This is a genomic window from Clostridium paraputrificum AGR2156 (assembly GCF_000424025.1).
Lineage (GTDB): Bacteria > Bacillota > Clostridia > Clostridiales > Clostridiaceae > Clostridium > Clostridium paraputrificum.
The window spans coordinates 57,672-115,342 of sequence record NZ_AUJC01000008.1; the positions used below are offsets into that span (position 1 = coordinate 57,672).

Here is a 57,671-nt window from a genome sequence, read left to right on the forward strand (position 1 = left end):
GGTTCTATGATAATGAAGTTTCAGCTTATGTATATAGAGAAAATCTAGTACTTACTGCTATTGGTTCCATAGTTGGTCTTGCCCTGGGAACTATACTTCATAGATTTATAATGATAACTGTTGAGTTTGATGCAATGATGTTTGGAAGAAATATAAATATTTTAAGTTATCTAATAGCTGTTGTAATTACTATGGGATTTGCTATTTTAGTAAATTTAGTAATGTATAAGAAGCTTAAGAAGATACCTATGGTTGAATCATTGAAATCTGTAGAGTAGAGTAGATTAGGATAAATAAGATAATAGAGATAATTAAAATTAGGTGGAAACACAGCAGTTTGGCTGTGTTTCTTTCTTTATGTAAAGTAAGAAGTATTAGGTACAAGATAATTTAGATAAAGTGGATAAATTAGGATAAGGAAGGTAAGGAGGTAAAAAGATAATGAGGTTGGAGGAGGAAACTTTGCTAGCGCTAAAGTTTCTACAATAATTAAATCGGTGTGGTGGAGTGGGAGTTTTATTTATTAGAATATGCTCTTACTTTGAGTTTGAAATGGTGTGAAAATAATTTTTGGGTAGTGTATAATTAAAGGAGATAGAATATTTATGTTAGAGGTTGATTTATGAAAAAAGAGGGTTTTAGTTATGGGAGGTAGCTACTTTATTGGAAGAAGAGTAGTAGAAGTTTTGGTAGAAAATAATTATGAAGTATATACTTTAAATCGTGGTACTAATAATGTTTTTGGTGAAGAAGTAATTAGTTTAAAATGTGATCGAAATAATCATATAGAAATGAAGAAGGCACTAAGTAAATATTATTTTGATGTTGTTATTGATGTATCTGGATTAAATAAAAGTCAAAGTGAAATTTTATATAATTCTCTTAATTTAAAATGGATTAAGAAGTTTATATTTTTAAGTTCTAGTGCAGTTTATGATGTGGAAAATAATAAAACTCCTTTTAGTGAAGATACTCCTTTGGGGAGAAATAAATACTGGGGAGATTATGGGACTAATAAAATAGAAGCTGAAGAGTTTTATGAAAAAGTTTTCTCAAAAACTAACTGTGATTTAATTATTTTAAGACCACCATATGTTTATGGAGAATACAATTATGCTCAAAGAGAAAGCTTTATTTTTGAGCATTTAGAAAATAATAGACCTATAATAATACCTAATAAGGGAGAGTCAAGGCTACAGTTCATATATTCAACTGATTTAGCAAATATAATAGTGAGATTAATTGAAAGTAATACTGAAGAAGTATGTATATTCAATGTTGGAAATAAAGAAGGAGTAACAATAAAAGAATGGATAAATTATTATGAAAGAGTAGTTGGGAAAAAAGGAAAGTTTATAGAATATGACTATAAATCAAAGAATATAGGTGAAAGAGATTTTTTTCCATTCTTCGATTATGATAATGTTTTAAATGTAAATAGAATTAATAAAATATATAGTATTGAAACAGACTTTGAAAAAGGGTTAAAAAATGCTTACGAGTGGTATTGCGATAATAAAAAAAGTATTGTATTTAAGGAAGAAGCAAGAAGAAACGAAATAGAAATTGTGAAAAAAGAAATATAAAAATGTAACAAAGATAAAGAATTTTTAAAGGTCCAAGCTAGTTATAAAAATTTTTAAATAATAAAACCTTATGGATACAAAGATTGAGTGGTAAAAATATGCTAAGATATTTAAAATAAAAATTATAGTGCCACCACAGAATACCAAAAGCAAGTTTTGGAACCTGTTGTATGGTTTGAAAAGTGACTTCTCCTTAAAGCATGGTGAAGCCACTTTTTTTATTTGACTAAGTAACTGTTTTCATTTATACTTTAATTAAGTTATTTGGATAGTTATTGTTTAAAGACAAGCTAGACCTATTTGCATATAAAGGAAATCTTTTAAGGTGTTTTCTTTATGTAAATAGGTCTTTTTTATTAAAGTCTATATTTGTTTATTTATATAAATATATATTTTTATATTTATATATTTACATATTTATTTAGGAAAGAAGGTTTTAAAATGGGATTTAGAAAAGATTTTTTATGGGGTGGAGCTACTGCTGCAAACCAATGTGAAGGTGGTTATAATGAAGGTGGAAGAGGTTTAGCTAATGTTGATGTGGTTCCAATAGGTAAGGATAGATTTCCTATTATAGCGGGTGAGATGAAGATGTTTAATTTTGATGATGAACATTTTTATCCAGCTAAGGAAGCTATAGATATGTATCATAATTATAAAGAAGATATAAAACTATTTGGAGAAATGGGATTTAAAACATATAGATGTTCAATTGGATGGAGTAGAATTTTTCCAAATGGGGATGATGTTGAACCAAATGAGGAAGGACTTAAGTTCTATGAGGATTTGTTTAAAGAGTGTCATAAATATGGGATTGAACCGTTGGTTACAATTACTCATTTTGATTGCCCTATGAATTTAGTTGAAAAATATGGAGCTTGGAGAAATAGAAAGCTTATAGGCTTTTATGAAAAACTATGTAGAACTATTTTTAATCGCTATAAAGGATTAGTAAAATATTGGCTAACATTTAATGAAATTAATATGATTCTTCATGCACCATTTATGGGAGCAGGTATATGTTTTGAAGAAGGAGAAAATAAGGAACAAGTTAAGTATCAAGCAGCACATCATGAATTAGTTGCAAGTGCATTAGCTACTAAAATTGCCCACGAGATAGATCCAAATAACATGGTTGGGTGTATGTTAGCTGCAGGTCAGTATTATCCATACTCATGTAAACCAGAGGATGTATTTGAGGCTTTAAATAAAGATAGAGAAAATTATTTCTTTATTGATGTACAATCAAGAGGTGCTTATCCTGCTTATGCTTTAAAGGAGCTTGAAAGAAAGGGGATTAATATAGAGATGGAAGATGGAGATAAGGAGCTGTTAAAGAATCATACAGTAGACTTTATTTCATTCTCTTATTATTCATCAAGATGTGCTTGTGCAAATCCTGATGACAATTCAAAGACTGCTGGAAATATTTTTGCATCAGTAAAAAATCCTCATTTAAAGGCTAGTGAATGGGGATGGCAAATAGATCCACTTGGATTAAGAATAACAATGAATAATTTATATGATAGATATCAAAAGCCTTTATTTATCGTTGAAAATGGATTAGGCGCAGTGGATATACCAGACGAAAATGGTTATGTAGAAGATGATTATAGAATTGATTATTTAAGACAACATATAAAAACAATGAAGGATGCTGTAGAGCTTGATGGAGTTGATTTACTTGGTTACACTACATGGGGATGTATTGACCTTGTAAGTGCAGGTACAGGAGAAATGAAAAAACGTTATGGCTTTATTTATGTAGATAAGGATAACGATGGAAATGGAACATTAAAAAGAAGTAAGAAGAAGAGCTTTGAATGGTATAAGAAGGTTATAGCTTCTAATGGCGAAGATATAGAATAGTCTGATTTTTCTTCATTTTTATTTAATATCCATAGAATTATTATGTGGTATAATGTGTATAATTTATTGGAGGTGTTAAGATGAAGAAAAAGACTGTAAGAATGGTTACTTTAGCAGTTTTATCATTCTTGTTAATAGGTTGTGCTAAAACAGAAGAGAGTAGTGCTAAAAAAAATAAAATTGAGCCTACTATTCCAAAGGTTACAACACAGCAAGATGTGGGGGCAGATATGGTTATGCTTGATTTTGCCTCTGATGATAAAATTATTTTTCATGGATACTTTGGACTTTTTGTATATGATTTAAATACAGAAAAGATTACTCAAAGCATTGATTTAAAACCAATTAATTGTAATTTTACTCAAGGTGACAATACATGTGTGGTTACAGTTAATAAAGATGGAAGCGAAGTAAATCTTCATCCTATCTCAAGTGAAAATATGTATGTATATAAGCTTGATGATAATACCTTAGAAGAGAAAGTTTATATAGAAATGTCAGATCCTTTTAAGATGTCAGAAGCTCCAAGAGATATTAATGAGAAAAGCTATTCATATGTTTCTGGAAGTGTAAAATTTTCTGATGAAGATATAGGATATCTAGCAGGATATGATATGACTTTAGGGTCATTAAGATATGTTAGAGGGGACAAAGAATACGTTATTTTTAAATAAATAAGAAAAGGTGCATCTAAGTAATAATACTTTGATGCACCTTCTCATTTTGGAAATTAGGTGTTTATTTTTTATAAATAAGTCAATCCTTAAAATGTATAACATTAAATTTGGAGTGACTTATGAATACATTTATTAAGAATTATAGTTATGAAAGTATAGTGAAAAAATTTAAGATATTATACCTTCTTAATGTAGCTGACATTATATTTACCCTAGTTTTATTGCAAACAAACCTCTTTGAAGAAAGAAATAAAGTTATGGTAACAATAGTAAATAATCCTATAAAAGCAATATTTGTTAAAGTGATTTTGGTATTTATTCTTATAAGGTTTATTTTATATAGGATGAAAGATGCAACCTTAAAGCAATTAAGGATATCAAACTATATATTAATCGGAATAACTATATTATATTTTTTGGTTTTGCTTACGCATATTCTAAATATATCATTAATAATAAGTATATTTTTAACATATAGTTAGGTCAGCGTCAAAACGAAAATTACACCAATGGCAACCACGATAGTTTTCAGTTTCACATAGGATTTGAACATCATCTTCATTTTCTAACATTATAATGTTTTCCTCATTTATGTTATCTATATAGCATAAAGATGATTCATTATCAAGGTCATGAATGAGTTTAGTATCTCTATCTCCTATGTATCTCATTCCATCATAAGGTGAGTTATAGCGTAGCATAAAAACATTCCTCCTATGACTTGTTTAATATAGAAATATGTTTGAAACATTTGAAAAATTACTGAAATAACTAGAAAATTTCTATACTTGAAGGAAAGTTAAGGTAGCATTATAATAGAGTTAATAGAAGAAAAAGGGGAGAGTAGTTTGCCTAAAAAGATATTAAACCTAGATGAAACAATTTTCCAAGCCGCATGGAAGTTATTTAGTAATGATGGATATGATAATGTGGATATGAAAGCTATAGCAAAGGAATGCAATATAGCAGTAGGCACTTTATATAATTATTATAATAATAAAAGGGAGTTATTTTTAAAAGTTTTAGAGGCTAGCTGGAATAGTACCTTTGAAAAGATAGAAAAAGTAATGAATGAAGATAAGAACAGTGCTAAAGCACTAGAAAGTATAATTAAAATATTATATGAGGATATAAAAGTTAGGCGAGGAATTGGTAGTAATCTTTTAAAAAGTGAGGCAATAAGTAAAACAGAAAATCAAAATATAGAAAATGGTATTATAGAAAAGATTTATAGTTATGTAATTAATGCAATTAATATAGAAAATCAATACATAAATATGCAGTATAGAGCTCAAAAGCTTACACACATTATTTTGTGTAATATAGTTTTACTTGCAAGGCTATATCCAGAAGATGATAAAGCTAATATAGATTTTTTAATTAAGATAGTTCATGATAATTTAAAATAGAAAAAGTTAGTTCTCTATTAATATAGAGGACTTTTTTTTTATATGCTTTAATATAATCTAATGTGGCAAATTTAAATTTTAGCTAGAGGAGTGATAAAGTGAATAGTTTTTGTGAAAGCTTAGACCTAGCTAAAGAAATGATTAAGTTTGAAGTAAATGATAAAACATTGACTTTAGCCTCTAAGGATTTATATGAATTGTTAAATGGAAAGTGTCTAATATATAAGTTTTCTTCTGGAGGAGAATATATAAACCATTATACAAAGCATATAATTAATAGACTTATATCTAATAAGAAGTTAAAGGGAATATACCTATATAATATGTACTCTATTTTACTATTTCTACAGGACGAATGTAATGGTAAATATCTATCAAGCACTGGACTAAGTATGGATGACATTCCTAAAGTACGAGGTTTTGTATTAAGGGCTTTAAAGAATAAAAGATGGAGAAATATTATTTTAGAGGAATTAAGTTCTTGTAGTGAGGGACGAGTAATTAAATTAGCTAAAGTTAATAATTTAGCTGATTTTAAAATTAGTGATGAATTATTTGTAATGTTAAAGGATAGCCAGTCATTAAGCTGGAGGTGTTATATATTCCTTATGTTTACTTTGGATAGTGAGGGGCTAGAGAAACTGTTAAAACTATTCATTGAAAAGGCCGATATAGTAAATATAAAGTATCCAATACTTGAACCAAAAGAGAAAAGAAGTGATGAATATATAATTATTAATAGGCTACTGTCCTATAGTAGTGAATATTCAAAAACATATGAAGATATTATTGATTTAGTTATTGATTGTAAGGACGAAGGAATAGTTTTAAAAGCATTAAATGTAGCTAATAAGTGGAACATACCATATTATAAGAAAATTAATAAAGCAAGAATAGATGAGTTAATTAATAACTCTAGGAATGAAAGATATAAGTGTATGTTAATTAAGATAAAGGAGTCACTTAATGAGGGGGATTTTTTATGCTAGATTTTAGGATATTTAAAGAAGAAGAGGAGCTAGAAGATGAAAAAAAGGAACCTCTTATTTGTACAGGCTGTAAAAAGATAATTACAGAAAATTATTTTTATGATAAGATAACACAACAAATTTATTGTTCAAAAGAATGTTATTTGGAACAAATTGAAAAAGAATATTTTGATTAATGGCTGTATTATCTAACCTTTTCGGTACATACTAACATTGTACTAATGAGGAAAGGAGTAGATAGTGTGCCTATACCTATAGTCACTTCAATTATTTCTGCAATCTCTATTATTATAGGTTCTTTAGTTGGAGCGTATTGTAGTTGGATTATTAATAAGAATATGCACAACAAGGAGATAGAAGATCAACAAAAGATATTAAAAGAAAATAGATTTTATGAGGAAAAGTATAGAGTTAAGGAAGTCTGTAACAATGCTAATGTAATAAGGTTAGATATAGCAACTTCACTTTTTCAAAGTATAAGAAGTATTCAAAATACAGAGGAAGAGAAAAAATATCTATATTTGTTACCTATAAATAAAAATTATTCTGCTTCTGTAGCAAGCTTAAGTGATAAGTACTCTTTAAAAGAATTAAGTTATCTTTATCAACTTTATGGAATTATTGAGAAAGTAAATAGAGATATTTATAGTTGGAATACATCAGATAATTATGCTTATGAAAGAGTTAAGAAGGGATTTAATTGTATATTATATAAGATTTATGGTGACAACGTAGATAAAATTCTGAAGGTAGATGCAGATAAAATATCCTATAATGAACTTTATAATAATGAATATATAAGAGAATCTTATAAAAATCTATTAAGTAAATTAGATGATTTATGTTTAGTTGAAAATCTTCTTAAAGAAAGAGAGAATTCTGAGATTAAGAAATAATTAAGAAATTCTAAGGATTTATTAATTGACCTTTATAATAGATGTATATAGAATTAAAGTGTACTACTTCATGTAGTACACTTTATTTTTTAGGAGGTTATAATCTTGAAAAAATCCATGATACTTGCCTTAAGTGGTTTCTTTATTGTAGCGACCATAATGCTATGTACAAATCCTAATAAGGCATATGAAAAGACGAAACACTTTAGTTCACCAAATGAAATTATTGAAATAATAAACCATAAACAGCTAGGAGCATTAAATAAGGATGGAGAGTTTGTTACAACTTCTGATTTTAAGGAATGTTTATCTAAAAGGAAGAGAGTAACATATTCAAATTTTAATTATTATAAAATTGATGGGGAAATACTCCCTGAGAAAAATACTAAAGATAGTAAAAAAGTTATTCTAGATGATTATAAAAATAGAATTAGTAGGTTAGAAGGTTATACTGTACCTGGTAAATTAGAAACTTTAATATTAACAGGTAAGGGACATCCTACTGATAATTTATATATGGAAAACAAAGAGGTTGGAAATATTAAATTAGAAGATATAGATGTTAATATTGTATTTATAGATGAGGGTGAAGGTTGGGTAATTGATTATTTTTGGATTTCAACTAATGGGGGAGAAGATGTTTTGTATAATCAATAATAATAGACCCATATATGAGCAAATTAGAGAAAAATTTATTGAGCTTATTATAAATAATGCTTTAAGAGAAGGTGATAAATTACCTTCTGTTAGAGAACTTGCATCAATGCTTACAGTAAATCCAAATACAATTAGTAAAGCCTATAATAAATTAGAAGATGAGGGTATGATAGAGACTTTAAAAGGTAAGGGAACTTTTGTAAGAGTTGGAGCTAAGGAATTGGTTTTAGCTTACAATTATGAAATGTTAATGAACAAAATTAAAGATGTATTAGAATCAGCAAAAAATTTAAATATTAAATTTAACGCATTAGTTGATTTAGAAAAACAAGTCTTGAACAAGTTGGAGGGGAAGTAAGTGATAGAAATTAAGGACTTAACCCTTAAATTAGAGGATAAGGATATATTAAAAAATATTAATTTATCTATAGATGAGGGAAAGATATATGGACTTATTGGACCAAATGGAGTTGGTAAAACATCTCTTATAAAATGCTTAACTGGAGTTTACAAAATAACTACAGGTGAAATACTATATGATGGAAGCAATGTATATGATAATGCTGAAGTAAAAAAGAATATAGCATATGTAGCTGACGAAAATAATTTCTTTACTTCTTTTTTAGTTAGGGATGTTATAAAGTATTATAAATTAGCCTATGATAATTTTAATGAAGAGAAGTTTCACAAAATAAATAAAGTTTTTAAAATACCTTTAAATAAAAGGCTACATCAATTATCTAAGGGTATGAAGATGAGGACATTTTTAATGCTTGGATTTGCACAAGAAGCAAAATACATAATTTTAGATGAACCTACCTCAGGATTAGACCCAATATTAAAAAATAAATTACTTAAATTGATAATTGAAGAGGTTTCAACTAGGGGGACAACTATTATAATTAGTTCTCATCATTTAAATGAACTAGAAAAAGTTTGTGATGAGGTTGTTATTTTAGATGGAGGGGAAGTTTCATATAAAAATACTCTAGAAGAGATGAAAAAGAAGATTAAAAAGATACAAGTTGCCTTTGATGGTCCAGTTTATGAAGAAGATTTAAATATTAAAGGTATATTTAAAATGTCCAAAGTAGGTAGAGTATTTACTATATTAGTTGATAATTATGGAGAAGAGTTTATAGAGGAAATTAATGGGTTTAAACCACTATTTATAGAAGAAATAGACTTGAACTTAGAGGATATATTTATATACAAGTTAGATGAGGGGGATATTAATGAAGAAATATTATAATAAGGCACTTTTTTATCAATCCTTCTACAATGTAAAATGGGGAATATTGGGTGGTGTTATTCTATTTTTTTTACTTGTGTATTATAACACTAGCATTAGTCTAGGCAATGTGAAGTATTCTATTAGCAATCTAGAGAGTAATTATATTTATTTAAATACTGAAGTTTTTGTACTTAGCCTGTTTTTGTTAATTTTATTAGTATATGTTATGATTACAGGATTTAATAAGAGAAATAATATTACTTTTATTACAGGTGGCCCTTACACCAAGGAAGAGGTTAAGAAAAATGAGTTTTTATTTTTATTTTTAACTTTATGTTTATTTGTATTTGTAGCAGCTTATGCAATTATATGTGTTTATATAAGTAATAAAGAATTATTACCTTATATTTTTAATCCTTGGGAATATTCTATATTTATTATAATTAAAATTTTTACTTTAGGATTAGCTTTTATTGTTTATTTGTCATTTATGGATATGTTTTTTTCAAATTTAATATTCACATTGATAGCATTAGTAGGTTTTCCTATGGCAATTTTCTTTGATGCGTTAGTAATTGGTCAGATATATTTTTATAGAGTAGATATCTATAATACAGCTGCATTAAGGACTTATGATGTATTAAATAGTATTATTAATTATATAGGAGATATAATTAGTTTTATAAGCTATGATTATACATTTTATAGAGGTAGTAGGAATGTTTTATTAATAATAATAGCTTATTTAATAGGATCGATTTTTGTATATTATTTATCTAAATTTATTAATAAGAAGATTATTATAAATAACATAAATAAGTTTTTTGTTTTTCCTTTAGCGGGAAAGATAACAATTTTTACTGGTGTGTTTTCTCTTTTCTTAGGAGTACTTTATTACATAGTAGTATTGGGGGACCTTAATTTGTTTTTATTAAGAAATGAAATATATATTAGTAATTTTATTTATGTATTAGGTATTACTTTCATATTAGGATTAATTATAGTTATTTCTATATATTTAACTAAAATAGTCTTAAAGAAAGTTAACAAATATATTTAATATCACTAGTATTCCTAATAATTCCTTTAGCTTAAATTACCTTATGTGAATGAAAATTTATTTAATTATGTAAAAGTTTTTTGATGTAGAACAAATTTCTATTCTTAAGAATACAATATATTAAACTAAAGAATAGGAGTTGATTTACTATGTCAAGAGGATGCTGTAGATGCAACAATTGCGGCGGTTGTTGCAATAATGGTTGTGGAGGAAGACGTGTTAACCCAGGCTGGAACTGCGGCGGCTGTGGTGGATTCGGCGGCGGCTTTGGCGGCGGAGCTTGGTGGCCAATTTGGATCTTATTATTATTTGGATTTGGTGGCTTCGGTGGCGGCTTTGGCTGTGGCGGCTTCTGGTAGGATTTAGAAGGTAAAGGGCATCTACTATGATGCCCTTTAAATTTATTATAAGAAAAAAAGCGAAATTGTTTACCAATTTCGCTTTTATATCATCAATTAAAGTGATTCATAAGTATCTTTTAATAGTTTTGCATCTCTTTCAAGTATTGGACTTTCGCAAATAACGCATCCTTTTACCTCATAATCAACAAAGGCCTTCATACATGCTTGGTAGTTAAAATCACTTTCTAAGAAAGGAAGGTGATGCTTTTCTCCTTTTTCACTATATGCAATACCAGCAAGGTGAATATGTAAATCATCTAAAGCTTCTCTACCTAAACCTTCTCCAACCTTTTCTAATATTCTAGCAAAATCATCATATTCTTTTAAAGCACCATTTCCTCTTGCATGAACATGAGCAAAGTCTATACATAACTTACAAGTGTCAATTTCTTTGCATATATGAATTAGTTCATCAATATCTCCAAATTGAGTACCTTTACCTGTTGTTTCCAACCTATAATCTACACCAAAGTATGGAAGCTTCATTAAGTTCCTTTTAACTTCTTCAAGAGCATCCTCTTTTGTAGCTTTTAAGTAGAAACCAGGGTGGAAGATTAAGCTTCTTCCCCCAACAGATTTTAAGGCTTCAGCTCCAAGTGTTATTCGTTCTAAGGACTTTTCTTTTTTTTCATCTTCAACTGCATTTAGATTTATAAAGTATGAACCATGTGCAGAAAGGTAAAAGTTATGTTTTTCCTTAGCTTCAATTATTGAATGCATATTTTTTGGAGTTACATTAACAGAGCGTACAAAAGGTAACTCCATAGCATCTAAGCCCATATTACTTAAATATTCAATTCCAGTTGCATATGTAAATTTATCTCCTTCATTGCCTAAAGGAAGACCAGATATTCCAAACAAAAGTTTCTCCATAATAATAATTCTCCTTAAGTCTTTTTATAAAAGTATATCAAATTTCAAATTTTTATACAATCCTTCATAGTATTTCATAAATGTTGTAATTTATTTCACATAAAGCTATAATCTATTTGAATATAAAAGTGGAGTGATTTAGATAATGGAAGAAAGATTACAGAAGTACATGGCAAGATGTGGTGTTGCATCTAGAAGAAAATGCGAAGAAATTATTTTAGGTGGAAAAGTAAAGGTTAATGGAGAGATAATTAATGAACTTGGTACTAAGGTTAATCCAGATATAGATAAAGTAGAAATTGAAGAAAAGATTATTTTGCCAGAAGAAAACAAGGTTTACATATTACTAAATAAGCCAGAAGGCTATATAACATCAGTTAAGGATGAGAAGGATAGGAAAACTGTTATTGATTTAGTTAATGTTAAGGAAAGAATTTATCCAGTAGGTAGATTAGATTATGATAGTTCAGGTTTAATTATTTTAACTAACGATGGTGATCTTTATAATAAAATAATGCATCCAAGAGTTAAAGTAGTTAAAAGATATATAGCAGTGTGTACGGGAGAGTTTACACCTAGAGAGCTTGATAAGTTTAGAAAAGGAATAGATATTGGAGGATATATTACTGCAGATGCTAATATTAAAGTTATTAAGGTTGAAGATGGGAAGAGTACAGTAGAAATTGGAATTCATGAAGGTAAGAACAGACAAATTAGAAGAATGTGTTCTGCTTTAGGTCATGATGTACTGTCTTTAAAAAGAGTTGCAGTAGGCGAAATTAAACTTGGATACCTTAGAAGGGGAGAATGGAGAAACTTAACTAAGGAAGAATTGGATTATATAAATAGTTTATAGAGAGGGAATTATGTTTAAATACGTTGGAGATATAAGTGAGATTTCTCATCATATAATAAATAACTTTTTGGAGAATAGGAATGTAGCCATTGATGGAACTTTAGGCAATGGTTATGATACTGATTTTTTATCAGAACATTTTAATAAGGTTTATTCTTTTGATGTGCAAAAGATAGCCTGTGATAATTATAGGGACAAAAACAAAGAGAATGTTAATGTTATAAATGACTCTCATCATAAATTTAAAGAATATATAGATGAGGGAGTAGATTGTATAATGTATAATTTAGGGTTTCTACCAGGAGGAGATAAGAGCGTAACAACTATGCATGAAACCTCCCTTCAAAGTATTAAGGAAGGTCTTCAGCTTCTTAATAATGGTGGCATTATGACAATATGTATTTATAGAGGGCATAATGAAGGTAAAAAGGAGGAATCCTGCATTTTGGATTATGTAGTAAGTCTTCCTAAAAATAAGTTTGGAGTTATGGAACATAGTTTTCTAAACAGAAGTGAAGTTGCACCAATGCTTATTGTTATAGAAAAGAAGTAATTGTAATATGTCAAAAATGAATGAAGTTTGTTAAAAGACTTTCAATTATTTATTGATTAATTATTAACATAATGATAAAATTAAATTGCAAATTATATAAGTTTTTATGAATAGGATGGTACATGATGGATAACGAGCTAAATGAACAAGGCAAAGACTTAATGAGATTGATTCAAGTAAAATTTCCTAGGTTAAGTAAAGGTCAGAAGTTAATTGCTGAATATATACTAAAAAATTATGATAAGGCTGCTTTTATGACAGCTGCAAAACTTGGAATTTCTGTAGGAGTTTCAGAATCTACTGTTGTAAGGTTTGCTAATGAATTAGGATTTTCAGGATATCCAAAGCTTCAAAAAGCATTACAAGAGCTAATAAAGAATAAATTAACTACTGTGCAGAGACTTGAACTTTCTAATGACTTTGCATCTCATGGGGCAGCTCTAAAAGGTGTGTTAAAGGCTGATATGGAGAATATAAGAGCTACTTTAGAAAAAATTAATCCTTACACCTTTGAAGATGTGTTAAATTCTATATTTGAAGCTAAGAATATTTACATTATAGGTCTAAGAAGTTCTACAGCACTTGCTGAATTTTTAGGGTTTTATTTAAATATAATACTTCAAAATGTAAGAATAGTTAGTTACGGAATTTCAGATATATTTGAGCAAATGATAAATATAGGTGAAGGGGATTTAGTTATTGGAATCGGGTTCCCTAGATATGCTACAAAGACAATAGATGTTCTAGATTTTTCTAAAGCTAGAGGAGCTAAGGTAGTTGCTATAACAGACAGCTTACTTTCACCATTGGCTGCAAAGGCTGATAGCACATTAATAGCTCAAAGTAATATGGCATCTTTTGTTGACTCATTAGTAGCGCCACTTTCTGTTATAAATGCACTTATAATAGCAGTGGGAATGAGAGAAAAGGAAAACATTGCAGATATATTTGCAAACTTGGAAAATATATGGCAAGAATATAATGTGTATTCATACAATAATAGGAATGTAGCAGATGATTAATATTTTAAAGTACTATGAGAATAGTAGTTATAGGTTAGGAGAAGTTGTTTTGCAACTTCTCCTAATTTATTATTATTTACTTAACTAAAGGAGATACTAAATGTAAATTCTTTTAGGAGGTTTAAATAATGATTGAAAAAACGTTTCCAAAAACTTTTCCTACTAATACAATTAAGGAACAACCTGGTGTTGAGAAAAATATGAATCCTAGACCTATTTTTCAACATGAGGAATATGACGTAAAAGGGGATAGACTCAAAAATAAAGTCGCTATAATAACAGGTGGAGATAGTGGAATTGGAAGAGCTATTTCTGTAGCATATGCTAAGGAAGGAGCCAAAGTTTGTATAATTTATTTTAATGAAGAAGGGGATGCAAATGAAACTAAATCAATTATAGAAGGTATAGGAGGTGAATGTCTCTTAATAAAAGGTGATATTGGGGATGAATCCTTCTGTAATAACGCTGTAAAAACAGTAATTGAGAAATACAATAAAATAGATATTTTTATTAGTAATGCAGGTGAACAACATCCAATTAATAATTTGGGAGAATTGACTTATGCTCAAATAGATAGAACTTTTAGAACTAATATTTATGGAGCACTATTTATGTGTAAGGCTTTAGAACAACATTTAAAGGAGGGTGCAAGTATTATCTTAACCACATCAATTACAGCTTATAATGGTCATGAAAGGCTAATTGATTATTCTGCAACTAAAGGAGCATTAACTTCCTTAACAAGATCTCTTGCTCTTATGTTTGCACCAAAGGGAATAAGGGTAAATGCTGTTGCACCAGGCCCTATCTGGACTCCTTTAATTCCATCAACTTTTACAGCTAAAGAGATTTCTAAGTTTGGTTCTAAGACAGCTTTAAAAAGGGCGGGGCAACCAGTTGAACTTGCAGAAGCATATGTGTTTTTAGCTAGCCAAGGAGCTTCCTTCATAACAGGAGAAACTATTCATGTTAATGGAGGGGAAATAGTTAATAGTTAATAAAGGTAAAAAGAATAATAGAAAGAAGGAGGAGAGATTGCTTTGCAATTTCTCTTTTTCTATATAATTATATAATGATGTAGAATAATAATTTAGTTTGTGTAATTATCCCATATGAAAAGCTATAGCATAATATGTATTAAAGAGAGTACGAGGTGATATTATGAATTCAATTGAAATTGGTATTTGTATCACTGTAGCTTTAATGACAACTTTTGTTGAAGTATATCCATATATACAGCCAATGCTAAAAAATCGTAGAGAAAATAGATAAAAAATTGGTGAGAAGCTTCTTAAAATTAAATTTATCTTAAAACTTTGGAGAAATGTATAAAGTATATGTAAAAGGTGGTAAAATTAAGGTATAAGTATAAAAGGAGGGATAATTATGATAGATCAATTAAAAGTGGCTATTAGTGAAAAGGATATCGACAAGGCACGTAGGGTGATGGTGAGTGAGTTACTTACAACTGATTATCCCCATGAAGTATTCAGGGATGCTATAGATTTAGCTGATGCATACGGGATTTTTGAAGCACATGATAGGGAAAAATTATTATCAGACCCTAAAGATTGGACAGAAAGTTATTTTCAAAAGCTTAAAGATGGTTTAAACAATAACTTTTCTAAAGAAAGATTTATGAAGTCATATTATGTTGCTAGAAAACTTGAAAAGGAAACAGGTACACCTAAAGAGGAATCATGCCCTGTTAGTGTATATGATGAATATAAAGATTTCTTTTTATTAGCTCAAATAGGAGCAGCAGTAATTGGTGCTGCAGCTGTAGGGATAGGTGTTTGGCTTTATAAGAGAAATAAGAAAAAATAGTTTGTAAATACTTAAAACCCCTGATTTATTCAGGGGTTTTTACATATTTAGCATAAAGCTCTTTAAATATTTTAAGATGAAGCTCTTCATCTAGAATTATTCTTTCTATTATTTTAACTATGTTAGGATCAGAAATTTCATTTAGTGCTTTATTGTAGTCTCTTATGGCAACAACTTCAGCTTGTATATCGTAATCTAAGTATTCTTTTAGAGTATTTCCATAATCAACAAATTTACCATTCCAATAATAACGTTTATCTTTTTTCTTTATCCAATAGCGAGGGTCTTCTCCTAATAGCAAAATGAGTTCTCCTAGCATTTCTAAGTGGTGCATTTCAACCATAGCAATTTCTCCAATTGCTTGTGAAACAGCAGGACAATCTTTAAATAATTTAAACTTATGGTATACATATTGGTCTATTGCTGTAAATTCAGATACTATACCTGAGTAATTGTGTAATAATATATTAGCATAACGTGAGTTTTCTTTTTCAACTTTTATTTCTGGATAAGGAAGATCTACATGGTAAGATATATTATTCTCATTATTTAACATTTACATTCTCCTTGAAAAGTTCTTATTATAAAATATGAGTGAGTTTGGAATAATATTAATTACAAATATAAATAAAAGGAGAAGATTTTATGGCACACAAAAGCAATTCAGAGAAGTTTGAGAATATGGCTAGAGTAGGAAACTTTACTAAGAATGCAGTTGAAAATTTTGAGGAAAACATAGTAAATAAAAAGAATTATTTAGAAGAAGTGAGTTCTAAAAAGTCTCAGTAGGTTTAAACCTACTGAGAAAAGATTAAGTTATGAGCTATAAGGAGGATTACTTGCTGTGTGTTCAGCGTTATACTATATACTATGAATAATTTACAATTATGTGATTATGTAAAGAGAAAATATGATATAATTTTTGAGGGAGTGGTGATATGGAGAGTATAACTTTTAAAAATAATGATTTAAGTGAGTGGGACAAGACCTTTCTTCAGAGCCTATCTCTTTATGAGAGACATTCCAAGTGCGCTGCTAAGAATGTTGCTTGTATACTTACTAAAGATAATAACATTCTTTCTATAGGTATTAATGGAACATTGCAAGGTAAGATAAACTGTAATGAATTATTTAAAAAGAGTAGCAATAAGTGGTTTAAAAAGTGTATAGATAATGAATGGATAGAAGCTAAGAATGGGGAACATTCAAAGTGGTCTCTACTAAATGAAATTCATGCTGAAATGAATGCCATAAAAAAGGCATCTCAGAATAACGGATTCAATTTAGATGGAGCTACAGCTTATGTTTCATATTCACCTTGCTTTAATTGTGCTAAAATGTTAGTTCTATTTGGTATAAAAAGAATTGTATTTAGAGAGGCTTATGATGATATCAATGAAGTAAGTGATTTTCTTAAAGAAAATGAAATAGAGCTTGTAAAAGGTGAATAAGGTACTAGGTAAAAAGATAAAAGGGATAATAAAATATGGTGAAGAAACACTGCTAGAGCTTGAGTTTCTTTTTTGTTTAACGTCTAGGTAAGAATGAACTACAGTCTATGTAAGGGATGTGAGGAGAGGGGCGTTAATCAAAAACGGATTATGGATTTGTAGGTGAAATAAAATTTTCTAGCGATAATTTTAATAAGGAATCAAATTATTGTTTGAACATTATTACAAAAAATGGACAGAGTTACAATTTAGTTTTGTTAGCTATTGATAAGGAAAGTGAGAATGGCATTGTAACAATACCATTTATATTCTATAATTTCTTAGATTCTAATGGTAAGACAATAGATAAAGCTGTCTTAACTAAGGATGGAGATGAAATAACTTCAATTGATATAATTAAAAATTAGTATTTCACTGATAAATTTAAACTCCCCCTGCGTAAAGCAGAGGGAGTTTTCTTATTCTTTAACAAACTGGCTGTTATAAAGATTAGCGTAGAAGCCATTAGCTGCTAATAGTTGTTCGTGTTTTCCTTGTTCAATTATCTTACCAGCATTCATAACTAGAATACGATCAGCTTCTTTTATTGTTGAAAGTCTATGGGCTACAATGAAGCTTGTTCTACCTTCCATCATCTTATCAAAGGCCTTTTGAATATATATTTCTGTCCTTGTATCAATGCTGCTTGTAGCTTCATCTAGAATTAGCATTGGTGGTTTTGTAAGCATGACACGAGCAATACATAACAGTTGCTTTTGTCCTTGAGATATATTACTTCCATCATCATTTATAAGAGTATCATATCCATTTGGCAATCTCATTATGAAGTTGTGAGCATGAGTAGCTTTAGCAGCTTCAATAATTTCTTCATCTGTAGCATCTACCTTACCATAAGCTATATTTTCCTTTACAGTACCAGAGTATAACCATGTGTCTTGAAGTACCATTCCAAAGTTTCTTCTTAAACCTTCTCTAGTTAAATGAGTTATATTAGTATTATCAACTTTAATTTCTCCTGATGTTACATCATAGAACCTCATTAAAAGGTTTATTATTGTGGTTTTACCACATCCAGTAGGGCCAACAATAGCAATTCTATTACCTGGTTTAACCTTTAAATTAAGGTTTTCTATAAGTTTTTTATTTTCTGAATAAGAGAAATTAACATTATTTATTTCTAGATAACCATCTGCTTTAACTAAGGATATTGCATCCTTATCTTCTGGAGTTTCTGGTAGCTCATCTAAAAGATTAAATACCCTCTTGGCTGATGCAAAGGCTGTTTGAAGTTCAGTAACAACTCCTGATATTTCATTAAATGGTTTAGTATATTGATTAGCGTAGGAAAGGAAACAAGATATATCTCCAATAGTAAGTTTCCCTTTTATAGCCAATAATGCCCCAATAATACCAACTGCAGCATATACAATACCATTTACAAATCTAGTAGAAGGATTAGTAAGTGAGGAATAAAATTGAGATTTTACTCCAGATTCATATAGCCTAGAATTTATTTCTTTAAATTTTTCCTCTGCTTCATCTTCATAAGAAAAAGCTTTTACTACCTTTTGATTACCAAGTATTTCTTCAATGTACCCACTTAATTCACCTCTTGTTGCAGATTGAACCTTAAAGCTATTGTGTGATTTTTTAGCAATAAAGGAAGCTACAAATAATGAAAGTGGAGTAACAAGTACAACAACTAGGGCTATTGAAATATTTATTGATAGCATAAATAGTAATGTTCCAACAATTGTTACAATACCTGTAAAAAGTTGAGTAAAACCTTGAAGTAATCCATCAGATATTAAATCAATATCATTTACAACTCTGTTTATAATATCACCATGGGGATTACTATCTATATACCTTAAAGGAACTTCATTTATTTTGCTAAAGGAAGCTATGCGTAAATCCTTAACTGTTTTTTGGGTAACAATATTTGTATATAAACCCATTAACCATTGAAATAAAGCACCTAAAATAATTGTTGCCATAAGAATAACTATTATTTTCAAGATTCCATTAAAATCTACATTGTTTGGTCCAATTATTAAATCTATTCCTTTACCTATTAAAACTGGTCCTAGTAATGTAAATGTAACTGAAAAAAGAGCGCAAATTAAAGCCATGATTAAGTAACCTATATATGGTTTTGTAAACTTTAAAAGCCTTTTAACAACTTGTTTATCCATATTAATTATAAGCCTCCTCTCTAGTCAGTTGGGATAAGCATATTTCTTTATAGACTTCTGAGTTTTCAAGAAGTTCTTCATGAGTTCCAATTCCAGCTAACTTTCCATCATCTAAAACTACAATTTTATCTGAGTTTTTAATTGAAGATGCACGTTGAGAAACTATTATTGTAGTTATCTCTTTAGCATGTGTATTTAATGCTTGTCTAAGTTTTAAATCAGTAGCAAAATCTAAGGCGCTTGAACTATCATCCAAAATTATTATTTTAGGAGAACCTACTAAAGCTCTTGCTATAGTAAGTCTTTGTTTTTGGCCTCCAGAGAAGTTTTTACCTCCTTGAAGAACAGAGGTATCAAGGCCGTCCTTAAGATTACTTACAAAATCACTACATTGCGCAATATCTAGTGCCATTAAAATTTCTTCATCACTAGCATTCTTATTAGCCCACTTCATATTTTCTCTTAAGCTTCCAGTGAATAATACAGCTTTTTGTGGAACTATGCCAAATAGATTTCTTAAGTCTTTAATAGAGTAATTTTTGATATTTTCTCCATTAATAAAAATTTCACCTTCAGTACTTTCATAGAATCTTGGAATAAGGTTTACTAGAGTAGACTTTCCTGCTCCTGTTCCCCCTATAATTCCTATGGTTTCACCTTTATTTATTGATAATGAGATATTCTCTAAAGAATATTGCTTTGAATTATTATAGGAAAAAGAAACATTCTTAAATTCAATTATTTTAGATGAATTATTAGTAGCTTGTACCTTAGTTGAGCTAGAAGCTTCTTTAATACTTGATTTTGTATCAAGAACCTCATTAACTCTAGTTGCAGAAGCAGATGCTTTTGTAAATATAATAACAAGGTTTGCAACTACTATAAGAGTTAGAAGTATTTGAGTCATATAGTTTACGAAAGCTATTATTTCACCTTGTGTAAAATTACCGTTATTTACGCCAATACCTCCAAACCAAACTATAAAAGCTATGGAGAAGTTCATAATCATGAAGGTTAATGGATTTAAAAGTGCAGATAGCTTACCTACCTTTATAGCTGTATTACTGTGGTCTAATGCTGCTATATTAAATCTATCTTTTTCAACTTCTTGTTTAGAAAAAGCTCTTACAACTCTTACCCCCTCTAAGTTTTCCCTAGTAATTAAAGAAATTTTATCTAGCTTTTTCTGAATTACCCTATATAGAGGAATAGATTTTCCCATTACTAAATATAAAGTAAGTACAATTAGAGGGATAGATAGGAAGAATATTAGTGAGAGTTTTAGATTTATAAACATAGCCATTATTGCTGAACCTAAAATTATAAATGGAGCTCTAACCCCAAGTCTTATAGCCATAGCTACAGCAACTTGTAGTTGGTTTACATCATTTATTATTCTTGTTATTAATGATGGAGTTCCTATATTATCAATTTCTGAGTGAGAAAGACTATTTATATGACGGAAAAGCTCATTTCTAAGCTTTGTTCCAAAACCTTGAGAGGCTTTAGCAGCAAAGTACTGACAAACTAGGGCTGATCCTAATCCTACTATACCAAGAATTATAATCAATATACCCATTTTAATTATGTATGATGTATAATAAGATTTAACTCCAATATCGATTATTTTTGCCATTACTAGAGGAACAATAAGTTCTAATATTGCTTCTAGTAGCTTAAATAATGGACCTAAAAAGCATTCCTTTTTAAAGTCCTTTAAATAAGGTATTAGTTTAAACATTTTTATCAAATCCTTTATATATCTTATTTTTAACGAATTTATTATAGCATTATCAAGTTGGTAAAGGAAGGGAATTAAGTAGAGAAAAAAAGGGATAAATCAAAATATGAAGGTGATGTGGTATAATATTAAAAAGTTTCTTATCTGGATTTAAGTAATAGGACATAAAGATGTCTTATTTATAGGTTTAAAATCCTTGTAAGAGGAGGATTAAAATGTATTATATAGATGCAAAGCAAATACTTTCGGGGTATGCAGAAAACAATAGGTGGTTTGGATTAAATTATAATATGAATCTTTATAAGGGGTGTTCACATGGATGCATTTATTGTGATTCAAGGAGTGAATGTTATGGAGTTAAGAATTTTGATTCAGTTAGGGCTAAAAGAAATGCATTAGATATTTTAAATAAAGAATTAAAGAGTAAGAGAAAAAAAGGGGTTATAGGTATTGGAGCTATGAGTGATACATACAATCCTTTTGAAAGGAAACTTAACTTAACTAGAGGAGCCTTAGAGCTAATTAATAGATATGGATTTGGAATAAGTATTGCAACTAAAAGTGACTTAATTCTTAGAGATATTGATATACTTAAAAAAATTAGTAATCATTCACCGGTTTTAATAAAGATAACTATAACTACTTTCCATGATAGTTTATGTAGAAAGATTGAGCCTAATGTAGTTCATTCTTCAAATAGATTTGAAGCAATTAGAAAGTTAACTAGTGAAGGGATTTTTACAGGTATATTACTAATGCCAGTACTTCCTTTTATAAATGATAATGAGGAAAATATTAGATCCATTGTTAGAAAAGCTAAGGAGTGTGGCGCTAAATTTATATTTGCTTATGGAATGGGGTTAACCTTAAGAGGCAATCAAAGAGAATACTATTATGAAAAACTATCAAAACTATTCCCTAATGAATTTTTAGTAAAGAAGTATATGAATATATATGGAGAAAAGTATGAATGTTCTTCTTTAGAACATCGGAAGTTATGGGATATATTTAAAAATGAATGTGAAAGATGTGGAATTCTTTATAAGATGAATGATATTATAAATGCATATAGAAAAAATTATGAGGAAACTCAAATTTCATTATTTTAAACTGCAAATGAGGACATTTATATGAGAATTAATAAGTTATTAAGCAATTATGGATACTGTTCTAGGAAGGAAGCTAATAAGCTTATTCAAGATAAAAGGGTTATAGTGAATGGAGAACTAGCAATTGAGGGGCAATGGGTTGAAGAAACTGATACTATACTTTTAGATAATGTAAGAGTAAAACCTAAGGATAAGGTATATGTTGCTTTTAATAAACCAGTAGGAATTGTTTGTACAGCAGCAAAGGAAACTGAAAATAATATTATAGATTACATTGATTATCCTGAATATATTTTTCCAATTGGAAGGTTAGATAAACCTTCTCAGGGATTGATTTTGTTAACAAATGATGGAGAGTTAGCTGATAAAATATTAAGCGCTGAAAACTATCATGAGAAGGAGTATATAGTTGAAGTAGATAAAGATATAGATGATGAATTTATTTTAAATATGTCTAATGGAATTAAAATATGGGATAGGATAACTAGGAAATGCCAAGTTAAAGCTTTAGGTGAAAAGAAGTTTTCTATTATATTAACAGAAGGCATGAATAGGCAAATAAGAAAGATGTGTAAGTCTTTAGGATATGAAGTTACATTTTTAAAGAGAATTAGAATTATGAATGTTTTAATTGACGGAATAGAAGAAGGAAAGTGGAGAAATCTGAGTATTAAGGAAATAAATACTTTAAAAAATGGATAAAATTTAAAACTATATTGATATTGAAGGAAGTTTGTGGTATTATTGATGCGTAAAAATAAAGAGTTTAGATTATGAGTGAATATATATTTCTCCTTTATGAGAGTTATATTAGTCAAATTTGAATCTCTTTATAATTTAAGGAGGAATATCAATGCAAGATAAAGTAATTACATGTAAAGACTGTGGTCAAGAATTCACATTCACAGTAGGAGAACAAGAATTCTACAAAGAAAAAGGATTCGAAAACGATCCAGTTAGATGCCAAGCTTGTAGAAGAGCTAAGAAAGAAAGAAACAGACAATAATTATGATTGTTATGAGCTATAAATTTAATTTATAGCTCTTTTTTAATGTAAGGAAAATATAAAACTTTAATTAGCTATAAATCAAAGGGTTTGTTACAATTTCATGTTAAAAACTATAAAATCAAGGATAATAATTTTATAGTTTCCTTACCTTAAGTAGGAAGTGAATAAATATCTATTCCACCTTTTTTAATAAATTTAATTAGATAGATAACACAGAATAAATATTGTAAGGTATAAGTATTTGCTATATACTAGTAAAAGTTAGTAATAAAAAATGAAGTTAGGTATTTGGAGGCAAAATGGATAAGAATAAAAGTAAGGGATTCCATTATAATAAAGAAATAAAGCAAAATAAAAACTTTATGTATAGTGATTTAAGAAGAAGCAATTGTTATGGCACAGATTTTACAGGATCAAATTTTAACTTCTCAAGTTTTAGAGGAGCACATTTTAAAGGCTGTAATTTCTTTAGTTGTACTTTTAGGGGAGCAGAGTTTATAGGAACTAATTTAAAAAAGAGCAAGTTTAGAAGAGCTGTATTTGAGAATGCTGTTTTTGAAGGTGTTAACTTAGGTGATGTAGATTTTAGAGATGCAGAATTTAAGAATGTTATATTTGTAGGATGCGACCTATCATCTGCAAAGAGCTTAGAGTATAAGGAAAGTGAAGTAAGAGTTTTTGATGAGATTCCAGAATTAGATATAAGTAAAGAGCTAGAAGAGGCAGTACTTAAAGCTATGGGAAATGAGAAGGTAAAGAGTTCAAGAGTATTAGATACTAAGGATGGAGGAATTAATCCTATAAGTATCATGATATTATTAGAAAAATTCAGTGAGAAGAATTTAATTTCAGGATTAAATATACTGTCTGATAGATTAGATAGAGATTTCTGTACCTTAAGTTACATAACAAAGTGTATTGAAACTTATGGTAAAGAGGGAATTCTATAAAGAGTAACAAAGAAACTAGACTAATGTTTGGTTTCTTTCTTTGTAAATATTTAGTGATAATAAAATGAAATGATAAAAATTAATTAGGTAGAAAGGTTAAGAGGGGGATATATGTTTAGAGAAATGAGAAGAAAAAAGCAAGAGCTATCATATGAGGAATGCATAAGTGTACTTAACAAATGCACATCAGGAGTTTTAGCTGTAGAAGGTGATGATGGTTACCCATATACTGTTCCTTTAAGTTATTCTCTTAAGGGAGATGAGCTCTATTTTCACTGTGCAAAGATTGGGCACAAGCTTGATTCTATTAAAAGAAATAACAAGGTTAGCTTTTGTGTAATAGATAAGGATGAAATTATTCCTGAGAAGTTTACTACACATTATAGAAGCGTAATAGTATTTGGTAAAGCTAAAATAGTTGAGTATGAGAAGGAATGCAAAGATATACTTATGACTTTAGTAGAAAAGTATTCTAAGGGCTTTGAAAAAGAAGGAGCATTGGAAATTGAAAAGGCCTTAAAAGCTACAAGCTTAGTTAAAATTAAGATTGAGCATGTTACTGGAAAAGTAGCAAAAGAGCTTATATAGGTATTATTGTAAAAGAGACTATATTGGAGTAGTATAGTCTTTTTTTTATGTATATGAAAGTATAAAGTTTTAATTATGTATAAATCAAAGGGGGGATTACATTCTGTGACTTGGAGCTTGCTACGGAACAAGCAAAATAAATATATACCACACCTTTTTTAATCTTCATAATTGCTTCAAAAGTCTAGTGTATAATCTAAAGCTAATTCAAGGCGGAGGATTAAGTGATGAAAAAGAAGATGATTAAATATTTGACTATATTATTAATTTGTAATATTACAATCAATTATATTGAAGGTCCTATTAGAGTACATGCTGATACACTTCAGGAAAAGAAGGATAAGAAAGAGGATATAGAAAATAAGCTAGAAGCTACTAACGATGAAAGAAAAACTATAGAAAAGGAAAGTGCAAAGATTCAAAAGGAACTAGATTTAGTTAAGATTAAATTGGACAAGCTTAATGAGGAAATTAATACCCTTAATAAAGAAAATAAGAATATAGAAGAAGAGATATTAGAGGTAGAAAAAGTTCTTGAGGAAAATTATGAGATAATAAGAAGTATTATTAAAATTCAATATGAACAAAAGGTTGGAGGATATTTATCTATACTTTTAGAGGCTAAGGACTTTGGAAATTTCCTTAGAAGGTTAGAGGTAGTTTCAAATTTAATAAAGAATAATGATGAAACTATAAGAGAGATTAAAGAACTCCAAGTTGAATTGGAAAGTAAAAAAGAAACTTTAACTAAACAAATGGATGAGATTAATAAAAATAAGATAATAGTAGAAGAGGAAAAGGGTAGACTAGATAAATTAAATAAAGAAAATAAAGCTAAGGTTAAAAAATTAATTAAACTTCAGGGAGAGTTATCTTCTCAGATTAAACTTACAGAGAAAGAAATATCAGAATTAGAGTCTAGAGGACAAGAAATAAATAATGAGATAGTTTCTTCTTCAGGTGGAGGAAGTTACAATGGAAGTAAGATGGCTTGGCCAGTAATAGGATATACTACTCTTTCGTCAAAGTTTGGATATAGAATACATCCTATTTCAGGAGAAAAGAAGTTACATACTGGTATTGATATTCCTGCACCAGCTGGAACTCCTGTAGTGGCTGCAAATTCTGGAACAGTAATAATATCTAGATATGATAACTCTTATGGTAATATGGTTGCAATTGATCATGGTGGCGGAATTGTTTCTTTCTATGCCCATAATACAGAAAGACTAGTTAAGGTTGGAGATAAGGTTTCAAAGGGGCAGAAGATTTCAACTGTTGGAACAACAGGATATTCTACAGGAAATCACCTACATTTTGAAGTTAAGAAAAATGGAACTTTTGTAGATCCAATGAATTACTTATAGTGGGAGGGGAAATGATGAAGTCTTGGACAATAAAAGCACTATCTAAAGATGGTTTAAGAAGTATAAAAAGTAATAAGTTATTGGCTTTTGCAGCTATCTTAACTTCAGTAATATCATTTACCTTACTTGGAATATTTTATTCAATAATAGATATTACTAATGACAATATTATAAAACTTCAAGAGGAAGTAAGAGTTGTAGCTTTCTTAGAGGATGATGTTGAAGAATCAGAAGTATTAAATATAAAAGAAGATATTGAAGATATAAGTGGTGTAGAAAGGGTTATATATGTTCCTTCAGATGAAGGGTTAGAAGATTATAAGAGAGATATTGTAAGTGAAGAAGACGATGATATGATGAGAATAGTTGAGGAAGCAATAGACAAAGGAAATAATCCAATTCCTGATACCTTAGAAATAGAAACAGAAAATATAAATATTAATGAAGAGGTAATGAATAAAGTATTAGAGTTAGAAAATGTTTATAAGGTTTCTGATGGAAATTTAATCACAGATTTTCTTAAGACAATGAGTAAATATGTAAGGATTTTTGGTATAGTACTAATTCTAATATTAGTTATTTCATCAACTATATTAATATCTAATGTAATAAAGGTTTCGGTTTTTGTTAGAAAAAGAGAAATTGGGATTATGAAGTATATTGGAGCAACTGATAACTATATTAGATTACCTTTCATAATAGAGGGGGCAGTAATAGGAGCTTTGGGAGCAGGAATTAGTGCTTTAATGGTATCCATAGTTCATTTATTAGTTAATACTAATATGTCTGAAACACTAGTTAGTTTTATACCAGGTTTTTATATTACACCTTTAGGAAATATAATGATTATTTTATTACCATTACTTTTCTTCATGGGAATAACTATAGGGGTTGTAGGAAGCCTAATATCATTAAAGAAATACTTAATAGTATAGAATAAAGTCTATAGGAATAGTAGTTTATTTAGCTACATTCTTATAGACTTTTTGTGGTATTCTATAGAAAGCTTATGGAGCAAATATGAAGATTCTCCATAAAAAATACATAAGTTATTGATAAGATTACAAATAATATTAAGAAGAACATTTAGGAGGAAGAAATGTATTTAGATGTACTAATTGTTGAGGATGAAGAAAAAATTTTAGATGTAATAGAAGCTTATTTAAAAAATGATGGATTTAATACAATAAGAGCAGTAGATGGTGAAGAAGCTTTAGAAAAGTTTGAAATATTTTCTCCTGATATTGTAATTTTAGATTTAATGTTACCGGATATTTCTGGGGAGGAAGTATGCAAAAGAATAAAGAAGGAGTCTAATACTCCTGTAATAATGCTTACAGCAAAATCAGCTGAAGAGGATATTTTAAATGGATTTTCTTTAGGATGTGATGATTATGTGGTAAAGCCTTTTAGACCTAAGGAGTTAGTTGCAAGAGTTAATTCGGTATTAAAAAGAACTTTAGGAATAGATAATATGAGTGAGCTAATCTTTAATGGTGGAGAGTTAAAAATTAATTTAAAGACAGGAGAGGTCTTTAAAAATGATAATATTGTTACATTAACTCAATCAGAATATAAAATATTACAAACTTTAGCTACAAATCCTAAAATAACTTTTACTAGGAATGCATTAATAAGCAAACTTAATGATGAATCAGCAGCTTTTGATAGAGTTATAGATACTCACATAAAGAACCTAAGGGCCAAGATAGAAGAGAATAGCAGAGAGCCAAAGTTTATAGTTACAGTTTATGGCGTTGGATATAGATTTGGAGGGGAAAATGAGAACACTAAATAAAAGAATGTTTCTATCTTTTATGATTATTTCCTTTGCCATTATATTTTCAATTAGCTTTACTTTTAGATATTTTATAGAAAAAAGTTTTAATTCTTATATAGAAAGTTGCAATGTTGAAAGAATGGATGAGATAGCAAGAAGCTTAAGCTATGCCTATTCTAATGATACTTGGAATAAGAGCTTTATAGAGGAGGTAGCTTTAAAAGCCTTAGATGATGGACTTATTATAAGTATTCATGATAATAAAAACAATTTAATTTGGAGTACTCATGAGGAGCATAGGGGACGATGTGAATCTATGATGAAAAATGCCTTTAGTAATAAATTAAATGATGGAATGATAAGGAGTAGTTTAAATATTACTAAGAATGGAGAAAAGATTGGGAATGTACATATAAGCCATTATGGAACTTATTATAGGGATGTTGATACAACCTATTATGATACTTTAAACAAAGTTTTAATTATCATAACTATTATGGCAACTATTTTATCCTTAATTATAAGTTTAATACTTTCTAAATCTATTAATAAACCTATTTATAAGGTTATAGATACAGTTAAGCTATTGGGAAAAGGAAAATATAAGGAAAGGGTAGATAATAGCAGTAGTATAGTAGAAATTCAAGATATGATAGAGTCAATAAATATTATGGCAAAAAGACTGGACTCTCAAGATGCTATGAGAAAGAGATTAACTAAGGATATAGCTCATGAATTAAGGACGCCTATTACCATAATTTTAGGCCAACTTGAAGCTATTAAGGATGGAATATGGGAGCCAACAGAGGAAAGGCTTAATGGAATTTATGAAGAGATTCAAAGGATTGATAGGTTAGCAAATTCATTAAATAGTTTATCAAAGATTGAGGAAGAAAATGGGACATTACATAAGGAAAAAGTGGAGATATCTGAGCTTATAGAGAACATATTTATAAATTTTGAAAAAGAACTTCATAATAAAAATATAGATGGACAGCTCCACTTAAGTAAATGCGAAATAGAAGTTGATAAGGATAAAATTAGTGGAGCAATTATAAATCTAATATCGAATGCTTTAAGATATACTGAAAATGGTGGTTCAATTAATATAAAAACATTTGTAAAAGAAGATCACTTATTTATTGAAGTAGAAGATACTGGCATAGGCATAGCAAAAGAGGATATTCCTTATGTTTTTGAAAGATTTTATAGAACAGATGAGTCAAGAGCAAGGGTTACAGGAGGTGCGGGTATAGGACTTTCAATAACTTTAGCAATAGTTGAAGCCCATAATGGTACAGTTTATGTTAAAAGTGAATTAGGAAAGGGAAGTAAATTTATAATAGAACTACCTTTAAATTCATAATTTCTTCATAAGACTTTTTTATAATTATATTAGATTTAAGAAAGGTGGAAAAATTTATGTTTGGATGCGGTATTTCTAATGTAGGAACAATGGGAGGTGGCTCATTAATATTTGGGCTTTTATATTTAGGTTTTAGAGTTGTTGTAGTTGGATTAATTATATATCTACTATTTAAATTATTTAATGGAGGAAACAGTAATAATAAAGCTATTAATGTTTTAAATGAAAGATATGCTAGTGGTGAAATAAGCTTTGAGGAATATGAAGAAAGAAAGAGTAATTTAAATAGAAAGTAATATAATTTTATAATTTTCTTATCTCAGTATGAGAGAGGAGGATATTTGTTTTACTGATGAGATGGAAGAAGTGAAACAAATATCCGTTTTTTTACAGAAAAAATAATGTATAATAAGATTGTAGAATTAATTTTTAAGAGGGAATAGATTATGAAGAAGAAGGTATTTGTAATACTAGTGGTGATTATTTTATCTATAGGTGGATATGCACTTTATAAGGCAATAAATTTAGATCCAAGTATAAATTCTATTGAAGAGATGGATGTTATGAAGTTTGAAGGGGTAGAACATTTTCCAATGTTTAGTATAGAAGAAAATTTTAAGGATAAAGACAAAGGTAATATAGCAAAAATATTAAATGCTTTAAAGGATAGAAGTAGGAAAAATGATAAAGTTCTATTAAGCAATAGTAAAGGGTATTCTATTGATATGATGTATAAGGAAAAAAGTAATGAAGAAATTTTAACACAATATAAATATAAGCTATGGGTTAAAGATGAAAGTGTTTATATAACATTACATTCAAATGAACAAAAGTGTTATAAGTTAGGTGATGAAAGCGCAAAGATAATAATTGAATATATGGAGTCTGTAGTTGGATAAAAAGCTCTGAGAAATCGGAGTTTTTTTATTTAAGAATATCTTTACTGAAGAACAAATGTTCTGTTATAATAAGTGGGAACACATGTTTGTACTGGAGTGAAAGTTATGAAAGTAGTATCAAAATCAATTGATGTTATAGCGTTCTTTGAAAAAGATGGGGGAGTAAAGCCTTTAAGGTTTAGAATAAGTGAAGATGAGGAAGAAAAAGTAATTAAGATAAATAGGGTAGTAAATAGGGAAATAGAAAAGCTTGCAGGAAATGTAATGGAGAAGTTTGTATGTATAGCTTCAGTTAATGGAGTAGAGAGAATTTTTGAAATTAAATATGAACTACTAACTAAAAAGTGGATTTTATTTAAGTTTTAGGTGAATTAATATGAGTAATAGAATAATATTTCATATTGATGTTAATTCAGCTTATCTTTCATGGACTGCAGTAAATCTTCTTCAACTTGGGAAAAGTACAATAGATATTAGAGAAGTACCTTCAATAATAGGAGGAAAAACAGAAGAGAGGCATGGAATAGTATTAGCAAAATCAATACCTGCTAAGAAATTCAAAATTAAGACAGGAGAATCTACTTATGAAGCTTTAAGAAAGTGTCCTAAGCTATTAATATATACACCAGATTATGGGCTATATATGCAAAGCTCTAATGCAATGTATAAACTTTTATGTGAATATTCCCCTAAGATACAAAGGTTTTCTGTAGATGAGGTATTCATTGATGTATCGCATTATAAAGAAAATTATATGGAAAAAGCAGTAGAAATTCAAAGTAGAATAAGGAATGAACTTGGGTTTAATGTAAACATAGGTATAAGTACTAATAAGCTACTTGCAAAAATGGCAAGTGATTTTAACCCTAAGAATTCTATTCATACACTTTTTGAAAATGAAATAAAAAAGAAGATGTGGCATTTACCCGTAGAGGAGCTTTTTATGCTTGGTAGGGCAACAAAGAAAAAGCTTGAAAAGTTAAATGTAGAAACTATAGGTGAGCTTGCAACTTATAATGTTGAAATTTTAAAGAGTACATTTAAAAGCTTTGGAATAGTTCTTCATAATTATGCAAATGGAATAGATTCTTCAGAGATAAGAAGCACAAGCTATATAAATATGAAAGGTTTAGGTAATTCAACTACCATTCCATGGGATGTTACAAAGAGAGAGGAGGCTCTAAGGATTATTCTTTCTCTTGTAGAAATGATGAGTTTAAGGCTTAGAAAGTGTAATAGTTTGTGTAGAGTGGTTGTAATTTCTATTAAAAGTAATGCCTTTGAAAAATATAGTCATCAAAGGAAGATGGAGAATTATACAGATTGTACAATAGATATTTATAGAGAAATAGTTAAGGCTTTTGATGAAGCTTGGAGTAATGAGCCTATTAGGCAGATAGGGGTAAGGGTTACTGATTTATGTTCAAATGAATTTTTTCAAACCTCACTTTTTGATGGTGAAAGGATTGATAAACAAAGGGCACTAGATAAAACTTTAGATTCTTTAAGAAGCAGGTTTGGAAGTAAATCGGTTGTTAGATCAACTTTTATTAATTCTGGCATAAGTCCTTTAAGTGGAGGAAATGGGGAAGAGTACTATTTGATGATGAGTAGCATACTTTGAGGCAAGAAGGTAAGAAGATAATTAAGATAAAAGAGATAAGATGGGTAATAGGGATAAAATGGTGGTTATAAATTAAGTAAACATATACATTTTTTTTGAAAATATAGTTGTCAATTTAAAAATCATGTGATAATATAACTATACTGATATGAATATTGAAGGATTGTTACTGGTAAGGCAGGCAAAACCTATAGTTTATTGATTTGGAATAAGCTGTAGGTTTCGCTTGCCTTATTTTATTAGAAAGGGAGGTCTAACTAACAAATGAGAATCGATAAGATACTTAATAATAACGTTATTACATCTATAAATGAAAATGATGAAGAAGTTATCATTATGGGAAAAGGAATTGCTTTTAATAAAAGATGTGGTGACATAGTTATAAAGGATAAGATAGAAAAAGTATTTGTATTGTCTAATCCTAATATGAATAGGAAGTTTATAGAGTTAATAAGTAAAATTCCTTTAGAATATACAGTTTTATCAGAAAAAATAATTTCCTATGCAAGGAAAGAATTAGATAAAACATTAAATGAAAATATTTATATATCACTGACAGACCATATTTATAATGCTATACAAAGACAAAAGAGTGGAATTGTAGTAACAAATGGATTAATATGGGAAACTAAAAGGCTATATAAAGAAGAATATAAAATAGGGTTGAAGGCATTAGAAATGATAAGTGACCAATTTGATATTAGACTTCCAGAAGATGAGGCCGCTTTTATAGCTTTACATATAGTTAATGCTAATTTAAATGAGGAAATACCTATATTAATGGATATAACAAAGATTATCCAAGAAATACTTAATATAGTGAAATATAATTTTAATATAGAATTTGATGAAGAATCATTAAGCTATTATAGGTTTATAACACATCTAAAGTTCTTTGCACAAAGACTTTTTAATAACAAAATAATTGTTGAAGATAATGATAACGAATTGTATGAAATAGTAAAAGAGAAATATAAAGAGGCTTATAAGTGTGTTAACAAAATAAGAAAATATATATTAAAGGATTATAATTATGATTTAACTAAAGAAGAAATGCTATATTTAATAATCCATATAGAAAAGTTAGTAAACAAACAGTAGGATTATTATTAATATAAAAATCTATATTTAAGGAAGTGATAGGTTATTGGCAGAGGGTCAATAAAAAATCTATAGGGTTGTTACTGGTAAGGCAGGCAAGACCTTCAATTATAAAATATTGGAGGAAAATAAAATGAATTTTGAAAGAATAGCAAAAGAAGTATTAGAAAATGTAGGTGGAGCTAATAATGTAGCTCATGTTACTCACTGTGTAACAAGACTAAGATTTAATCTTAAAGATGATTCCAAAGCGGATATTGATAAGATTAAGAAGATTAAAGGTGTAATGGGACAAGTCAATAAAGGAGGACAGTTCCAAGTTATTATTGGAAATGATGTATCTGATGTTTATAAGGAACTTCTTAAATTAGGTAATTTTAAAAGTTCAAACAATCAGGAAGAGGAAAAGGGAGCAAAAAAAGGCATAATAACAAGCGTTTTTGACACTATAGCAGGTATATTTACACCAATAATTCCTGCAATAGCTGGTTGTGGTATGCTTAAGGCTTTTCTTGGATTATTTGTTGCTTTAGGATTGATTTCAACTGAAACTCAAACATATTATATCTTTAGTTTTATTAGTGATGCAGCATTTTTCTTTATGCCACTTTTATTAGCATATACAGCTGGGATAAAGTTTAAAACATCTCCATTTTTAGCTATGGTAATTGGTGGAGTTTTATTACATCCAAGTTTTTCTGCATTAGTAAGTGCAGGGGAACCTGTAAGTTTTTTAGGATTACCTGTTAGATTGGTTAATTATAGTTCTTCAGTAATTCCAATAATTCTTATAGTTTGGTTAATGTCTTATGTTGAAAAACTTGCAAATAAGTTTATTCCAAAAGTATTAAGATTAGTATTTGTTCCACTTATAGTAATTACTGTTACAGCACCAATAGGATTAATTGTAATAGGACCATTAGGAACTGTTATAGGTGATGTTTTAGCAAGTGGAATAATGTTTATAGATAGTAAAGCTACATGGACATTACCATTAATTATGGGAGGATTAACTCCACTGATTGTTATGACAGGTATGCATTATAGTCTTTACCCAGCATTATTTACTCAATTAGCAACTTTAGGATACCAAACATTAATGCCGGGTATGTTAATATCTAATGTCTGTCAAGGTGCAGCAGCTTTATGCGTTAGTATAAAAAGTAAGAATTCAGAATTAAAGCAACTAGCATCATCAACAGGTATTACAGCTTTACTTGGAATAACTGAACCTGCCATGTATGGTGTAAATTTAAAACTTAAAAAACCATTATATGCAGTACTTTGTGGAGGAGCTTTAGGAGGACTTTATGCAGGACTTACAGCAGTTAAAGGATACACTCCAAGTGGAAGTGGTCTTCCAGGTATTGCGGCATATATAGGGCCTGAAATGTCAAATGTAGTTAACATATTAATTGCTTGTGGCATAGGTTTTGTAGCAACATTTATTATTACATGGTTTATAGGTTTTGAAGATGAAGTTAATGAAGATGAAGCTGTAGAAGAAATAAGTGATGTAAAGGCATTAAAGAATAAAATTTCTATAAAGAGCCCAGTAAAGGGGGAAGCAGTACCTTTATCACAAGTAGATGATCCAACTTTTGCAGAAGAAATAATGGGAAAAGGTATAGCTATAATTCCAACTGAAGATGAAATATTTTCACCTATAAATGGTACTGTCTCATTGGTATTTAACACAAAGCATGCAATTGGACTAAAGACAGAAGATGGAGCTGAAGTATTAATTCATATTGGGTTAGATACCGTAAAATTAAATGGAGAACATTTTACTACTTTTGTAAAGAGTGGGGATAAGGTAAAGGTTGGAGACAAATTAGTTGAATTTGATAGAGAAGCAATTAAGAATAAGGGATATGACATAATTACTCCTATAATAATTACAAATTCATCAGATTATTTAGACATTATACCTAAGGATGTAACAAGCGTTAATCAAGGTGATGAAGTATTAGCAATACTTTAGTAAGGAGGAGTAAGTATGATTAAGAATATTAATAAGTTTCCAGAAGATTTTTTATGGGGGGGAGCAGTTGCAGCCAATCAATGTGAAGGTGCTTGGAATGTAGATGGAAAAGGAATAAGTACAGCAGATGTAGCAACAGCTGGTGCACTTAATGTTAAGAGAGAATATACTGATGGAATAATTGGAGGAAAATATTATCCATCACATGAAGCAATTGACTTTTATAATAGATATAAGGATGATATAAAGTTATTTGGAGAAATGGGATTTAAGTGCTTTAGAACATCTATAGCTTGGACTAGAATTTTTCCAAATGGTGATGAAAATTATCCAAATGAAGCAGGCTTAAAGTATTACGATGAATTATTTGATGAATGTTTAAAATATGGAATTAAGCCAGTAGTAACAATTTCTCACTATGAAATGCCTTATTCATTAGTAGAAAAGTATGGTGCATGGAGAGATAGAAGGTTAGTTGATTTTTATTTAAACTACTGTAATGTTATTTTTAATAGATATAAGGATAAGGTTACACATTGGATGACTTTTAATGAAATAAATGTTATAACATTACACCCATTTATTCCAGCTGGTATAAAAATAAAACCAGAAGAGAATAAAGAAGAAGTAATATATCAAGCAGCTCATCATCAGCTTATTGCAAGTGCTAAAGCAGTAAAATTAGCTCATGAAATTAATCCTGATTTTAAAGTAGGATGTATGATGGTTTATCCACTTGCTTATGCTGAAACATGCAATCCAGTGGATGTCCTTACAACAAATGAATTTATGAATAGACATTATTTCTTTAGTGATGTTCATGTTAGAGGTCATTATCCAAACTATATGAAAAAATACTTCGAGAGAAATAACTTAAATATTAAGTTTGAAGATAGTGATGAAGAAATATTAAAATCAGGTACAGTTGATTTTATAGGTTTTAGTTACTATATGACACTTGTTGTTAGTGGAAATAATGATGGTAAGACTTTAACAGGTGGAAATATGACAAAAGGAATAAAAAATCCGTATCTTAAAGCTTCAGATTGGGGCTGGCAAGTAGATCCAGTTGGATTTAGAATTGCCTTAAATAATCTTTATAATAGATATGAAATTCCTTTATTCTGTGTAGAAAATGGACTTGGAGCAGTTGATGAAGTTGAAGAGGATGGTTCTATTAATGATGATTATAGGATTGAATACTTAAGACAACATATTTCTGAAATGAAGAAGGCTATTACAATTGATGGTGTAGAAATGATTGGCTATACTCCATGGGGATGTATAGACTTAATTAGTGCTGGTACAGGAGAAATGAAAAAACGTTACGGATTTATCTATGTAGATAAAGATAACGATGGTAACGGGACTCTTGAAAGAAGAAAAAAGAAATCTTTCTATTGGTATAAAGACGTTATTAAATCAAACGGAGAGATATTATAATTATTATCTAGTAGATGCTGAATTTTCAGCATCTATTTTTTAAAATTAAAATAAGCATTTATATGGGGGAGAAATTATAAAGTTTATATTAAAACTAATAAATGTTGAAGTAGAGAAATAAGAGTCATATAATAAAAATTATGGTATTTAAGATTAGTAGTTAGATTTTTAATAAGTAATTAATAAGTTGGGGGAGAGTATAAAATATGAAACTTAATCTTATTTATTTTAGTCCTACTGGAGGAACAAAAAAGGTTTTAGATATTATTAGTGAAGAATGGAATTGTGATAAGAGAGAAATTGATTTATCTTTAGCAGAAAATGATTTTTCTAAGTATAGTTTTAAAAGAGATGATATTTGTATTGTTGGAGTTCCTTCCTTTGGTGGACGTGCTCCTCAGGTAGCTTTATCTAGAATTAAAAAAATGTCTGGTGGGAGTGTAAATACTATAATGGTAGCTGTTTATGGGAATCGAGCATATGAAGATACTTTATTAGAGCTTGAAGATACATTAGAGCAATGTAATTTTCATTGTATTGCAGCTATTGCTGCTAATGCAGAGCACTCAATTATGCATGAGTTTGGAAAAGGTAGGCCAGATATTGAAGATGAAAAAGATTTAAAGGGATTTGTAAAAAAGATTAAAGCAGTCCTTAATGAAAATTGTGAAGAAAAAGTTGTACAAGTTCCCGGTAATAATCCGTATAAAGAATTTAAGGTTGTTCCATTTATCCCGATGGTTAGTAATGAATGTAATAAATGTGGCCTATGTATTAAAAAATGTCCTACTAATGCCATATGTAAAGATAATCCACTATTTTTAGATGAATCAAAGTGTATTTCATGTATGCGTTGTATATCTATTTGCCCTAAGAATGCACGAATGCTAGATAAAGAAAAGTTATATTTATTGATACGAAAGTTAGAGAAGGTATGCAGTTCTAGAAAGAGTAATGAGCTTTTTATTATTTAATAGAGAAAAGAGGCATTTATGCCTCTTTTTTTCTATAATCAATTGGAGATATTCCTGTAATTTTTTTGAATGTTGTACTATAGTAACTTTGATTTTTAAATCCAGTAGCAAGAGCAATATCTAAAAGTGAATATTGCGTGTGTTTAAGCATCTCTTTAGATTTTTCAACTCTAAATGTATTTAAAAAGTTAGTAAAGGTAAGTCCAGTTTCTTTCTTAAAGACATTACAAAAATAACTTTTATTTATATTAAATTTAGAGCATAAACTTTCCATGTCTATTTCTTCATCGTAGTTATCATGAATATGCTTTATTGCGTTTAGAACAAATGGTGAATAGGCGTATTCACAGTGCATACTCATAAATTTATCTTTAGCTATTAATGTTAATAAATCTCTAAGATAATTTATGCAACATTCATTCTTTATATAAATAATGCCATCTTTATTTAAATCTTTATTAGTTGTAACAGGACCAAATATAAAAATAAGTGGTATTTGACATCTGGTAAATAGAGTAATTGCTGAATAAATCAAGTTATTCCCACTTTTTATATTAATGGGGTTATGATTTTTAGTTTCTTTTATTTTATGAATAATTCCTTCCTTTGAAAAAGTATTTAAATTCTCTTTTGTATAGTTGTAGTTAAATATAAGCTCAAAGTTTTTATTAAGTACAAGTATTGGAATGGAGGTACAGTAATAAAAGTCTTTAGCTATATCTTCAAATAAAAACATATAACATTTCTCCTGATCTATAAAACTTAATATATTAAAAAAAATAGAAAATATAGTGAAAAGTTCTTAGTTATATCTATGTTAATATAAATGTAGTTGAAATTGATTCTCATTTATTATTGATTAAAAAATAAGTTTTGTCAATATACAGAGATATAGGAGGAGAAATAATGGTAAGAAATAAAGTTAAAAAGTTTTTAGCTGCCGCTTTAATAGTAGCAGCAACCATGAGTATAGGAGGGAATCTTGTACAAGCTTCAGTAATATCGGGGGAAGGAAGCTTTATAGAACTTGCATCTCAAAGATTAAAAGATGGTGAATATGAAGTAAATAATGTTACAAATTATTTAGAAGAAGGTAATACTACCGGTCAATCAATGGCTAGAAAGGCTGTAAAAGAGAAGAGTAAAGTTATAGTAAAAGATGGTGTTATATCAGTAACAACATATTTTAGTGAAGATCTTTTCCCTATGATGAATAACTTTAAGGTTAGTATAAATGGTACTGACTTAAATGGAAAAGTTGATAAAGAAGATATGTCAATAACTTATGAAATACCTTCATTAGATTCAAAGGTTTTAATGGAGATGTTTATTGTTGTAATGGGAAGACAGGTAAGTTTTAACTTAAGCAATAACTTAGATAGCTTAAAATTAATAAAAGGATATGAAACAGCTGAAAAGGTTGAAAACGGAAATTATACAATAAAAAATGATGTTAAGTATACAGGAACAGGGAATGCAGAGACAGGGAATGCATCAGCAAGAAAAACTTTAAAAGATGTAAGTGATATAACAGTAAAGGATGGAAAGTATAATTTAACTTTAAACTTTAATGAAAGTTCCTTTGGTTTTATAGGTGATATTAATATTCAGGTAGATGGAAGTGAGGTTAATCCAGTTATTGATAGAGAAAATGCCAAAGTATCTTTTGAAATCAACTCATTAGATAGCAAGATAGATGTAAGTGTATTTGTAACAATGATGAATAGATATACAGATTTTGAAACGATACTTTTACAAGATACATTAGATAAAAGTGATAGTGATTCATCAAAGGATGAAGGAAATGATGATGTAACAGGTCCATCAACTGGAGGTTCTACAGGTGGTACAACAGGAGGAAATTCTGGGAATACTACAGGAGGTGCAACTACAGATACTAAGGTAGAAGATGAAGTTGTAATTATAGAGGGTAAGCTTTATACAATTAAAAATAAGGTGACTCATTCTAACCCAACTGGACAAGCTATGGCTAGACAATATTTAAATGAATCATCTTCATTAGAAGAGATAGATGGAAAATATTATTTAACGCTAACTTTTACAGGTATGGACTATATGAGTAATCATAAATTTATTATAAATGGAAAAGAGGTGTCTGCAAAGGCAAGTAAAATAGATGATAAGACTACAAAATATAGATTCCAAATTCCATCGTTAGATGTAACCATAAAGGTAAGCACATATGTTGCACCAATGGGAAGAAATGTAGACTTTGATGTAACTTTATTGAAAGATACTAAGGCATTTGTAAAAGAATTTACTGTAGAAAAGCTACCTCAAACAGGTGGAGCTTTAAGTAATGATGTTTTATTAGGTATGGGTACAGCAATGTTAGGGGCAGCAGGATTATTAAAGAGAAAGAAAAAATAGTTTTTTAGGGAGGGGATTTATCTCCCTTTCCCCTTTTAATAAAGGAGTAAGAATTATGAAGAAGTATATTTCTAATATTCTTATAGTTTTAGGAATTTTATTTATCTTAGTAGCGCTAGGAAGTAAATATATAAACTTAAATGAAATTGAGAAATCAGAAGAGAGTTTAGTTAACAAATTAGAAGAAGTAGAAAATAAAGAAAATGTTTATGAGGATATAAAAGTAGGGGATGAAATAGGAAAAATTACTGTTCCATCTTTAAATATTGAAGGAATTATAGTTGAAGGAACTGGTGATGAAGAAATAAAGTATAATATAGGTCATTTTCAGGGAACTTCAATGCCAGGAGAGGAAGGAAACTTTGCCATTGCTGGTCATAGTAGTACTATTTATAACAATGTTTTTAATAATATACACAAAATTAATATTGGAGATAAAATGATAGTAACTGCTTTAAATGGTGAATTTAAATATAAAGTAAGTGAAAGTTTTGTTGTAAAACCAGAGGATACAACAGTTTTAAATAGCTTTGTGGGAAGAAAAGAAATTACCATAGTAACATGTACTAATGGAGGAAAAGATAGATTAATCATAAAAGGTAACTTAGTGGAGGAATAAAAATGAAGTTAAAGAAGTTAGTCTTATTAACAGTAGTAGGAGTATTAGGAGTATCTTTAGTGTCTTGTGGATCAAAAACGGATGGAAATACAGGCGCATCAAAAGAGAATAAAGAAACTTCAGTGGTAGAAGAGCAAACAGAGGTAGTAGTAGGAACTTCAGTAGCAGTTGTACAGATATTAGATAAGCTTGGAGTAAAGGTAGCAGGTGTACCTACATCATCATATGATTTACCTGAATCTACGAAGGATGCTACTAAAGTAGGTAATCCTATGAGCCCTGATATGGAAATAATAAAGTCTTTAAGCCCAGATTTAGTAATATCTACAGATACTTTAGGAGATGATTATGAAGAGTTATTTAAATCAAATAATATACCAAGTATTTTTGTTAATTTAGATAGCGTAGATGGTCTTAGAGAAACAATTAAAACATTAGCGGAGAAGTTTAATAAGATTGAAAATGGTGAAAAGATATTAGCTGAATTAGATGAAAAGGAAAAATCTCTTAAGGAAGTTGCAAGTGAAAAGGGGGAAAGTAATGTAATGGTAGCCTTTGCAGCCCCTGGTGGAGTAAGTATGTTAGCTACAGGAGAAAGTTATGTTGGCAACCTAGTAGAAATGGTTGGAGCTAAAAATATTATTTCAGATACAACAGGACCTTTTGTTACGTACAATAAGGAAACTTTATCTCAAATGAGTCCAGATATAGTTTTAGTTATGACTCATGCACTTCCAGAACAAACACAAAAAGAATTTGCAGAAATGATTAAGACAGACACAGCTTGGAGAAACATTGGAGCAGTTAAAGAAGGTAAGGTGGTTTATCTTGATAGCTCTAAATTTGGTATGAGTGCAAACTTAAATGTTATGGAAGCTTTGGATGATCTTAGCAAAATGATATTTGAATAAAGAGGATATGATGAAAAAGAGATTATATATAATAATATCGCTAATAACTCTTTCTATACTACTATTTGCTTCTCTTGCGCAAGGAAGTATAGATATTACTGTGAAAGAGCTTTTTGATGGAATTTTTGGAAGTGATATAAGTAATAATTATGAAATAGTTAGAGATTTAAGAATGCCAAGAGTGCTTATTGCAGTACTTATTGGAGCGAATCTTTCAATAGCAGGAGTGCTTTTGCAGGCTGTAATAAGAAATCCATTAGCAGATCCATATGTAGCAGGTATTTCTTCAGGCGCATCACTAGTAACAGTAGGAGTTATGATATTTATTCCTAGCATTGGGATGATGAGACCTATTTTAGGGTTCTTAGGAGGTATAATTTCTTGTGGAATAGTTTATATATTTGCATACAAGAAGGAGCTTTCTCCAATTAGAATAGTACTTGTAGGTGCAGCTATTAATGCACTATTTGGTGGATTCACATCTATGATGACAACAAGTCTTGGAATGGGTGCATCAAATATTCAAAGATGGCTTCAAGGAAGCTTAGCTGCTGTTAAGTGGAGTGATGTAAGCATAATATTGATTTATTCAATTATAGGAGTTGTAATAGCTTTACTTTTAAGCAGGAACTGTAACATTCTTATGCTTGGGAATAAAAATGCAAAAAGTCTTGGAATAAATGGTGATGTACAAATGATTATAATTACAGGTGTTGCTGTATTTTTATCAAGTATATCAACCTCAATTGGAGGTGTAATATCCTTCGTTGGTCTTGTGGTTCCACATATCTGTAGAATGATAATAGGTTCTGACCACAAATATTTGATACCTTTTAGTGGACTTGTTGGAGCAAATCTATTACTACTTGCAGACACTTTAGGAAGAGTAATTATGAAACCTTATGAAGTTCCAGTAGGAATTATAATGGCTATAATAGGAGCTCCTTTCTTTCTATATATCTTAAGAAGGAGTGACATAAAATAATGCTTAAAGTTGAAGGAATAAAGTTTTCTTATAATAAGGATGAAGAGTTTATAAATGATTTATCGGTTGAGTTTAAAAAGGGAAAAATCACAACAATACTTGGTCCAAATGGAAGTGGAAAATCAACCTTGCTTTCATTATTATGTGGCTTAAATAAAGCTAAGTCTGGAAAGATTTTAATTGAAGGAAAGGATATAACAAAGCTTAAGTATAAGGATATTGCCAAGGTTATAGCAACTGTTCATCAGCAGAATTCTGTACCTAATGATATTACTGTAAGAGATTTAGTAGGCTATGGTAGATTACCTTTTAAAAAAAGATTTGAACATACTAATAGTGATGATGAGGAAATAATTAATTGGGCCTTAAAAGAAACTGGACTTGAAGAAATGGAAGAAAAGCTTGTAATGAGCATGTCTGGAGGAGAAAGACAAAGGGTTTTCATTGCAATGGCATTAGTTCAAAAACCTAAGATTCTTTTCCTTGATGAACCAACAACTTATTTAGATATATATCATCAAATAGAGATTTTAGAGTTAGTTGAAAGATTAAATAGAGAGCATGGAACAACAATAGTTATGGTTTTACATGATATTAACCAAGCTATTAAGTATAGTGATAATGTAGTCGTTATGAAAGATGGAGCATTAATTATGGAGGGAAGAGCTAATGATATTATTAATGAGAATTTAATTAGGAAAGTCTATGGAGTAAGTGGAACTATTGGAAAGGTTAATGGGAAGGCTTACTATGTAGCAGAGAAAACTTGCGTAGGATAAGAAGGATGAGGCTGCAATTCTATTTATAAATTTTCTTTTAGTAATGTTAATTTTTGAATTCAATTTCTATAAAATATATAGGTGAAAATAAATATTTAAATATTGTTATAAATACATATTTATATAAATATATGTTTATATAAATATATACACATTTTATTTAAAATCCCTTTCAAACATGGTAATATATAACCAAAACCTTATGGAATTAAAATTCAATAAAATAGGATTAGTAATACTATAAAAAACTGCTGAGTATATCAGCAGTTTTTTATTCTTTAGGAAATTATATCTATTATTAAATTGTGGATAACCTCAACAATTTAGCGATATATTAGTTTATTTCCTCCTAAAGAATAAAAAATAAAATTATATGTGCCGGGTCTTTTGCTCACATGCGTTTCCAAAAGCCAGAATGTGCTGAAAAAAATCGACGACTCGGCAAGCTCGTTTTGACGATTTTTTTACTGTCTAGTAAATTATAAAATTTCAATTAGCTATAAATCAAAGGTATTATTACATTTTCATATTAAAAAATATAAAATAAAGGATAGTAATTTTATAATTTCCTTACCTTTAGTACGCGTGGGGTGGATATTTGTTTTCATGTGACTTGGAGATTTCGACGAAACAAGGGAAATAAATATCCGCCACACCTTTTTTACTGTTTAATTATAGGAAAAGTATGATAGAATTTAATTGTAATAAATGGAAAGGAAAAGGGGATGAGATGAAAGATAAAAAGATAAGAACTGGTTTTGTACTTTTATCAGATGAAGGCTTTAATATAAAAGAGTTTAAGAGAAACTTATATAGAGATTGGGAAATTATGATTAAGGAAGAAGATCAAAGTGAAATTTTAATATTTGAAGTAAGTGATATTAAGGTTGTATGTGCATTAATTAATTCACCTGTTCCAAATAAAGAAGCAGAAGAAAATGCAATGAATAATTATCTTTGGAAAGAGGGGGAAGAGGAAACTGCTAAGCATAAGGCTCATATAGTTGTGTCAGTTACAAAAGGAGAAAATCCAATAGGAAATAGTATTGTATTTACTATGGTAGTTTCTTCTCTATTGAAGTTAAAAAATGCAATAGGTATATATCAATACCCAACAGTTTTACCTTCTGATTTTTATATAAGATGTGCTGAGGATTTAAAAGAAAAAGTTCTTCCTGTATTAAATTGGATATATATAGGTATTTATCCAAGTGAAAAAGGATTTTCCGCATATACATGTGGAATGGACTATTTTGATAAAGATGAGATTGAGGTTATTAACTCAAAAACTACACCTTCAGAGTTATATGGATTTATTTATGATATAGTATCCTATGTCCTTGAGTATAATGCAGTACTTAATGATGGAGAAACAATAGGATTTTCAGAAAAAGAAAAGCTACCTATAACTAAGTCAAAAGGAGTTGCTGTAGAAGGAAATAGTATAAAGATAAAATATAAGTAGAATAATGAAATTTACGAAAGGAATTTTAATCAATAGAAAAGATGATGTGTAAAGAATGTTATAGTGATAATCTTAGAATTACACCATTAATAAAGTCTAGGGAGTGCTTAGAAAATCATATTCAATATATATGCTCTACATGTGGAAGGTGTATATGTATTAATCAAGATGAAAAGAGTTTGTTATAAAATATTTAATAACGAAGAGGATTTAAAAGTTTATTTAGATAAGAATAAGGATAAAAGCTGTACTGGAAATAAGTCAATATATGCATCTAATTTATCTAATAATACTTTAGTAGGAGAAGTAAAGATATTAAGTAAAGAAGAGGTAGATAAATACTTAAAAGAGCAAAGTGCAAAGTAATATTTGAAATCTGAGGGAATGTGTCAAAGATACATTCTTTTTTCAATGTCTAGGAAAGTATAAAATTTCAATTGGCTATAACTCAAAGGTATTATTATAATTTCATATTAAAAAAATATAAAATCAAGGATAGTAATTTTATAATTTCCTTACCTTTAGTACGCGTGGGGTGGATATTTGTTTTGATGTGACTTGGAGCGTAGCGACGGAACAAACAAAATAAATATCCACTCCACCTTTTTAATGTATAGAATGTGTACTTTAATAAAAAAATAGTATAGATATTATGTAATTAAGGACGGTGAACTAATGAATAATCTATATCACAAGAGTTTAAATCGTATTTCAATAATATTATTATCTTTAGTAATTTTATCTACCTCAATATTTATAAACTTTCAAAAAAGAGAAGATGTGCAATCAACTTTTTTAGAAGAGGTAAGTAATGATATTATTCCAAAACCTTTAAGTTATGTAAAGAATAATGGAAAGTTTATTTTAAGTAAGGAATCTTCTATATATATAAAAGGAAAGAATAAAGAAGAAACAGAGGAAATACGAATAGTAGCAGAGTTTCTAAGAGAAAAGTTAATAAGTCCAACAGGATATGAATTAAAAATAGTTGAAGGGGATAATCCTCCCTCAGGAAATATTTACTTAACTACTTTAGGAGGAAATGAAGCCGAAGGAAATGAAGGATACAATTTAATAACTACAAAAGAAAAAATAGAGATTATAGCTTATAAGCCAGAGGGAATTTCTAGAGGTGTTCAAAGCTTAAGGCAGTTATTACCTCCAGATATAGAGAAAAATAGTTTGGTTAGTAATGTGGAATGGAGTGTGCCAGCTTCTAATATAAAGGATAAACCAGAATATAGTTATAGAGGATTAATGATTGATGTAGCTAGGCATTTCTTTTCAGTAGATGAAATTAAACGCCAAATAGATCATGCAGCTTTATATAAAATAAATAGGGTTCATTTACATCTTAGTGATGATCAGGGGTGGCGTTTAGAAATTAAACAGTATCCAGATTTAACTAAAATAGGTGGTAGCACAGAAGTTGGAGGAGGCAAGGGAGGATATTATACTCAAGAGCAATTTAAAGATATAGTAAAATATGCAAGAGATAGATATGTAGAGATAATTCCTGAATTTGATATGCCTGGTCATAGTAATGCAGCCTTAGCTTCTTATGGCTTTTTAAATCCAGATGGTAAGAGGAAGCCTTTGTATACAGGAACAGAGATCGGTTTTAGCTCTTTTATGACACATAGTGAAGAGACTTATAAGTTTTTAGATAATGTATTCAAAGAGGTAGCTGCCATTTCTCCTTCAAAATATTTTCACATAGGAGGAGATGAGGCCCTTAGCACTAAGAAGGAGAATTATGATTACTTTGTTGGAAGAGTAGCTAAAATGGTTGAGGCTTTAGGAAAAACTCCAATAGGATGGGATCCAATTGATACATCACCAGAGATAAACTTTAGTGTAATATTGCAAAATTGGAAGGATTCAAATGAAGCAGCTAGAAAAAAAGGAATGAAGATGATTATTTCAATTGCTAGTAAAGCATACTTAGATATGAAATATAATAAGGATACACCATATGGCTTAGATTGGGCAGGGTACATACCGATAGAAACAGCATATAATTGGGATCCAACAGATTATGCACCAAAAGATCTGGTATTAGGGGTAGAATCACCACTATGGACAGAAAATATTTTAAATCAACAGCAAATGGATTTTATGATATATCCTAGACTATTAGGATATGGGGAAATTGGTTGGACACCAAAGAAAGATAGAAATTGGAATGAATATAAAATAAGATTAGAAAAGCAAGGAGAAAGGCTAAAGAACCTAGGCATCAACTATTATAGAGATAGTAGCATATGGCCTTCAGAGAGAAAATAATAAAATATTTCTCAGGAAATAATTGGAAATTAATGCAAGATAAAAGAGCTAGTACATTGTTATACTAGCTCTTCTTTTTGCCCACTATTTTATCTATTATTATTGCTAAAGCGCCGTCTCCGGTGATATTAGTGGCAGTACCAAAGCTATCTTGAGCTGCATGTAATGCAATCATTATAGACTTTTCTACAGAACCAAAACCTAACATCATTTCTAAAATACCAAGTGCAGCCATTACACCACCACCAGGTACTCCAGGTGCAGCTACCATTGTAATACCTAACATTAATATGAATGGAAGAAAACTACTAAAGGTAGGAGTTTGTCCATTCATATACATTACCCCCATAGATGTTAAAACTAATGCTATAGTATCACCTGCTAAATGGATTGTTGCACATAGAGGTATAACAAAATCTGCTATCTCTTCACTTACATTATTATTCTTTGTAGATTCTAATGTGACAGGAATTGTAGCAGCAGAAGATTGCGTACCAACTGCTGTAAAGTATGCAGGTATCATATTTTTAATAAGCTTTAGGGGATTTTGTTTTTTAAAGCTACCAGCAATTAAATATTGAATTAAAATATATCCAACTTGTAAGGTAAACAATATTATATAAACAATACCAAATGCTTTTAAGGTAGTAAATATCTCTCCACTAAAGCTTAGTTTTGCAAATATTGAAAATATATAAAAGGGAACAAGAGGTATTAATACATTCTTTATTACCATTTCTACTATAGAACTAAATTCTTCAAATATTTTTAATAAAGTACTATTTTTTATGCGAGATAATCCAACTCCTAGTATAAATGCAAATACTAAAGCTGACATTATGTTTATCATTGGTGGAATGTCGATAGTGAAATAAGGAGTTAAGTCTACAGTTCCTTGCTCAAGTAAAATTCCCCCATTTATGAACTTCGGCAGTAGATTAAATCCAATAATAAATGCTAAAAATCCAGCAATTAAAGTAGATGTATAAGCTAGTACGATAGTTAATAATAAAGTTTTACCAGATTTGTTCCCTAGAGAAGCAACTCCAGGAACTATAAATCCTATAATTATTAGTGGAATAATAAAGGATAAGAAGTTTCCAAATAAACTACTAAAGGTAGTCAATATTCTCATAGGAAATACTATAGAAAGTGATTTACATATAAGCCCTACGCTAACCCCTAGTATCAAAGCTATTATAATTTTACTTATTAGTGAAAATTTTTTCATATGTTTAAGCCCCTTTAATTGTGTCCTTATATAAAAAACACATGTTTTGTAATTGAGTACACTATACTATGGATAAAAAGAAAAGTCAACCCTAATATTTAAATTTTATTTCAAAGTTTATATATAAATAAAATTTTAATATAAAAAGTTATTAATATATTGTGAATAAACATGAAAAATATGAAATTTATAGTATAATTTAATGTAAATTGCCTAAATAGTGCAAAAGATAAAAAAGGAGGAATGGTAATGAAGGGAACAGTTGTTGCAACTTGGCTTAATACAACTAGAAAATTATTTGGTGAAGATGTAGTTAAGAATGCAATGTCTTACGCTGGTTGGGGTGAAAATAAGATATTCTCACCAATAGAAAATGTGGAAGATGATAAGGTCAATAAATATATAAAGTACATATCAGATAATAAGAACATAACTACAAAAGAGTTATGGAGAAAAATTGGACAAGATAATATTATATCCTTCAGCAAGGATTATCCAGCATTTTTCAAGCATGAAAGTGCATACTCATTTTTAAAGTCCATGTATGATGTACATGTAGTTATGACAAAGAAATTTATAGGGGCAAAACCTCCTATATTAACAATTACACCTATTTCTAGAAGAGAAGCTATATTTACCTATAACTCTTCCAGGGGAATGTTTGAATATTTTCTTGGAATGCTTGAGGGGGTAGGAAATTACTTTAATGAAAAAATCCAAGTTGAAGAAATATCTAAAACAAATACATCATTAGAATTAAAATTAATGTTTAGTGAGGATATTCATTACAATAAAGAGTATAAGTTTAATATACTTATGTCATTAGGTTTTATTAAAAACTTTGGAGTAAAGGCAGGATTATTTACTGGAATTACATTATTTATTATATTAATACCTTTAATGGGAGTTAGCAATATAATTAAGTCCATTATAGCTAGTATAATAGCAGGTGGATTAACATGCTTAGGAACAAATTTAATGTTATCACCCTTATCACAACTTAAAGAAGAGCTTAATAGACTAGTGGAAAATAGATATAACATAGATGAAAGCATTAAAACTAATGACTTTTTTGAGGATATTTATGAAAAAATTAAAGAACACAAAAAAATAATCCAATCAGATTTTGTAAGCTTTAAGGGATTAACAGATGAAATGAGCACATTTATTAAAAAAATAGATTTGATAAGTGTATCAATGCAACAAGCATCTGAAAGCATAGATGAAGTGGTTGGACAAGTTGCTAATAGTGCAGTTGAGCAGGCTGGACAAACTGATGAGGTAGTAATGTCTTTAGAAGAGAATATAAATGCTTTAGGTAAAATAGTTCAAGTAGAAAATAGTTATAAGAATAATTTAGAGGAAGTATTAAAGAAAATTAATAAAAGCAATTCTGGTGTAGAAAAATCAAGTGGAAACATAGGAGTAACATTAGAAAACTTTAATGATGTTAAGGTAAAAAGTGAAGATTTAGAAAAAAGAGCAAATGATATAACAAAGATAGTGTCTATTGTAGCAGGAATAGCAGAGCAAACAAATTTACTTGCACTTAATGCATCAATTGAAGCTGCAAGAGCTGGTGAACAAGGTAAAGGATTTTCTGTTGTTGCAGAATCTATAAAGAAGCTATCAGAACAATCAAAGGAATCAGTTAAAGAAATAAATACAAACTTAGTACATTTTAAAGGTAATATTGAATCATTAGTTAAACAAATAGAAAATCAATATTTCATATTGGAAAAAGAAACATTAAACCTTGAAGATGTAAAGAATTTAAGTTTTGATGCTAATAAATCTATTAATTATATTGCATCATCTATGATAAACATTATAAATGATTTAAATGAACAATCAAAATCTATTGAATCATTATCTAACAATATAAAGAATTTGGCATCAATTGCAGAAGAGAATTCAGCGTATTCAGAGGAAGGAAGTGCTAGCGTTACTCAATATACACAGGAGATTAATAATCTGACTGAAAATATATCAAACTTTGAAAAGATAGCTAATATGTTTAAAGAAGAATTGGAAAAATATAAGATATAATAAAAAGCACTGTATAAAAGTACAGTGCTTTTTTGTGTGGGAACATTAATTTGTAATAATAGCTACTAAAGCTTTAGGGTCACTTAAAACAGAAATATCTTTTGGAATGGATATGTCTTCAAGTAATATTCTATTATCAAAATTCATATTAGAAACATCAATATCAATTGACTCAGGTATTTTTTCAACATCCCCTTGTAGTTCAATAGATGTAATATGTGTTTCTAATACCAATCTTTTTGATTCTAAGTTTTCCTGTCCACTAAATTTTATAGGAATTTTCATTTTAATTCTTTCGTTAGGTTTTGTATATTGAAAATCCACATGTATTATTTCATTACGATAATTCTTTTGAAGATCTTTAACAACACAGTTAAGCTTCTTTTTGCCTAAACAAATAGGTATTATAGAACCCTTGTTATTGGTTTTTAATAACCTTTTTAAATCAGAACTATCAATTTTAATAGGAATTGGGTTTTTTAGAAATTCACCATAAATAATACCTGGAGTTAAACCTACTCTTCTTAAATTCACTTTATTTTCATTATTCTCTCGCTTACATACATTAAAAGTTAAATTAGACATAATAAACACCTCATAAATTAAATATATTAAATAGTTTATTAGGCCCTTAGAAGTTAGAGATCTTTAACTAAGATAGACACTTAACTAACTAAAATAAGGGCCTAAGAGCAAAGATCCTCATATGCATCATCCTCCTTTATGTCATTGTAGGACAGATTATAAAATAAAGCAAAGTAGGTAAAATAATACTTCCATAAAATAAGTGTAATAAAAAAGTTTAATGATAATAAAGGTGGTGATAAATTAACGTTAAGGAAAATAAAGAGATATATATTATTGAACTGGGAAATATTCCTAAATAACTGGTAAATTTCAAACTATTAGGTAAATTAAAACATTTCCTCTCTGAGATGTTTCAATTTATAAGATTTAGTGTAGCCACCTTTAGTTATATCCATTGTCAAAAAATAGTCTTATAAAGAAAGATATAGAGGCACTAGAATTGCTTTTTATGAATAACATATATTAGAAAGGAGTTGATATAAATTGTCATTAGAAATATTTGATTATGAAAGAAATGATATGTCTATCTATGAACAGTGTCAGAGGTGTATATCTTACCACACAATTATCCAAATGAAAGACGGTAGTAGCTTTGATGGAATTGTAGAGGGGATAGATGGAAATATGGTTTTTGTTTTAGTTGGCGAAGATGTAATGACTGATGAGATGGCTAATGAAATGGCAAGACAACCTAGACAACCCTTTGGACCAATGAGAAATAGATATAGAAGATTTAGACGAAGGCCATTTCCTATTAACACAATAGCTGCTTTAGCCTTACTAAGATATCCCTTTATAGTACCACCGTATCCTTATTATCCATATTATCCTTACTAGTTTGTATATACTTATTTATATTAACTAAAATTCTTTTTCTGTATATTGGTGTATATTTAGGGAAAACATAAGAAGTTATAGAAGAGATTAGCGTGAAAATGCTAGGAATTTACTTCCTAGTATTTTTTTTGTTCTTTAGGAAATTATATTTATGATGAAGATAGAAGGAGAGGGTTATGGAAAAGTTAAAAACTAATGCGGAAAATCAGTATAGTTCATTAATTTTTAATGTACTAAAATGGATTGCACTAAGTATAGCAATGGCTGTGCCCATAGGTGTTATAGTTGGTTTATTTAATATCCTATTAAGCTGGGGAAATAACTTTAGAAAAGATCATGAATATATGATTTATCTACTACCCTTCGCTGGATTGATTATAACCTTTTTATATTTACATACAAGAAGAAATGCATATTCAGGTGAAAATTTACTAAAATCTGAAGTTCAGTCAGCTGCAAAAGATATTCCTTTTTTTATGTCAATTGTAGTATTTATAGGTTCATTTTTAACAACTTTATGTGGAGGTTCTGCTGGAAAAGAAGGATCAGCTGTTGCAATGGGGGGCATATTAGGAGATTTTATGGCAAGAATCTTTAATTTATCTGATGATGAGCAAAGAACCTTAGTAATTTGTGGAGTAGGTAGTGCTTTTGGTGTTATATATGATGTACCTTTTGCAGGAGCAATTTTAGGAATGGAATTAGTGTTAAAAGGAAAGTTTCATTATCAAGCCCTAATACCTGCATTTTTAACAACTGTATTTTCAAACGAAATAGCTAATATTATAGGTAATAATGAAGTAGTCTATCCTCAGTTAAACTTAGGAGAATTAAGTATTTTACTGCTTTTAAAGCTAATTTTACTTGGAATAATATGTGGTGTTGCTGGGTTTATATTCAATTTAGTATTAGATAATAGCAGTAAGCTATATGACTTAGTTACTAAAAATCCATATATAAAGGCAATTTTAGGAGGGGGAATAACAATAGTATTATTCTTAATTATTGGAAATAATTATAATGGATTAGGTCAATCTTTCATAAATGATTCATTTAGTAATAGGGTAAGTATAATGGATAGTATATGGAAGATATTATTTACAGCAGTAGCTTTAGGGTCAGTTTTTCAGGGAGGAAGAGGAAATCCAACATTCTTTGTAGGAGCAACACTTGGCAGTTCTGTTTCAGGGTTAATAAATCTTCCGTTAGAATCTTCCACAGCATTAGGTATGATTGGAGTTTTTTGTAGTGCAACATCACTTCCAATTACATCAATAGCTATGGCCCTTGAATATTTTGGTGGAGGAGAAATGGTAGCTATTATGATAGTTATGACTATAAGCTACATAATATCAGGATTTTATGATATTTTAGTTAAAAATAAACTTCCTAAAGAGAAGGGAAAACTATTTGAAGGAAGTGTTCACAAGAATAAGTAAACCAAAATGTGTGGTTGATATTTATTTTGATTGTTCAGTCGAAAGCTACAATGCACAGAAAAAGAAATATCTATTCGCTTATTATTTAAGGTAATGAAATTGTAATACCATCTTTGATTTATATATAATTAAAATTTTATATTTTTCTATATATTCAAAAAGAGAATCTTTAAAATAGATTCTCTTTTTAAAATAGAATATTTAGGCTAAAAGGTGATTCTTTAAAAATTATATCCATAAAGAAAGATGTTTAAACTTTCATTTACTCTATTAAAATGCACTTTCTTTTCATTTAATCTTTTAAAATTATTTTTATCATAAAATTGATAGTTACATCTTGTATCGGTATATAGGTATAGAGATTTTACTTTCATAGATTTCATGTAGTCAAAAAGATAATTCATTAAAGATGTTCCTACACCTAAACCTCTAGATTCTTTTGATACAATGAAAAGTTGTATGCATCCTTGAAAATTATTCTTATTTCCATTAAAAATTTCTTTATAAGTCTTTTGAATTTTAGAGAATTCTTTTAAATCTTTTTTATTATCATTTTTTGTAAACATAATTTTAATTAAAGAGCTTATTAAACTTATTCTATTATGAAAGCTTTTTATTTTATTTTTATCCTTATTAGCATTTCCTAAAATGATTCCAATAACTTTACCATTTTTAATAGCTACTTTACTAAAACTACTATCTAATATACATTCTTGAAGATAAGAATTTAGTATTAAGTTTAAAAAGTCGGGATCTTTTATAAACTCACTAAATCCAAAAGCATCACCTATTAACTTTTTTATTATTTCATAATCTCCTTTGTGTAATTCTCTGTACATAACCTTATTGTTCATAATATTTCTTCCTTTCAAATCTTAAAATTAGTATATAATTATGTTAATATCTCCTCTTAGAGGAGAGTCAATAAATATTAGAAAGTTGGATGTGGTTAAATGAAAGAGTATTATTCAATAGGCGAAGTCTCAAAAATAAAAGATGTTACAATAAAGGCTTTAAGATATTATCATAAAGTGGGAATCTTGATACCTAAATATATAGATGAAGAAACAGGGTATAGATATTATTCTATAGATCAATTTGTTCATATAGATATAATTAAAGGCTGTAGAACTCTTGGAACAAGTATTTTAGAACTACAGGATATATTTAAAGATCCAAATACAGAAAAACTTTTAAAGTTTCTAGAGATAAAAAAGAAGGAAGCAGAAGAAAAAATTAAATTAATGAATGAAATAATAAGCAATATTAATATATTAAGCGAAAGCATTAAAATATCAAAAGAAATAGTAGATAATGATGAAATTGTAATAAAGCATTTTAATAAGAGATGTATAGTTTTTGCTCCATTTAAAAGTTCTAAGGAGTTAGAGGAACTTATTTATTACTCAAAATTAGATAAAATAATTAAGGAAAATAATATGGAAATAACCTTAGAGAGGGGAATAATCTATGATATTAGTTCAATAGGAGAGATTAAGTCAAAATTTGCATTTGTTGGATTGAAGGATGAGGTTGAAGAAGAACAAAACATAAGAGTATTACCTGAAGGAGATTATTTAACTTTAGTTTATAATAAAGAAAATCAACTAAAGTGTAGAGAAAATTTAATGAAGTATATAAAGAAAAATAATATAAATACAAATGAGTTAATAGAAGTTGAACTTTATCACGATTTATTTAATACGGATAACTATAGTTGTCAAATACAGATATATATAGATAAGAATCATATACATCCAAATTATTTTTAGAGGATATTAAGAAATAGTTAAGGTTCTTTTAAGATAATTTCTTTAATATATAAACCATACTTTATAAACGAAGGGGATAAATATGAAGAAGAAACTGAATAAGAAAATAGTGCAAATGATTCAAATTCCAATTATAGTAGTAATATTATTTTTTGCATTAAGGGAATTATATAATATTTTTGTTGATATAGATGTTAATCTATTCAATATGTATTCTGACAAGTTAACAGTTACTAATATAATGATAATTATAGTATTAGGGATAATATCATATTTACCATTGTCATTTTACGATTTAATAATAAAAAAGAAGGTACAAATAAACCTAAGTACAAGAGAAGTGTACAAGTATTCATGGATTGCAAGTTCAATATCTAACTTAGTTGGCTTTGGTGGAAGTTCAGCTATATTCTTAAAAAATCATTTTTATAAGAAATACGTGGATGATTCATCAAAACTTATAAAAGAAACATCTAAGGTTGTTGGATTAAACTTATCAGGATTTTCTTTAGTATGCTTAATATATTCTTTATGGAGCTTAGTAAATGGAAGAAGCTTTGATTATGTATTTTTCATATCAGCTTTAATAGGTTTATATATTCCTATTATTTTTATAGGGGCTACCTATAAGGTATTTAAAAATAGAAATAAAGAAAATTACTATATTACATTAAAAATAATGTTTACTTCAATTCTGGAATGGGCAACAACTATACTTTTAATATACGGATTGATTGTAATTTTAGGAATAAAGGTTACTTTATCACAATTCTTTCCTATATATGTTATGGCTATAATAGTAGCTATGATAAGTATGGTACCTAGTGGTGTTGGTACCTTTGATTTAACACTATTAGTAGGACTTAAAGAGTTTAACGTACCTTCAGAGCAAGTTCTATTACTTATAATCTTATATAGATTAAGCTATTACATAATTCCTGTGTTAATAGGACTAGTTTTATATTTATCAGATTTGTATATGAAGATAAATGAAGATGCACGAGAAGTTATATCAAGGTTAAATTCGAAATTAGCTCATTGTGTTTTGAAAATTATGTTATTCATTACAGGAATATCGTTGATATTTGGTAATAATATATACTTAAAACGTTATTTTCCTCATAGAAATGAAATCTTAAATATGGATATAGTAGAGTTATCTATATCTTTAAGTATAATAATAGGATTTATTCTTATAGTATTATCAACTATACTTCATACAAAAACTAAAGAAGTTTATTATTTTATGGTTTTCGTATTTGCTGTTATAACTATGGGAGGATTCTTTAGCAAATATAATATTCATGAATGTATATTTATAGGACTTGTTTGGATATTAATATTATTTAGTAGAAAAATGTTCTATAGAATAGGTTTTATTTATACATGGAAAAATGCAATTAAAGATATAGCAATTATTTTATTAACCCTATCAGTATATTTGATATCAAGTTATTCAAAAGTGGTACATTATATACATAGAAAGATACCTATTTTAAATTTAGAGGAAATAGTAAAAAGCTTTTATAAAGATAATTTAGTAAGTTCTGTTTTTATTGGAGCAACAATAGCCTTATTATTAGTTATGCTTTTAATATTGCTTAATAGATTAAACAAGTTTCCCAAAGAAGAATTAGATAAAGAAAAGGTTAAAAAGATTATTGAAAATTATGGTGGATCAAGACTTATCCACTATGTATTTTTAGGAGATAAGTATATATACATAAATAAAAATGAAGATGTACTTTTTCAGTATCAAATATCTGGAGATAAAATTATAGTTTTAGGTAACCCAGTAGGTAATAAGGAAAACTTTTTTGATGGTATACAGGAATTTTTAGAGTTTGCTGATTTATATGGATATACTCTAGTGTTTAGTGGAGTTGATGTTGAAGTAATGGGAGAACTTCACGATTTAGGTTATGAGTTTATGAAGCTTGGGCAAGATGCATGGGTTGAACTAGATAAGTTTTCATTAGTAGGTAATAAGAATAAAAGTAATAGACAAGCTATAGGAAGAATAACCAAGGCTGGCTATGAATTTTCAATTGTTAGTCCACCTTATAATGATGAGCTATTTAGTGAAATAAAAGAGGTTTCAGAAGAATGGCTTAATGGACAAAAGGAAAAAGGATTTTGTGTAGGTTTTTTAGATAGAGATTATATAGAAATGGATAAAGTTGCTATTGTAAGGAATTCTGAAGGAGAACTTAAAGGATTTGCTACAATAATGCCAATGTATGATGGTGAAACCCTATCTGTTGATCTTATGAGATTTAAGAAAATTGAGCTTAATGGAATTATGGATTATATGTTTGCAAATATTTTTGAGTATGCAAAGGAAAATGGGTTTAAATATTTTAATTTAGGACTTGCGCCATTAGCAGATGTAGGAAGAACTAAGCATGCTTTTTTTAGAGAAAAGATAGCCTATCAAATATTTGTATATGGTAATTTTGTATATTCATTTAAAGGACTTAAAAAATTTAAGGAGAAATATGCTACAAGATGGGAAGATAGATATATAGCATACAAGAAAGGAAGTTCTGTTATAATAACTGTTATTCAATTGATGCTTGTACTTACAAAAGAAAAAGATGATTTTTGTAAGTAGGGTTAAATTGTAATTATGTATAGTTTTTAGATAGTCTCATTTGGTTTTGAGAAATAGTAGTGAACCTTTATCATTAGAAAAGTATAAGATAAATATATACCAATATTTTTAGAGGTAATATGAAAAATAATTATTCGGATTTTAATAATATATTTGGAAATGAATCAGAATATAGTTCTTTTAGTGAACGTGATATTGAAGAATTAAACTTGTTA

62 protein-coding genes (2 of these 62 cut by a window edge) are annotated in these 57,671 nt (G+C 28.7%); 53 read left to right on the plus strand and 9 right to left on the minus strand.

Annotated elements, in window-relative coordinates:
* The 5 genes from G594_RS0109325 to G594_RS0109345 all read left to right on the plus strand — a co-directional run.
* Window positions 1–278, plus strand: the 3' portion of a protein-coding gene (locus tag G594_RS0109325; protein WP_027098340.1) for an FtsX-like permease family protein. It extends 2,959 nt beyond the left edge of the window; 278 of the gene's 3,237 nt are visible here — the last part of the coding sequence; its start codon lies off the left edge, out of view; it ends in the stop codon at window positions 276–278.
* A gap of 366 nt (window positions 279–644) precedes the next feature.
* The gene (locus G594_RS0109330) at window positions 645–1,586 is read left to right on the plus strand and encodes an NAD-dependent epimerase/dehydratase family protein (protein ID WP_027098341.1); all 942 of its coding nucleotides are present in this window, start codon (window positions 645–647) and stop codon (window positions 1,584–1,586) included.
* Between the two features lie 441 nt (window positions 1,587–2,027).
* Window positions 2,028–3,455 carry a 6-phospho-beta-glucosidase gene (locus G594_RS0109335; protein ID WP_027098342.1) on the plus strand — a complete coding sequence of 476 codons (1,428 nt, stop codon included), beginning with the start codon at window positions 2,028–2,030 and terminating at the stop codon, window positions 3,453–3,455.
* 80 nt (window positions 3,456–3,535) lie between these two features.
* A complete protein-coding gene (locus tag G594_RS0109340) occupies window positions 3,536–4,129 on the plus strand; it encodes a hypothetical protein (protein ID WP_034866327.1) in 594 nt (197 codons plus the stop codon).
* 122 nt (window positions 4,130–4,251) lie between these two features.
* Complete coding sequence (locus G594_RS0109345) at window positions 4,252–4,614, plus strand: DUF5658 family protein (protein WP_027098344.1); 363 nt, start codon at window positions 4,252–4,254, stop codon at window positions 4,612–4,614.
* On the opposite strand, the gene G594_RS18690 is transcribed toward G594_RS0109345, so the two are convergent.
* Window positions 4,600–4,833, minus strand: coding sequence for a hypothetical protein (locus tag G594_RS18690; RefSeq protein ID WP_034866330.1), 234 nt, complete (start codon window positions 4,831–4,833; stop codon window positions 4,600–4,602). The two genes, G594_RS0109345 and G594_RS18690, sit on opposite strands and share 15 nt — an antisense overlap.
* Before the next feature lie 147 nt (window positions 4,834–4,980).
* Between G594_RS18690 and G594_RS19625 the strand changes: the two genes are divergently transcribed.
* The 9 genes from G594_RS19625 to G594_RS19900 all read left to right on the plus strand — a co-directional run bounded on the left by G594_RS19625 (window position 4,981) and on the right by G594_RS19900 (window position 10,743).
* Complete coding sequence (locus tag G594_RS19625; RefSeq protein ID WP_051195964.1) at window positions 4,981–5,541, plus strand: TetR/AcrR family transcriptional regulator; 561 nt, start codon at window positions 4,981–4,983, stop codon at window positions 5,539–5,541.
* A gap of 98 nt (window positions 5,542–5,639) precedes the next feature.
* Window positions 5,640–6,530 carry a hypothetical protein gene (locus tag G594_RS0109360; protein WP_027098345.1) on the plus strand — a complete coding sequence of 297 codons (891 nt, stop codon included), beginning with the start codon at window positions 5,640–5,642 and terminating at the stop codon, window positions 6,528–6,530.
* Entirely contained in the window at window positions 6,524–6,706 is a 183-nt protein-coding gene (locus G594_RS0109365) for a hypothetical protein (RefSeq protein WP_027098346.1), read from the plus strand. The genes G594_RS0109360 and G594_RS0109365 overlap by 7 nt, the downstream gene beginning before the upstream one ends.
* 66 nt (window positions 6,707–6,772) lie before the next feature.
* Window positions 6,773–7,426, plus strand: a complete 654-nt coding sequence (locus tag G594_RS0109370) for a hypothetical protein (protein WP_027098347.1) — start codon at window positions 6,773–6,775, stop codon at window positions 7,424–7,426.
* A gap of 105 nt (window positions 7,427–7,531) precedes the next feature.
* Window positions 7,532–8,083, plus strand: a complete 552-nt coding sequence (locus G594_RS18700; protein ID WP_051195965.1) for a hypothetical protein — start codon at window positions 7,532–7,534, stop codon at window positions 8,081–8,083.
* Window positions 8,064–8,441, plus strand: coding sequence for a GntR family transcriptional regulator (locus tag G594_RS0109380; protein ID WP_027098348.1), 378 nt, complete (start codon window positions 8,064–8,066; stop codon window positions 8,439–8,441). The genes G594_RS18700 and G594_RS0109380 overlap by 20 nt, the downstream gene beginning before the upstream one ends.
* Window positions 8,442–9,335 (plus strand): ABC transporter ATP-binding protein, encoded by an 894-nt coding sequence (locus G594_RS0109385; protein ID WP_027098349.1) that lies wholly within the window; start codon window positions 8,442–8,444, stop codon window positions 9,333–9,335.
* Window positions 9,319–10,377 (plus strand): hypothetical protein, encoded by a 1,059-nt coding sequence (locus tag G594_RS0109390; protein WP_027098350.1) that lies wholly within the window; start codon window positions 9,319–9,321, stop codon window positions 10,375–10,377. Before G594_RS0109385 ends, G594_RS0109390 begins: the two co-directional genes overlap by 17 nt.
* Before the next feature lie 198 nt (window positions 10,378–10,575).
* On the plus strand, window positions 10,576–10,743 hold the full coding sequence (locus G594_RS19900) for a hypothetical protein (RefSeq protein WP_195270995.1): 168 nt from the start codon (window positions 10,576–10,578) through the stop codon (window positions 10,741–10,743).
* A gap of 89 nt (window positions 10,744–10,832) precedes the next feature.
* Here G594_RS19900 and G594_RS0109400 read toward each other — a convergent pair whose 3' ends face one another.
* On the minus strand, window positions 10,833–11,651 hold the full coding sequence (locus G594_RS0109400; RefSeq protein ID WP_027098351.1) for a TIM barrel protein: 819 nt from the start codon (window positions 11,649–11,651) through the stop codon (window positions 10,833–10,835).
* A 145-nt stretch (window positions 11,652–11,796) separates the two neighbouring features.
* On the opposite strand from G594_RS0109400, the gene G594_RS0109405 reads away from it, so the two are divergent.
* From G594_RS0109405 to G594_RS0109430, 5 genes are all read left to right on the plus strand, one after another.
* Window positions 11,797–12,507, plus strand: coding sequence for a pseudouridine synthase (locus G594_RS0109405; protein WP_027098352.1), 711 nt, complete (start codon window positions 11,797–11,799; stop codon window positions 12,505–12,507).
* Between the two features lie 10 nt (window positions 12,508–12,517).
* Entirely contained in the window at window positions 12,518–13,060 is a 543-nt protein-coding gene (gene mnmM / locus G594_RS0109410) for a tRNA 5-(aminomethyl)-2-thiouridylate-methyltransferase MnmM (protein WP_027098353.1), read from the plus strand.
* A 125-nt stretch (window positions 13,061–13,185) separates the two neighbouring features.
* Window positions 13,186–14,082, plus strand: coding sequence for a MurR/RpiR family transcriptional regulator (locus G594_RS0109415; protein ID WP_027098354.1), 897 nt, complete (start codon window positions 13,186–13,188; stop codon window positions 14,080–14,082).
* A gap of 128 nt (window positions 14,083–14,210) precedes the next feature.
* Window positions 14,211–15,080 (plus strand): SDR family oxidoreductase, encoded by an 870-nt coding sequence (locus G594_RS0109420; protein WP_027098355.1) that lies wholly within the window; start codon window positions 14,211–14,213, stop codon window positions 15,078–15,080.
* A gap of 388 nt (window positions 15,081–15,468) precedes the next feature.
* Window positions 15,469–15,909 (plus strand): hypothetical protein, encoded by a 441-nt coding sequence (locus G594_RS0109430; protein WP_027098356.1) that lies wholly within the window; start codon window positions 15,469–15,471, stop codon window positions 15,907–15,909.
* A gap of 25 nt (window positions 15,910–15,934) precedes the next feature.
* On the opposite strand, the gene G594_RS0109435 is transcribed toward G594_RS0109430, so the two are convergent.
* Window positions 15,935–16,465 (minus strand): ferritin-like domain-containing protein, encoded by a 531-nt coding sequence (locus tag G594_RS0109435; RefSeq protein WP_051195966.1) that lies wholly within the window; start codon window positions 16,463–16,465, stop codon window positions 15,935–15,937.
* Window positions 16,466–16,554: 89 nt separating this feature from the next.
* Here G594_RS0109435 and G594_RS20320 point away from each other — a divergent pair, with 89 nt between their 5' ends.
* From G594_RS20320 to G594_RS0109455, 3 genes are all read left to right on the plus strand, one after another.
* Complete coding sequence (locus G594_RS20320; protein WP_167539559.1) at window positions 16,555–16,698, plus strand: hypothetical protein; 144 nt, start codon at window positions 16,555–16,557, stop codon at window positions 16,696–16,698.
* 149 nt (window positions 16,699–16,847) lie between these two features.
* On the plus strand, window positions 16,848–17,360 hold the full coding sequence (locus G594_RS18705; RefSeq protein WP_051195967.1) for a deoxycytidylate deaminase: 513 nt from the start codon (window positions 16,848–16,850) through the stop codon (window positions 17,358–17,360).
* Between the two features lie 212 nt (window positions 17,361–17,572).
* Window positions 17,573–17,767, plus strand: a complete 195-nt coding sequence (locus G594_RS0109455; RefSeq protein ID WP_027098358.1) for a hypothetical protein — start codon at window positions 17,573–17,575, stop codon at window positions 17,765–17,767.
* Between the two features lie 51 nt (window positions 17,768–17,818).
* On the opposite strand, the gene G594_RS0109460 is transcribed toward G594_RS0109455, so the two are convergent.
* A complete protein-coding gene (locus G594_RS0109460; protein WP_027098359.1) occupies window positions 17,819–19,555 on the minus strand; it encodes an ABC transporter ATP-binding protein in 1,737 nt (578 codons plus the stop codon).
* A 1-nt stretch (window position 19,556) separates the two neighbouring features.
* Complete coding sequence (locus G594_RS0109465; protein WP_027098360.1) at window positions 19,557–21,296, minus strand: ABC transporter ATP-binding protein; 1,740 nt, start codon at window positions 21,294–21,296, stop codon at window positions 19,557–19,559.
* A gap of 215 nt (window positions 21,297–21,511) precedes the next feature.
* On the opposite strand from G594_RS0109465, the gene G594_RS0109470 reads away from it, so the two are divergent.
* The 17 genes from G594_RS0109470 (at window position 21,512) to G594_RS0109550 (ending at window position 37,490) form a co-directional block, all read left to right on the plus strand.
* Complete coding sequence (locus G594_RS0109470; RefSeq protein ID WP_034866338.1) at window positions 21,512–22,405, plus strand: SPL family radical SAM protein; 894 nt, start codon at window positions 21,512–21,514, stop codon at window positions 22,403–22,405.
* Window positions 22,406–22,426: 21 nt separating this feature from the next.
* Window positions 22,427–23,107: a pseudouridine synthase gene (locus G594_RS0109475; RefSeq protein ID WP_027098362.1), complete on the plus strand. Its 681-nt coding sequence runs from the start codon at window positions 22,427–22,429 to the stop codon at window positions 23,105–23,107.
* A gap of 151 nt (window positions 23,108–23,258) precedes the next feature.
* Window positions 23,259–23,411: a zinc-ribbon domain-containing protein gene (locus tag G594_RS0109480; RefSeq protein ID WP_027098363.1), complete on the plus strand. Its 153-nt coding sequence runs from the start codon at window positions 23,259–23,261 to the stop codon at window positions 23,409–23,411.
* Between the two features lie 302 nt (window positions 23,412–23,713).
* Window positions 23,714–24,364: a pentapeptide repeat-containing protein gene (locus G594_RS0109485; protein WP_027098364.1), complete on the plus strand. Its 651-nt coding sequence runs from the start codon at window positions 23,714–23,716 to the stop codon at window positions 24,362–24,364.
* A 111-nt stretch (window positions 24,365–24,475) separates the two neighbouring features.
* On the plus strand, window positions 24,476–24,952 hold the full coding sequence (locus G594_RS0109490) for a pyridoxamine 5'-phosphate oxidase family protein (protein ID WP_027098365.1): 477 nt from the start codon (window positions 24,476–24,478) through the stop codon (window positions 24,950–24,952).
* A gap of 227 nt (window positions 24,953–25,179) precedes the next feature.
* The gene (locus G594_RS19630; RefSeq protein WP_049177661.1) at window positions 25,180–26,319 is read left to right on the plus strand and encodes a murein hydrolase activator EnvC family protein; all 1,140 of its coding nucleotides are present in this window, start codon (window positions 25,180–25,182) and stop codon (window positions 26,317–26,319) included.
* 14 nt (window positions 26,320–26,333) lie between these two features.
* Window positions 26,334–27,254, plus strand: a complete 921-nt coding sequence (ftsX, locus tag G594_RS0109500; RefSeq protein WP_027098366.1) for a permease-like cell division protein FtsX — start codon at window positions 26,334–26,336, stop codon at window positions 27,252–27,254.
* Between the two features lie 164 nt (window positions 27,255–27,418).
* Window positions 27,419–28,117 (plus strand): response regulator transcription factor, encoded by a 699-nt coding sequence (locus G594_RS0109505; protein ID WP_027098367.1) that lies wholly within the window; start codon window positions 27,419–27,421, stop codon window positions 28,115–28,117.
* On the plus strand, window positions 28,071–29,465 hold the full coding sequence (locus G594_RS0109510; protein WP_081663649.1) for a sensor histidine kinase: 1,395 nt from the start codon (window positions 28,071–28,073) through the stop codon (window positions 29,463–29,465). Before G594_RS0109505 ends, G594_RS0109510 begins: the two co-directional genes overlap by 47 nt.
* A 56-nt stretch (window positions 29,466–29,521) precedes the next feature.
* Entirely contained in the window at window positions 29,522–29,761 is a 240-nt protein-coding gene (locus tag G594_RS0109515; RefSeq protein WP_027098369.1) for an SHOCT domain-containing protein, read from the plus strand.
* Window positions 29,762–29,911: 150 nt separating this feature from the next.
* On the plus strand, window positions 29,912–30,364 hold the full coding sequence (locus G594_RS0109520) for a hypothetical protein (RefSeq protein ID WP_027098370.1): 453 nt from the start codon (window positions 29,912–29,914) through the stop codon (window positions 30,362–30,364).
* 105 nt (window positions 30,365–30,469) lie between these two features.
* Complete coding sequence (locus tag G594_RS0109525) at window positions 30,470–30,730, plus strand: hypothetical protein (RefSeq protein ID WP_027098371.1); 261 nt, start codon at window positions 30,470–30,472, stop codon at window positions 30,728–30,730.
* A 10-nt stretch (window positions 30,731–30,740) separates the two neighbouring features.
* Window positions 30,741–31,988: a Y-family DNA polymerase gene (locus G594_RS0109530; RefSeq protein ID WP_027098372.1), complete on the plus strand. Its 1,248-nt coding sequence runs from the start codon at window positions 30,741–30,743 to the stop codon at window positions 31,986–31,988.
* Between the two features lie 264 nt (window positions 31,989–32,252).
* Complete coding sequence (gene licT / locus G594_RS0109535; RefSeq protein WP_027098373.1) at window positions 32,253–33,089, plus strand: BglG family transcription antiterminator LicT; 837 nt, start codon at window positions 32,253–32,255, stop codon at window positions 33,087–33,089.
* A gap of 133 nt (window positions 33,090–33,222) precedes the next feature.
* Window positions 33,223–35,073, plus strand: a complete 1,851-nt coding sequence (locus G594_RS0109540; RefSeq protein WP_027098374.1) for a beta-glucoside-specific PTS transporter subunit IIABC — start codon at window positions 33,223–33,225, stop codon at window positions 35,071–35,073.
* Window positions 35,074–35,088: 15 nt separating this feature from the next.
* The gene (locus G594_RS0109545) at window positions 35,089–36,516 is read left to right on the plus strand and encodes a 6-phospho-beta-glucosidase (RefSeq protein WP_027098375.1); all 1,428 of its coding nucleotides are present in this window, start codon (window positions 35,089–35,091) and stop codon (window positions 36,514–36,516) included.
* A gap of 206 nt (window positions 36,517–36,722) precedes the next feature.
* Complete coding sequence (locus tag G594_RS0109550) at window positions 36,723–37,490, plus strand: 4Fe-4S binding protein (RefSeq protein ID WP_027098376.1); 768 nt, start codon at window positions 36,723–36,725, stop codon at window positions 37,488–37,490.
* A gap of 16 nt (window positions 37,491–37,506) precedes the next feature.
* On the opposite strand, the gene G594_RS0109555 is transcribed toward G594_RS0109550, so the two are convergent.
* Window positions 37,507–38,226 carry a helix-turn-helix domain-containing protein gene (locus G594_RS0109555; RefSeq protein WP_027098377.1) on the minus strand — a complete coding sequence of 240 codons (720 nt, stop codon included), beginning with the start codon at window positions 38,224–38,226 and terminating at the stop codon, window positions 37,507–37,509.
* Window positions 38,227–38,396: 170 nt separating this feature from the next.
* Here G594_RS0109555 and G594_RS0109560 point away from each other — a divergent pair, with 170 nt between their 5' ends.
* From G594_RS0109560 to G594_RS0109595, 8 genes are all read left to right on the plus strand, one after another.
* The gene (locus G594_RS0109560; protein ID WP_027098378.1) at window positions 38,397–39,881 is read left to right on the plus strand and encodes an NEAT domain-containing protein; all 1,485 of its coding nucleotides are present in this window, start codon (window positions 38,397–38,399) and stop codon (window positions 39,879–39,881) included.
* A gap of 55 nt (window positions 39,882–39,936) precedes the next feature.
* The gene (locus G594_RS0109565) at window positions 39,937–40,500 is read left to right on the plus strand and encodes a class D sortase (RefSeq protein ID WP_027098379.1); all 564 of its coding nucleotides are present in this window, start codon (window positions 39,937–39,939) and stop codon (window positions 40,498–40,500) included.
* Window positions 40,501–40,502: 2 nt separating this feature from the next.
* A complete protein-coding gene (isdE, locus tag G594_RS0109570) occupies window positions 40,503–41,411 on the plus strand; it encodes a heme ABC transporter substrate-binding protein IsdE (RefSeq protein ID WP_027098380.1) in 909 nt (302 codons plus the stop codon).
* A 10-nt stretch (window positions 41,412–41,421) separates the two neighbouring features.
* On the plus strand, window positions 41,422–42,396 hold the full coding sequence (locus G594_RS0109575; protein ID WP_242829713.1) for a FecCD family ABC transporter permease: 975 nt from the start codon (window positions 41,422–41,424) through the stop codon (window positions 42,394–42,396).
* The gene (locus tag G594_RS0109580) at window positions 42,396–43,175 is read left to right on the plus strand and encodes an ABC transporter ATP-binding protein (RefSeq protein WP_027098382.1); all 780 of its coding nucleotides are present in this window, start codon (window positions 42,396–42,398) and stop codon (window positions 43,173–43,175) included. Before G594_RS0109575 ends, G594_RS0109580 begins: the two co-directional genes overlap by 1 nt.
* Window positions 43,176–43,905: 730 nt before the next feature.
* Window positions 43,906–44,640, plus strand: coding sequence for a DUF4261 domain-containing protein (locus tag G594_RS0109585; protein WP_027098383.1), 735 nt, complete (start codon window positions 43,906–43,908; stop codon window positions 44,638–44,640).
* A 168-nt stretch (window positions 44,641–44,808) separates the two neighbouring features.
* Window positions 44,809–45,006 carry a hypothetical protein gene (locus G594_RS20700; RefSeq protein WP_027098384.1) on the plus strand — a complete coding sequence of 66 codons (198 nt, stop codon included), beginning with the start codon at window positions 44,809–44,811 and terminating at the stop codon, window positions 45,004–45,006.
* Between the two features lie 309 nt (window positions 45,007–45,315).
* Window positions 45,316–46,926, plus strand: coding sequence for a family 20 glycosylhydrolase (locus tag G594_RS0109595; protein WP_027098385.1), 1,611 nt, complete (start codon window positions 45,316–45,318; stop codon window positions 46,924–46,926).
* 64 nt (window positions 46,927–46,990) lie between these two features.
* Here the strand turns inward: G594_RS0109595 and G594_RS0109600 are convergent, their stop codons facing one another.
* Entirely contained in the window at window positions 46,991–48,157 is a 1,167-nt protein-coding gene (locus G594_RS0109600; protein ID WP_027098386.1) for a dicarboxylate/amino acid:cation symporter, read from the minus strand.
* Between the two features lie 249 nt (window positions 48,158–48,406).
* Here G594_RS0109600 and G594_RS0109605 point away from each other — a divergent pair, with 249 nt between their 5' ends.
* Window positions 48,407–50,206: a heme NO-binding domain-containing protein gene (locus G594_RS0109605; protein WP_027098387.1), complete on the plus strand. Its 1,800-nt coding sequence runs from the start codon at window positions 48,407–48,409 to the stop codon at window positions 50,204–50,206.
* Window positions 50,207–50,251: 45 nt separating this feature from the next.
* On the opposite strand, the gene G594_RS0109610 is transcribed toward G594_RS0109605, so the two are convergent.
* The gene (locus G594_RS0109610) at window positions 50,252–50,791 is read right to left on the minus strand and encodes a 50S ribosomal protein L25 (protein WP_027098388.1); all 540 of its coding nucleotides are present in this window, start codon (window positions 50,789–50,791) and stop codon (window positions 50,252–50,254) included.
* Between the two features lie 486 nt (window positions 50,792–51,277).
* Between G594_RS0109610 and G594_RS0109615 the strand changes: the two genes are divergently transcribed.
* The gene (locus G594_RS0109615) at window positions 51,278–51,631 is read left to right on the plus strand and encodes a hypothetical protein (RefSeq protein WP_027098389.1); all 354 of its coding nucleotides are present in this window, start codon (window positions 51,278–51,280) and stop codon (window positions 51,629–51,631) included.
* 176 nt (window positions 51,632–51,807) lie between these two features.
* Window positions 51,808–53,070 (plus strand): chloride channel protein, encoded by a 1,263-nt coding sequence (locus G594_RS0109620; RefSeq protein WP_027098390.1) that lies wholly within the window; start codon window positions 51,808–51,810, stop codon window positions 53,068–53,070.
* Between the two features lie 221 nt (window positions 53,071–53,291).
* Here G594_RS0109620 and G594_RS0109625 read toward each other — a convergent pair whose 3' ends face one another.
* Entirely contained in the window at window positions 53,292–53,924 is a 633-nt protein-coding gene (locus G594_RS0109625; protein ID WP_027098391.1) for a GNAT family N-acetyltransferase, read from the minus strand.
* A gap of 99 nt (window positions 53,925–54,023) precedes the next feature.
* Between G594_RS0109625 and G594_RS0109630 the strand changes: the two genes are divergently transcribed.
* The 3 genes from G594_RS0109630 to G594_RS18720 form a co-directional block, all read left to right on the plus strand.
* A complete protein-coding gene (locus tag G594_RS0109630) occupies window positions 54,024–54,842 on the plus strand; it encodes a MerR family DNA-binding transcriptional regulator (RefSeq protein WP_027098392.1) in 819 nt (272 codons plus the stop codon).
* An 82-nt stretch (window positions 54,843–54,924) separates the two neighbouring features.
* Window positions 54,925–57,456: a bifunctional lysylphosphatidylglycerol flippase/synthetase MprF gene (mprF, locus tag G594_RS0109635; protein ID WP_051195968.1), complete on the plus strand. Its 2,532-nt coding sequence runs from the start codon at window positions 54,925–54,927 to the stop codon at window positions 57,454–57,456.
* A 119-nt stretch (window positions 57,457–57,575) separates the two neighbouring features.
* Window positions 57,576–57,671, plus strand: partial view of a hypothetical protein gene (locus G594_RS18720; RefSeq protein WP_051195969.1) — the start only. The gene runs 372 nt beyond the window's last position; the window shows 96 of its 468 coding nt (coding positions 1–96); it begins with the start codon at window positions 57,576–57,578; its stop codon lies off the right edge, out of view.

What these genes read in the sequence shown, in the direction of transcription:
- G594_RS0109330 (WP_027098341.1), top strand. Translation starts at nt 645, where the DNA reads ATGGGAGGTAGCTACTTTATTGGAAGAAGAGTAGTAGAAGTTTTGGTA.
- G594_RS0109335 (WP_027098342.1), top strand. Translation starts at nt 2,028, where the DNA reads ATGGGATTTAGAAAAGATTTTTTATGGGGTGGAGCTACTGCTGCAAAC.
- G594_RS0109340 (WP_034866327.1), top strand. Translation starts at nt 3,536, where the DNA reads ATGAAGAAAAAGACTGTAAGAATGGTTACTTTAGCAGTTTTATCATTC.
- G594_RS0109345 (WP_027098344.1), top strand. Translation starts at nt 4,252, where the DNA reads ATGAATACATTTATTAAGAATTATAGTTATGAAAGTATAGTGAAAAAA.
- G594_RS18690 (WP_034866330.1), bottom strand. Translation starts at nt 4,833, where the DNA reads ATGCTACGCTATAACTCACCTTATGATGGAATGAGATACATAGGAGAT.
- G594_RS0109365 (WP_027098346.1), top strand. Translation starts at nt 6,524, where the DNA reads ATGCTAGATTTTAGGATATTTAAAGAAGAAGAGGAGCTAGAAGATGAA.
- G594_RS0109380 (WP_027098348.1), top strand. Translation starts at nt 8,064, where the DNA reads ATGTTTTGTATAATCAATAATAATAGACCCATATATGAGCAAATTAGA.
- G594_RS0109390 (WP_027098350.1), top strand. Translation starts at nt 9,319, where the DNA reads ATGAAGAAATATTATAATAAGGCACTTTTTTATCAATCCTTCTACAAT.
- G594_RS19900 (WP_195270995.1), top strand. Translation starts at nt 10,576, where the DNA reads ATGGTTGTGGAGGAAGACGTGTTAACCCAGGCTGGAACTGCGGCGGCT.
- G594_RS0109400 (WP_027098351.1), bottom strand. Translation starts at nt 11,651, where the DNA reads ATGGAGAAACTTTTGTTTGGAATATCTGGTCTTCCTTTAGGCAATGAA.
- G594_RS0109405 (WP_027098352.1), top strand. Translation starts at nt 11,797, where the DNA reads ATGGAAGAAAGATTACAGAAGTACATGGCAAGATGTGGTGTTGCATCT.
- mnmM (WP_027098353.1), top strand. Translation starts at nt 12,518, where the DNA reads ATGTTTAAATACGTTGGAGATATAAGTGAGATTTCTCATCATATAATA.
- G594_RS0109415 (WP_027098354.1), top strand. Translation starts at nt 13,186, where the DNA reads ATGGATAACGAGCTAAATGAACAAGGCAAAGACTTAATGAGATTGATT.
- G594_RS0109420 (WP_027098355.1), top strand. Translation starts at nt 14,211, where the DNA reads ATGATTGAAAAAACGTTTCCAAAAACTTTTCCTACTAATACAATTAAG.
- G594_RS0109430 (WP_027098356.1), top strand. Translation starts at nt 15,469, where the DNA reads ATGATAGATCAATTAAAAGTGGCTATTAGTGAAAAGGATATCGACAAG.
- G594_RS0109435 (WP_051195966.1), bottom strand. Translation starts at nt 16,465, where the DNA reads ATGTTAAATAATGAGAATAATATATCTTACCATGTAGATCTTCCTTAT.
- G594_RS20320 (WP_167539559.1), top strand. Translation starts at nt 16,555, where the DNA reads ATGGCACACAAAAGCAATTCAGAGAAGTTTGAGAATATGGCTAGAGTA.
- G594_RS18705 (WP_051195967.1), top strand. Translation starts at nt 16,848, where the DNA reads ATGGAGAGTATAACTTTTAAAAATAATGATTTAAGTGAGTGGGACAAG.
- G594_RS0109460 (WP_027098359.1), bottom strand. Translation starts at nt 19,555, where the DNA reads ATGGATAAACAAGTTGTTAAAAGGCTTTTAAAGTTTACAAAACCATAT.
- G594_RS0109465 (WP_027098360.1), bottom strand. Translation starts at nt 21,296, where the DNA reads ATGTTTAAACTAATACCTTATTTAAAGGACTTTAAAAAGGAATGCTTT.
- G594_RS0109470 (WP_034866338.1), top strand. Translation starts at nt 21,512, where the DNA reads ATGTATTATATAGATGCAAAGCAAATACTTTCGGGGTATGCAGAAAAC.
- G594_RS0109475 (WP_027098362.1), top strand. Translation starts at nt 22,427, where the DNA reads ATGAGAATTAATAAGTTATTAAGCAATTATGGATACTGTTCTAGGAAG.
- G594_RS0109480 (WP_027098363.1), top strand. Translation starts at nt 23,259, where the DNA reads ATGCAAGATAAAGTAATTACATGTAAAGACTGTGGTCAAGAATTCACA.
- G594_RS0109485 (WP_027098364.1), top strand. Translation starts at nt 23,714, where the DNA reads ATGGATAAGAATAAAAGTAAGGGATTCCATTATAATAAAGAAATAAAG.
- G594_RS0109490 (WP_027098365.1), top strand. Translation starts at nt 24,476, where the DNA reads ATGTTTAGAGAAATGAGAAGAAAAAAGCAAGAGCTATCATATGAGGAA.
- G594_RS19630 (WP_049177661.1), top strand. Translation starts at nt 25,180, where the DNA reads ATGAAAAAGAAGATGATTAAATATTTGACTATATTATTAATTTGTAAT.
- ftsX (WP_027098366.1), top strand. Translation starts at nt 26,334, where the DNA reads ATGAAGTCTTGGACAATAAAAGCACTATCTAAAGATGGTTTAAGAAGT.
- G594_RS0109505 (WP_027098367.1), top strand. Translation starts at nt 27,419, where the DNA reads ATGTATTTAGATGTACTAATTGTTGAGGATGAAGAAAAAATTTTAGAT.
- G594_RS0109510 (WP_081663649.1), top strand. Translation starts at nt 28,071, where the DNA reads ATGGCGTTGGATATAGATTTGGAGGGGAAAATGAGAACACTAAATAAA.
- G594_RS0109515 (WP_027098369.1), top strand. Translation starts at nt 29,522, where the DNA reads ATGTTTGGATGCGGTATTTCTAATGTAGGAACAATGGGAGGTGGCTCA.
- G594_RS0109520 (WP_027098370.1), top strand. Translation starts at nt 29,912, where the DNA reads ATGAAGAAGAAGGTATTTGTAATACTAGTGGTGATTATTTTATCTATA.
- G594_RS0109525 (WP_027098371.1), top strand. Translation starts at nt 30,470, where the DNA reads ATGAAAGTAGTATCAAAATCAATTGATGTTATAGCGTTCTTTGAAAAA.
- G594_RS0109530 (WP_027098372.1), top strand. Translation starts at nt 30,741, where the DNA reads ATGAGTAATAGAATAATATTTCATATTGATGTTAATTCAGCTTATCTT.
- licT (WP_027098373.1), top strand. Translation starts at nt 32,253, where the DNA reads ATGAGAATCGATAAGATACTTAATAATAACGTTATTACATCTATAAAT.
- G594_RS0109540 (WP_027098374.1), top strand. Translation starts at nt 33,223, where the DNA reads ATGAATTTTGAAAGAATAGCAAAAGAAGTATTAGAAAATGTAGGTGGA.
- G594_RS0109545 (WP_027098375.1), top strand. Translation starts at nt 35,089, where the DNA reads ATGATTAAGAATATTAATAAGTTTCCAGAAGATTTTTTATGGGGGGGA.
- G594_RS0109550 (WP_027098376.1), top strand. Translation starts at nt 36,723, where the DNA reads ATGAAACTTAATCTTATTTATTTTAGTCCTACTGGAGGAACAAAAAAG.
- G594_RS0109555 (WP_027098377.1), bottom strand. Translation starts at nt 38,226, where the DNA reads ATGTTTTTATTTGAAGATATAGCTAAAGACTTTTATTACTGTACCTCC.
- G594_RS0109560 (WP_027098378.1), top strand. Translation starts at nt 38,397, where the DNA reads ATGGTAAGAAATAAAGTTAAAAAGTTTTTAGCTGCCGCTTTAATAGTA.
- G594_RS0109565 (WP_027098379.1), top strand. Translation starts at nt 39,937, where the DNA reads ATGAAGAAGTATATTTCTAATATTCTTATAGTTTTAGGAATTTTATTT.
- isdE (WP_027098380.1), top strand. Translation starts at nt 40,503, where the DNA reads ATGAAGTTAAAGAAGTTAGTCTTATTAACAGTAGTAGGAGTATTAGGA.
- G594_RS0109575 (WP_242829713.1), top strand. Translation starts at nt 41,422, where the DNA reads ATGAAAAAGAGATTATATATAATAATATCGCTAATAACTCTTTCTATA.
- G594_RS0109580 (WP_027098382.1), top strand. Translation starts at nt 42,396, where the DNA reads ATGCTTAAAGTTGAAGGAATAAAGTTTTCTTATAATAAGGATGAAGAG.
- G594_RS0109585 (WP_027098383.1), top strand. Translation starts at nt 43,906, where the DNA reads ATGAAAGATAAAAAGATAAGAACTGGTTTTGTACTTTTATCAGATGAA.
- G594_RS20700 (WP_027098384.1), top strand. Translation starts at nt 44,809, where the DNA reads ATGAAAAGAGTTTGTTATAAAATATTTAATAACGAAGAGGATTTAAAA.
- G594_RS0109595 (WP_027098385.1), top strand. Translation starts at nt 45,316, where the DNA reads ATGAATAATCTATATCACAAGAGTTTAAATCGTATTTCAATAATATTA.
- G594_RS0109600 (WP_027098386.1), bottom strand. Translation starts at nt 48,157, where the DNA reads ATGAAAAAATTTTCACTAATAAGTAAAATTATAATAGCTTTGATACTA.
- G594_RS0109605 (WP_027098387.1), top strand. Translation starts at nt 48,407, where the DNA reads ATGAAGGGAACAGTTGTTGCAACTTGGCTTAATACAACTAGAAAATTA.
- G594_RS0109610 (WP_027098388.1), bottom strand. Translation starts at nt 50,791, where the DNA reads ATGTCTAATTTAACTTTTAATGTATGTAAGCGAGAGAATAATGAAAAT.
- G594_RS0109620 (WP_027098390.1), top strand. Translation starts at nt 51,808, where the DNA reads ATGGAAAAGTTAAAAACTAATGCGGAAAATCAGTATAGTTCATTAATT.
- G594_RS0109625 (WP_027098391.1), bottom strand. Translation starts at nt 53,924, where the DNA reads ATGAACAATAAGGTTATGTACAGAGAATTACACAAAGGAGATTATGAA.
- G594_RS0109630 (WP_027098392.1), top strand. Translation starts at nt 54,024, where the DNA reads ATGAAAGAGTATTATTCAATAGGCGAAGTCTCAAAAATAAAAGATGTT.
- mprF (WP_051195968.1), top strand. Translation starts at nt 54,925, where the DNA reads ATGAAGAAGAAACTGAATAAGAAAATAGTGCAAATGATTCAAATTCCA.